The organism is Acidovorax sp. GW821-FHT10E03 (assembly GCF_059415205.1).
The window spans coordinates 1-57,076 of record NZ_JBWKMU010000004.1 but is presented as its reverse complement, the minus strand read 5'-3'; the positions used below and the strand labels follow the sequence as shown (position 1 = coordinate 57,076).

Genomic DNA, 57,076 nt, shown 5'->3' with positions numbered 1-57,076 from the left:
CAGGATGCCTTGCCACTGGATGCCGAACTGCGCCACTTTGTTGGCCGACACCTCCACGATCAGACTTTCCACCAGCACCTGCGCGCGGCGGCCGTCGAGCTTGTCGATGACGGTGCGCAGCTGGCGGTACAGCGGCTCGGGCGCCGTGATGATGAGCGAGTTGGTTGTCGGGTCGGCCTGGATCTGGCCGCCGGTGGAGGGCTGGTTGTTGTTGGTGCTGCTGGTGCCCATGCTGGAGCTGCCAGAGCCCAGGCCGGAGTTGCCGCCGCCCCCGGACAGGCTGCTGCCCGTGGACAGCATGCTGCCGCTGTTGTTGCCACCGCCCACGCCTGCGCTGGGCGCCGCCGGTGCGGCGCTTGCGCCCACGCCGCCGCCACCCGTGTTGCCGCTGCCGCCCATGGCCGCCATGGCGGCGCGCAGGGTGGTGGCCAGCTTGGTGGCGTCGGCATTCTTCAGGTAGACCACGTGGATGTTGCCAGTGGCCGCGCTGCTGCCGGGCGCGGGCGCCTGGTCGAGCTGCGCCACCAGCGCGCGCACCTGGGCCACGCGGGCCGGGTTGGCCGCGCGCAGGATCAGCGCGTTGCTGCGCGGCTCCGCGATCAGCGTGGTCTTGAACGAGGTGTCGGTCTGGCCCTGTGCGCCTGGCGCGCCGGGGGTGGCGCCGCTGCCGCCGTCGATCAGGCGCGCCACCAGCGGCGCGAGGTCGGTGGCGACGGCGTTGCGCAGAGGGATCACTTCCACGTCGCTGGCGTTGGAGACATCCATGGCCGCCACGATGCGCGCCAGGCGCTGCAGGTTGTCGGCGTAGTCGGTGATCACCAGCGAGTTGTTGCCGGGGTTCACGTTGATGGTGTTGTTGGGGCTGATCAGCGGGCGCAGCACGGGCACGAGGTTGGCCGCGTTCTCGAAGTTGAGCTTGAAGATCTGCGTGACGATCTGCCCGCCCCCGGGCGCGCTGCCGGCGTTGCCCTGCACCACGCTCACGCTGCCGCCCTGCAGCTTGGCGTCGGCCTCGGGCACCACCTTGTAGAGGCCTGCGGCCTCCACCACCGTGAAGCCCTGCAGGCGCAGCGCGGCCAGGAACTGCTGGAAGGCGGCGGCGGGTGTCACGGCCCGTTCGGTGACCAGGTTGAGCTGGCCCTTGACGCGGGGATCGACCACCACGTTGCGGCCGGTGATGGTGGCCATGGTGCGCGCCACCGCCTCGATCTCGGCATTGGCGAAGTTCAGCGTGACCGGTTCGCCCGAGCGCACGCTGCCGGTGCTGGTGTCAATGGCGGTCTGCGCAATGATCTGGCCGCCAGCGCAGGTCAGTAAAGCGCTGAAAGCTATTGTTTTGAGAGCAAAACCCGGGCGGTGCGAAAACAAGGAAGTCATAGGTTCAACCCACGGTGATGATGGAGCGCGCGCCGCTGCGCCGTCCGATGATGTTCAGGAGATTGGACAGGGCGGCCTCGCGCTCGGGGGTGGCGCTGGCCTCGCCTGCAAACCGCAGGCGCTGGCCCACCCACTGGCCGGTGCCGCTGAGCTGCAGGTGGCCGTCGAGCGTGCTGAGCGTGAGCGCGGGCACCTCGCCGCCCGCCAGCAGCAGCCGGTAGCTGCCCATGGGCCGCAGGGTGGACAGGCGCGAGGACATGGCCCGCGCATCCATCTGGGCCTGGCCCTCCAGCACCATGCGGCCCGCGGTCCAGCTGAAGGCCAGGCCGCGCGTCTGCAGCGTGAGCTGGCCTTGGGGCTGCAAGGTGTTCCAGGGAGTCCCGAGCCCGGCCAGGATGGCGGCGGGCCACTGGCTTTGGCCATCGGCCAGGGTCAGCCGGGGGCCGGCCCAGCGGGCCTGTGCGTGCAGCTGCAGGGGCTCGGGCGTGCAGCAGCTCGCATGCAGCTGGGCGCGCAGGCCGGCGAGGCTGGGGCGCAACCGCCACTCCACCCGGCCGGGCAGGGCCGCGCGGTCCTGGCTCGCCGCGCCGCCGGTCAGCACCAGCTGGGCCGAGCCGGTCCAGACCGTGCCGCGCGCCTGCAGCAGTTGCATCTGGCCATTGGTGGCGCGGGCCAGGCCCCGCGCCAGCCAGTGCGCTGGCGCGAAGGCCAGCACGGCGGGCACCACGCCGGCCACGGCGCCCGCCAGCGCCCAGCCCCAGGCGGAGCGCGGGGCACGGACGGGAGGCTTGCGGGTGCGGGTGCTGGTGGCCATGGTGAGGGAATATCTGTCTGTCGGCTGGTCTGTCTGGCGGGCCGTGTCAGCGCTGGGCTGGCAGGGCGAGGACCAGCGTGCCGTCCCAGCGTGGCATGGCCGAGGCCGGAGCGCCCAGGACGGCGGGTGCCGCGGTGCCCGGGGGAGGAGCGGCCGGGGCGCTGCGGGCCAGCCGCGCCTCCACCGGCGTGGCCCGTGCGTTGCTGCGCGCCTGGGCCAGCCACTGGCCCAGGGCGTCGGCGGGCGCGCCCTTGAGCGTCACCGTGGCGCGGTCGCCCACCACATTGAGCTGGGCGGTGTTGCCCAGGCGCTGGCTCAGGGCGGTGCGCAGCGCGCCCACCGCGTCGCCGGTGCTGGTGCGCGGGGCGGATTGCAGCTGCTGGGCCTCGGCCTGCAGGCCCTGCATGTGCTGAAGCTGCGTGTCGAGCGCGGCATGGCGGGCGGGAGCGGTCCGCAGCGTGGACAGGGCGGGGGCCACGGCCACCCACCACACCAGGGCGAGGGCGATCAGGCCGCCCGCGGCCAGGACCAGTGTTTGTTCGCGGGGGGCCAGCGCCTGCCAGCGGTCCCGCAGCGCGGTGGTGTTGCGTGTCATGGGGTGCCTTGCGCATGGGGCCGTGGGCCGCCTTCGGCGGCGCTCATCAGCAGGCTGCCGTCTTCCAGCCGCACCCGGTAGCCCGCGGCTTCCAGGCGGGCGCTGAGCGCGGGTTCCTCGTCGGGGGCCAGCGCCACGCCGCGCAGGCGCAGCTCGCCGGGGGTGTATTCGATGCCGGTGGGCTGTCGGCCGCTGGGCAGGGCGGTGCCCGCGGCGGCCAGCAGGGGCTCCAGGTCGCGCGCCGAGACGCTGCCGGCGGCCTGCCGCAGCTGCGCCAGCTCGCGCTCCATCTGCACGGGGGCATCCACCACCACCTGCACCTTGGGGAAGGTCTGGGTCAGCGTGGCGCGCACCGCGGCCTGCTTGGCCGCCAGCGCCTGGCGCTCCTGCCAGGCCCAGGCGTTGAGTCCCACCAGATGGGCCGCGGCAAGCAGCCCGGCACCCCAGCGCGCCGCGCGCCACTGGGGGGCGTACAGCAGTGCGCTGGCCACGCTGCCCGCCTTGCGCAGCGCGCGCGTGCGTCCCGTGCTGGCCAGATCGAACTGGGCCAGGTCCCAGTCGCCGCGCGCGGCTTCCAGCGCCCGCTGGCTGGCCGTGTGCAGCGCCGCGCGCTGGCCCAGGGTGCGTTCCGCGAGGGCCGCCACGGCGGGCTCGGCGCGCACGACGGGAGCGTCGCCGTCCTCGCCGGAAGCCGCCTGGGCGGGCATGCCCGCGCGGGCCAGCGCCATGGCCATGTTCGACAGGGGCAGCACGGCCACGCCGTGGTCCGCGCCCTGGCCCGTCAGGACCACGCAGGCGTCCTCGGGCGTGCCCAGCACGCACAGTTCGGGGCGGCCGCTGGCGGTCGGGCCGGGGGCGAACTCGGGCACCACGCGCGCCACGCGGCGGCCCGCGGCCTCCAGCGCCTGCAGGTTCTCGCGCAGCCAGGCGCGGTCGCACACGGCCACCCACACGGGTTCGCCGGGGTGCGCCGCGGGCTGGATCGCGAAGTGCAGCTGGGAGGCATCGTCAAGCACGCGGTCTTCGAGCAGCCCCTCCAGAACGGACCGCAGGCGCGGTGTCTGCTGCCCGGCGCCCAGGGGCAGGCCGGGGGGCAGCTGCACCTTCTGCCACGACAGCGCCCGCGCGGGCACCACGGCCACGACCTCGCCGCCAGGGCGCGTGGGCTCGGGCAGCAGCGCCGCCGGGGCGCTGGCATGTCGGATGGCGGTGTGGCCGTCCGCCGTCAGCGTGTAGCTGTACTCGGTGGCGGGGCCCGGGCGGGCGGGCGGCAGGAAAAGGATGAGGGTGCTCATGGACGGGTTTTGCGGGCCATTTTAGGGGGCGGGCTTGACAGTGCAGGGCCCAACCCGAGGATGTGTTGCGGATGTGTTGCGTCTCAGCGCGGAGGCTGCGGCGCGGCCCCGGTGTTTTCGCGGTCAAAAGCGCCGCGTTCGCGCCACAGCGTGGTCACCTCGATACCCTGTTTGCGCACCAGCGACCGCTCGTCCACCATCGCATCGCCCAGGCGCAGGCGGCCCCGCACCTCGAAGTAGGAGGAGGCCACCGCATGGGCGCCTTCATTGATGTCGATGTTCGCGCCCAGCAGGTCGCGCACTTCGCTCAGGGTGCGGAAATGCCGTGCCTCGCGGACCTGCAGGATCTTCTGGGCGCTGGCCATGTCCAGGCCGTCGATGGCGGCCAGCAGCACGTCGATGTCGGCGGTGTTGATGTTGACCGGGGTGCGCACGGGCAGCAACGCCACGTGCGGGGTCAGGCGGACGACGGTGGCGGGCACCAGGCCCAGCCAGCCCAGCTGGGACACGGTGGGTGGCATCAGTGGCGCCGTACTGCTGTCGCTGCCCGTCGTGGCCTGTGCCTGCCGCAGGGCCTGCGCGAGCAGGCCGAGCTCCTGCTGCGGCAGCCCCAGGCGTTCGAACAGCCGCGTGAACTGGCGCATCGCCACGGCCTGCTCGGGCCCGGTGGCCGCCAGGTTCATGAGGTTCATGCGGCCTTGCATGTCCGAGATCTGCCCCGACAGGAAGGCTTCGGTGGTGTCGGTGCTGGCGTCGTCCACCTGGCTCACGTTCTTGTCCGCCGCGAGAAAGGTCGACAGCCGCGCCTCCTGCAGCGGCACGGCCCAGGGCTCGGCCAGGTGGTCGGCGCCGCCCGAGCGGCCATCCTCGCGCAGGATCAGGCGCGACCAGTCGAGCGCGCCGACCAGGATCCAGGTGGACTGCACGCGGCCGCGCTCGGCCGTCTCGACCTCCACCGCGCGCCACTGCTGCCACATGGCCGCGGCCGCGAAGGTGGCCACCAGCGTGACGGTGAGCATGGCCAGCAGCAAAGCGGCCCCCCGTGAGGCGCTGCGCGCCTTCCCTCTCTCTCGCTGCGCGGGAGGGAGACGCATCCGGTGGCCCGGCAAAGCCGGTTCCATGGGGGCACTGGCGTTGTCCGTGCCAGCGTCATGGGTGCGTGGTGCGCGGCGCCTCACGACCTGCCTCCGCCCAGCACCGGGTTCACCCAGTCGCGCGTGAGGCGCCCGACCAGGGCCTGGCCTGGCGGCAGGGTGATCTGCAGGCGCACGCCGTCGGGGATGGCCGCCGCGCCGCTCGCGCTGGCGCCGCTGCTGGAGAGCGGGTTGGACCAGGCGCCGCCCCGGTAGTAGAAGATCTGCCAGTCCGCCAGCGGCAGCAGCGTCATCTCGTGGCGCCGCTCGGCCTCGCCCGGCGTGCGCGCCCATTGCGCCGCCAGCTGCCAGGCCTCCTGCCATTGGGCGCGCGTGCGCACCGGGGGAGACTGCCAGCGCATCCACTGGCCCTCGCCCTGGGCGCCCCGGCGTGTCCAGGCCACCACCAGGGCGCCTTCGTCGGGCACGGCGCTGCTGCGCCGCGTCAGGCGCAGCACCTGGCCGTCCCAGTCGAGCGGCGTGGTGTTGGCGATCGGCGTGAGCGCATCCAGGTCCGTGCCCCATTGGCCCAGCGCCGCCTGCAGCACCAGCATTTCATCCGCCCGCTGGCGCGTGATCTCCTGCGCCCGCACCATGCCATCGAGCCCGCGCCAGCTCAGGATGGCCAGCAGGCTCATCACCGCAATCGCCAGCAGCAGTTCGACCAAGGTGAAGCCACCGTGAGTGCGACATGACGAGTTCCTTCTGACATGCGGCCGCGCATCGCCGGAGGCCGTGGAACCTGGCGCGCCCCAACGCCAGTGCCACCTTGGAACTGGCTTTGCCAGGCCACGGTTGGCGTCCCCCTGGGGGGAAGGCGCGAAGCGACTCAGGGGGGGCATCTGGTCAATACCTTCCAATGATGGTCGAGATGCGCAGGATGGAGTTGTCGCCATCCAGCACCTGCGCGTCCACGCGGCGAAAGCTCGGGTTGGGCGTGGGGCGCACGCTCACGGCGACGGTGAGCGTGCGCCCCGCCTGTTCGCAGGCGAGCGTGCTGTCGCCCACGCTGGGCATCTGGCGCGACAGGCGGGTGTACACGAGCTCGTTCTCGGCGCACAGCTGGGCCAGCACGATGTCCGACTGGCGCAGCGCGTTGCGGGTGAGCGCGGTGGTGGCCTGCAGGCCCGCCATGAGGGCGATCGCGACGATGCCCAGCGCCACCAGCACTTCCACCAGCGTGAAGCCGCGCTGCGGCGCGCTGCGTCGATCCGGGCGCGGGCGGCTGCTCACTGGACCGGCTCGACGGTGAAGGGGCGCACGCCATCGGTGGCGACGCGCAGCGCGCGTTCGGGATGGGCGTGGTGGGTGATCAGCACCTGCTGCGGGCCGATGAGCGGCTCCGGTCCCAGCACCAGCACGGTGGGGGCGCGCGCCGTGGTGCCCGCATCCAGCCACTGGCTGGGCAGCGCCTGCTGCGCGCTGGGCGGCAGCCCTTCGAAGCGGAACCCGCGTGCCTCGGTGCGCCAGCGCACGGGCATGCCGCCGGCGCGCGACTGCGCGCGCGCGGATTCCAGCAATGCCGCCAGCCGGGCCGCCTCGCGCTCGATCAGCGTCTGCCCGCTGTCGCGCATCGCCACGCCCACGCCCGCCGTGGCGAGCGCGATGATGCTGATGACCACCAGCAGCTCCAGCAGCGTGAAGCCCCCCTGGGCCGCTGCGCGGCGTCCCCGCAGAGGGGCCGGGCCACCGGTGGCCCGGCCAGCCCGGTTCCACGGCATCCCCGGCCTGGGGCGCGCCAGTGTCATGGAGTGGGGGTGCACGGCGAAGGGCCGGCCCTCATTGCCAACTGCCAATATCGGCATCCTTGCCTTCGCCGCCGGACTGGCCATCGGCGCCGAACGACATCACGTCGATCTCGCCCTTGATGCCGGGGTTCAGGTACTGGTACGGGCGGCCCCAGGGGTCGTTGGGCAGTTTTTCGAGGTACAGCTTCCAGTTGTTGGGCACCGGGCCCGAGGTGGGCTTGACGATCAGCGACGGCAGGCCCTGCTCGGCCGTGGGGTAGCGCTGGTTGTCCAGGCGGTACAGCTTGAGCGCCTGCATGATGTTGGTGATGTCGGTGCGGGCTGCCGTCACGCGGGCGTCGTCGGCACGCTCGAGCACATTGGGCACGATGAGGGCGGCCAGCACGCCGATGATGACGAGCACCACCATCAGCTCGATGAGGGTGAAGCCCCGGGAGAGGCTGCGGCGGGCGGAGCGCAAGAGGAAGGGGAGGGAAGTGTTCACTGCTGGCGGTCTCTCGGATGGTCGGATCGCGTGAATCATAATCCCCGCATGGTGACCAATTCACACAGCAAATGGGGCGTGCGCCTGGGGACCCTGGCGCTCTGGGCCGCGGCGGGCGCCAGCGTGGTCTTCTGGGGCCTGCGCCTGTCGGCGCCGGCGGGCGGCATCGCCGCGCCCGCGGTGTTGCCAGCGCCGGTGGCGCCCGACGCGCAGGCGCTGGCCCGCCTCCTCGGGGCGGTGGCCTCCCCGGCGGGCGCTGCGCCCGCGCCCGCTGCGCCCACGCTGGCCAGCCGGTTCGCGCTGATCGGGGTGCTCTCGGGCCGCAGCAGCGGCGGCGGTGCCGCGCTGATCGCGGTGGACGGCAAGCCGGCCAGGCCCTTCCGCGTGGGCGCGGCGGTGGACGAGGGGCTGGTGCTGCAGGCGCTGGGCCCGCGCCAGGCGCAACTGGGCGCCGAGGTGGGAGGCGCCGCCACGCTCACGCTGGACATGCCCCTGAAGCGCTGACCCGGCGCGTGGCGGGCGCAGTCGCCCGCCAGGGCCTCCGCTCTCAGATGCCCCGGTGGGCGATGTCCCACTCGCCCCAGCCCGGCGCGGCAAGGGGCCATTCTTCGGAGCGCGGCAGCACGCCCCCATGTGCCTGCAGCCAGGCCACGCAGCGGATCACGCCGGCATGGGTGATCCAGGCCACATCCCGTGCGGTTTCTTCTGCGGGCGGGAGGGAATGCAGCGCGGCCGCCACGCGCTCCAGCATGGCCGCCAGGCTTTCACCATTCCCGGGGCGGTAGCTGGCGAACGCGGCCGTCCAGGCGTCGATGTCGGAGCGGGCGATGGCATCCCAGGCCAGCCCTTCCCAGCTGCCAAAGTCCATTTCGCGCAGGCGGGCGTCGGGTTTGGGTATCAAATCAGGCCGCAGCGCTTGCAGTTCCATCGCAAGCTGCTCACATCTTTGTAGCGTGGAGTGGAACACCTGGATCCGGGGCGGCAGGGTGGCGGCCAGGCGTTCCGCGGCGGCGCGGGTGGCGGCGGGGTCGGCGGGGACGTCCAGCGCGCCGTAGCAGATGCCGGGCGCCACCCGCGGCTGGGCATGGCGCACCAGCCAGAGGCGGGCGCCGCGCTGCGGTCGGGCCACGGGCTTCACATCCAGCGCAGGGCCAGCGCCGCGCCCAGGTAGAAGCCGATTTCGCTGACCTGCTGCGTGGCGCCCAGGCAATCCCCCGTGAAACCCCGCAGCCGGCGCGCAAACCAGCGGGCCATCCAGGCGGCGGCGAGGGCGCTCAGTACAATGGCTGCTATTAAATATGTAGCTGATTGCGCTTTCCAGACAAGCGCCAGCGGCACAAAACACCATGAAAATGCCGTCGCCAGCGCAGTGCCCGAGATCTGGTCGGCCAGCGGCTTGCTTTTGGAGCGGGCGGTGTCCCCCACATGCGGCAGGCTGCGCACGATGAGCAGGGGCCAGAAACGCGACACCACATGGGCCCCCGCCAGCGCGGCCACGGCGGCCAGCAGGCTGTGGGAGCCCAGCAGCGCCAGCACGCTGAACTTGGCCAGCAGCGCCAGCACCAGGGCCATGGCACCGAACGCGCCGATGCGCGAGTCCTTCATGATGTCCAGCGCCCGCTCGCGGTCGGCACTGCCGCCCAGGCCGTCGGCCACATCGGCCAGGCCGTCCTCGTGGAAGCCGCCGGTCATCAGCACCGTGGCGATGGTGCAGAACACGGCGGCCACGGCCGGTGCCAGCGGATTGGGCGCCAGCGCCCAGTGCAGCGCGGCATAGACGCCCGCCGCGAGCAGCGCCGCCAGCCAGCCAATGCCCGGAAAGTGCGCCGCGCTGGCGCGCAGCATGGCGGGGCTGTAGCCCACCCACTGCGCCAGCCGCCCGGTCACCGGGATGCGCGTGAAGAACTGCACGGCCAGCAGGTAGTGGCGCAGGGCTTGCATGGACGGGCGGAGGAGGCTATGTCAGATTTGATAGCTGCCAGCGCTGGTTGGATAAGCGCTGGAGGCCGGTTCGACCCATATCCTGGTCACTTGGAACGCAGGAACAGCCGGTAGGCCGGGTTCAGCGTCTCTTCCACGTATGGGTAGCCCAGCGTGGCCAGGAAGGCGTCGAACGTGGCGGTGTCCTCGGGCGGCACCTGCATGCCCACGAGGATGCGGCCGTAGTCGGCGCCCTGGTTGCGGTAGTGGAACAGGCTGATGTTCCAGGTCGGCTGCATCAGGCTCAGGAACTTGAGCAGCGCGCCCGGCCGCTCGGGGAAGGTGAAGCGCATCAGCCGCTCGTCCTGCGCCAGCGCCGAATGGCCGCCCACCAGGTGGCGCAGGTGTTCCTTGGCCAGTTCGTCGTGGGTCAGGTCCAGCGCCTCGAAGCCGTGGCGGCCGAAGTTCCGGGCGATCTTGTCCGATTCGCCCTTGCCGTTGGTGGTCAGGCCCACGAACACATGGGCCTGGGCGGCGTCGCTGATGCGGTAGTTGAACTCGGTCACGTTGCGCGCGCCGCCGGGCAGGTCGCCCACCACCTCGCAAAAGCGCCGGAAGCTGCCGCGTTCCTCGGGGATGGTCACGGCGAACAGCGCCTCGCGCTCCTCGCCCACCTCGGCGCGCTCGGCCACGAAGCGCAGGCGGTCGAAGTTCATGTTGGCGCCGCACAGGATGGCGGCGTAGGTCTCGCCCCGGGTCTTATTTTCGGCCACGTACTGTTTGATGGCGGCCACGGCCAGGGCCCCCGCGGGCTCGACGATGCTGCGCGTGTCCACGAAGATGTCCTTGATGGCGGCGCAGACGGCGTCGGTGTCCACGGTGATGAAGCCGTCCACCAGGCCGCTGTGGGTGATGCGGAAGGTTTCCTCGCCCACGAGCTTGACGGCCGTGCCGTCCGAGAACAGGCCCACATCGGGCAGCGTGACGCGCTGGTGCGCGTTGACCGACTGGATCATTGCGTCCGAGTCGTTCATCTGCACCCCGATCACCTTGATCTCGGGCCGCACGGCCTTGATGTAGTTGGCCACGCCAGAGATGAGCCCGCCGCCGCCGATGGCCACGAACACGGCATCGAGCTGGTTGCTGCCCAGGCTTTGCAGCTGGCGCAGGATCTCCATGGCGATGGTGCCCTGGCCCGCGATCACGTCCGGGTCGTCGAACGGGTGCACGAAGGTCAGGCCCTGTTCCTTTTCAAGCGTCACCGAGTGGCCGTAGGCGTCGGAATAGCTCTCGCCAAACAGCACGACCTCGCCACCCAGCGTCTTCACGGCATCGATCTTGAGCTGCGGCGTGGTGGTCGGCATCACGATGACCGCGCGGGCGCCCAGCTTGTGGGCGCTCATGGCCACGCCCTGCGCGTGGTTGCCGGCCGAGGCGCAGATCACTCCGCGCGCGAGCTGCTCGGGCGTGAGGTGCGCCATCTTGTTGTAGGCGCCGCGCAGCTTGAAGCTGAACACCGCCTGCTGGTCCTCGCGCTTCAAGAGCACCTTGTTGTGCAGGCGGCGGCTGAGGTTCTTGGCGGGCTCCAGGGCCGACTCCACCGCCACGTCGTACACGCGGGCGGTCAGGATTTTCTTCAGGTAGTCGGCGGGGGTGAGGTGCAGGGTCATGGCGGGAGCTGGTGGGGCCGCCGCTGGACAGCGGCGGGGGCCACATCATAGGGCGTCGGTTTCCGGCCTGGCCCGGACGCCACACGGGCGGCAGGCGGCCGGACCGGCCAAAAAAAAGCCCCGGGCCGTAAGGCCTGGGGCTAATCCATCCTTTGAGGAGATGGAGGAGACAATCGGTGCGGGGCAAGTACCGGATTCCGGACTTCTTGCCGCCTGCCGTTTCCTTTTTGTTCGAAACCGGCAGCGCATGGGCGAAGTTTAGCGCGAGTCTTGTTGCGATGCAGCAAAATTCGCATCAAATTCTTTTCGTTTCGGTTTTCCGTGCGAAAAAAACCACGTGTCACACAGGAGAAACACAAATGGAATGCACAGTCAGTTGGACAGGAGGGGCAGGAACACGCTCCGGCATGGGCTTTGTGGCCGAAACCGGCAGCGGCCATGTCCTGGCCATGGATGGCGCCCCTGATGCCGCCAACCCCGCCAATGGCGGGCAGAACCTGGCGCCCCGGCCCATGGAGACAGTGCTGGCAGGAACGGGTGGCTGCACCGCCTATGACGTGGTCCTGATCCTCAAGCGGGGCCGCCACGACGTGCGCGGCTGCAGCGTCAAGCTCACCACCGAGCGGGCCCAGACCGACCCCAAGGTGTTCACCAGGATCCACATGCATTTCACCGTGACGGGCAAGGGGATTCCCGCCGCGGCGGTGGAGCGCGCCATTGCCATGAGCCACGACAAATACTGCTCGGCCAGCATCATGCTCGGCAAGACCGCCGAGATCACCACCGGCTTCGAGGTGATCGAGGCCTGACGGCCGCCCCGAACCGCGGCGGGCGCCCGGGCAGCACGCACTTTCCCGGTGCAGGGCTCCGGGGGAACGGTCAGATGTAGTGCGCCGTGGTGGTCATCACCTTGGCGGCCGCCCTCATCGCGGCGCGGGCGGGTGCCGGCAGCTGCAGCGCGCCGGAGGCCCGCGCCTGCGCCGCGTGGCGCTCCTCGTCGTCCTTCATCCGGGCCACCACGGCCCGTGAGGCCCGGTCCTGCTCGGGAAGCCGCGCAAGGTGGCCCTGCAAATGCGCCGCCACCTGGTTTTCCGTCTCCGCCACGAACCCCAGGCTGGCCCGGTCGCTCACCTTGGCCGCTACCAGGCCCAGCGCGAAGGCGCCCGCGAACCACAGCGGATTGAGCAGGCTGGGGCGTGCTCCCAGGGCCTCCAGGCGCCCGCGCGTCCAGGCCAGATGGTCTGTTTCTTCCCGGGCGGCCTCCAGCAAGTGCACGCGCAACCCTGCATCGCGTGTGACTGCGGCCTGCGCCGTGTAGAGGGCTTGCGCACAGACTTCACCCACGTGATTGACCCGCATCAATGCCCCCGCCAGCTTCTTCTGGGCGGGGTCGAGGTCGGCTTCCGCGATGCCCAGAGCGGGCGTGGGCTCGCAGGCCCGGGGGGGCGCGAAAAGCGTGCGCAGGGCGTTGTCAGCGGCGGTCAGCAAGGGGTCCATGGCAGCTTTCAGGATGGCAAGGGGCAGGAAACACAATTTTCACTTGGATACAAATATTCGGCAGGTGCCGACGGGGGCCGCAAGGGTGCCGAAACCGATTTTGCTGGCGCTCCGTGAAATGTTGCAACACTGCAACGATTTTCCCCTTTCGGGTCGATTGTGGGTGAATTCCTTTGCGAAACCCGGCCGGGTCTGGTGCAATAAGAGCAACTTCCCCACCAGGAGGTTGGCCCGGGGAACCGGCGGGACTGTGCAGGTGCTTTCACCATAGACCCCCCGTACCGGCGCCCTATGTTTAACCTTGGAGTAACTCGCAATGAAAAAATCCCTGATTGCCCTGGCTGTGCTGGCTGCTTCCGGCGCTGCAATGGCTCAATCGTCCGTGACCCTGTTCGGCGTGGTTGATGCAACCTACGCTTACGGTTCCGGCAGCGTCGCTAACAAGTCCCAACTGACGAACTCCGGCTACAACAGCAGCCGTCTGGGTTTCCGCGGCGTTGAAGATCTGGGTGGCGGCATGTCCGCTTCGTTCTGGCTGGAAGCTGGTCTGAACAACGACAACGGCCAAGGCGCTGCTACCAACGCTACCAACCAAGGCGCTGCTGCTGCCCTGGGCAACGGCCAACAAGGTCTGACGTTCAACCGTCGTTCGACGGTCAGCCTGAACGGCGGCTTCGGTGAAGTGCGTCTGGGCCGTGACTACACGCCCCAATTCTGGAACCTGACCGTGTTCGATCCGTTCGGCACGAACGGTGTTGGCACGACCCAAACCCTGAACTCCAGCCTGGGTGGCCCAACCACCATCCGCGCTTCGAACGCCATCGGCTACTTCCTGCCTGGCAACCTGGGCGGCTTCTACGGCCAAGCACAGTACTACATGGGTGAAAACCTGAGCAACGCTGCCAACAAGAAGGACGGCAACGGCCTGGCTCTGCGTGCTGGTTACGCCAACGGCCCCATCAACGTGGCTCTGGCTTTCTCTGACACCAAGTTCCTGAGCGGCAACATCAAGGCTGTGAACGTGGGCGGTCAATACGATCTGGGCGTGGCCAAGATCATGGCTCACTACAACCAAGACGACATCAAGAACGGCAACGAAGGCAAGGGCTTCCTGATCGGCGGTCTGGTGCCAGTCGGCGCAGGCGAAATCCGTCTGTCTTACTCCACCTACAAGATCGAAACCCCCGGTGCTGATCCCCGCGCCAACAAGCTGGCTCTGGGCTACGTGCACAACCTGTCCAAGCGCACGGCCCTGTACGCAACGTACGCTCACGTGAGCAACAAGAACGGCTCCGCTCAGTCCCTGAACGGTTCCGTGACTGCTGCTGGCGAAAACTCCAACGGCTACGACTTCGGTATCCGTCACAGCTTCTAATATCAAGACTGGCCTTTGGCCAGTTGACGATATCAAAGCTAAAAAGCCGCCTTCGGGCGGCTTTTTTTTTGACCGACCGACTGTTTGCCCGTAGTTTGATTGCGGGAGTTGAATTGTGGATTGCCCGAGTGAACAATCCAGTCTGCATGGTATGTAACTCCGGGTACATGCCTTCTGCCGCTGCAATGCCTGGCACCTTCCGGAGGGCCTTGTTGGCCCTGTCTCCGAGGTTTCTTTCCCTTCTTTGCCCCGGTGCAGATTCTTGGCACCATCCTTGCGTGCTGGAACGACGCAAAAGCAACGTAAATCCACCCTCAGAGGCCCTTCTCGGCGCTGGAGATTCAGGGATTTCCCGTTGGCTATAGAGCAACCTTTACTGCATAGTAAAACTTTTAATCAAGAGGGTTCCATGAAACTCAAATACAGTCTTTTGTCGGTAGCTGCCATGGCTGCACTGCTTGCAGCGCCAGCGCTGCATGCCAAGCCCTTCAAATGGGCGAGCCAGGGGGAGATTGCGACCTGGGATATCCATTCCCAAAACAATGCACTGCAAAACGGCATTCATGCCAATGTGTATGAGAGCCTGGTCTACTACAACAGCAAGACATTTGACGTGGAGCCCGTCCTGGCGACCTCCTGGAAAGAGGTCAGCCCCACACAGGTGCGCTTCACGCTGCGCCAGGGAGTGAAGTTCCATGATGGGTCGGCGTTCACCGCCGATGACGCCGTGTACTCGCTGCAGCGCGCGATGGCGAAGACGTCGAACTTCACGCCCTACATCCAGGGCATCAGCAAGGTCAACAAGGTCGACGCGCAAACCATCGACGTCATCCTGACGGCCCCCAATCCCGTGCTGCTGCGCCAGATGACCGAACTGCGCATGATGAGCAAGGCCTGGGCGGAAAAGAACAAGTCCGTGGAGCCCAAGGACATCAAGGGCAGCGATGAGAACTTTGCCCACCGCAATGCCATGGGCACCGGCCCCTACACGCTGGAGTCGTGGCAGCCCGATGTGAAGATGGTCTTCAAGCGCAACCCCAACTGGTGGGGCAAGATGGACGGCAACGTCACGGAAATCGTCTACACCCCGATCAAGTCCGCCGCCACGCGCATCGCTGCGCTGCTGTCGGGCGAAGTGGACATGGTGCTGGACCCCACGCCCCAGGATCTGGGTCGCCTGCGCGCCAGCCCCGACCTGAAGGTGATCGACGGTGTGGAGAACCGCACCATCTTCCTGGGCATGGACCAGTTCCGCGATGAGCTGCCAGGCTCCAACATCAAGGGCAAGAACCCGCTCAAGGACGTGCGCGTGCGCAAGGCCCTGTACCAGGCCATCGATGCCGACACGATTTCGCGCAACATCATGCGCGGCCTGGGTAAGCCTACGGGCACCATCGTGGCGCCCCAGGTGGCCGGATACACCGAAGCCGTGGGCAAGCGTTTCCCCTACAGTGTCGAAGCGTCCAAGAAGCTGCTGGCCGAAGCGGGTTATCCCGATGGCTTCGAAGTGGATTTCGCCTGCCCGAACAACCGCTACATCAACGACGAGGCCATCTGCCAGGCCGTGACGGCCATGTGGTCGCGTGTGGGCGTGAAGGCCAAGCTGCGCACGCTGCCGCTGGTGAACTATTTCCCCATGATCCAGCGCTACGAAGCCAGCATCTACATGCTGGGCTGGGGCGTGCCGACGTTCGATGCGTTGTACAGCCTGCAGTCGCTGGTACGCACCGTGGGCCAGGGGGGTGACGGCAACTACAACGTGGGCCGCTACAGCAACCAGCGCATGGACTACCTGGTGGACCGGATCAAGGCCGAGACGGACGCTCCCGTGCGCGCGCGCATGCTGACGGAGGCGCTGCAGCTGTCCAATGACACCGTATCCCACCTTCCTCTGCATGACCAGGTGATACCCTGGGCCATGAAGAAGAACGTGGAGCTGGTCCACCGCGCCGACAACCGCGTGGACATGCGCACGGTCAAGGTGAACTGATCGATTGTCGATACGCTGAGAGCAAGGGCCTCGAGGCCCTTGCTCTCCTTGATTCAGTTTGACGACGACGTATTGCCAGTCAGTGCCCCTGCCATCAAAAGTGGCCGCGGTGCTTTTATCGAACACTCACTCGACTTCCCGATGCTTGCCTTTATATTGCGCCGCCTGATACAGGCTGTGATTGTCATGGTCACGGTGGCCTTCATCTCCTTCATGCTGTTCCAGTACGTGGGAGATCCCGTGGTGTTTCTGCTCGGACAGGATGCCACCCCTGAACAGATCCGGGAGCTGCGTGCCTCCCTCGGCCTGGACAAACCCTTCTTCGTGCAGTTCTGGCACTTTCTCGTGAATGCGGCGCAAGGCGAATTCGGCCTGAGCCTGCGCCAGGGTGCCAAGGTCTCGCGCCTCATTGCCGAGCGTTTCCCCGCCACGCTGGAGCTGGCGCTGGTCGCCGCGGTGCTGGCGCTGGTGATCGGCGTGCCCATGGGCGTGTATGCGGCGCTCAAGCGCGGCACCTTCACCAGCCAGATGTTCATGACGCTTTCGCTGCTCGGCGTGTCGCTGCCCACCTTCCTGATCGGCATCCTGCTGATCCTGGTGTTTGCGGTGACCCTGGGCTGGTTCCCGAGCTTTGGCCGCGGGGAAGTGGTGCAGCTGGGATGGTGGAGCACCGGCCTGCTCAAGGCCAAGGGCTGGCACCACATCACGCTACCCGCTATCACGCTGGCCATCTTCCAGCTCACGCTGATCATGCGGCTGGTGCGCGCGGAGATGCTGGAGGTGCTGCGCACGGACTACATCAAGTTCGCGCGGGCCCGGGGCCTGTCCAATCGCGCCATCCATTTTGGGCACGCGCTCAAGAACACGCTGGTGCCCGTGATGACCATCACCGGCCTGCAGCTGGGCGGCCTGATCGCGTTTGCGATCATCACCGAGACCGTGTTCCAGTGGCCCGGCATGGGCCTGCTGTTCATCCAGGCCGTGACCTTTGCGGACATTCCTGTGATGGCGGCGTACCTCTGCCTGATCGCGCTGATCTTCGTGGTGATCAACCTGGTGGTGGATCTGCTGTACTTCGCGGTGGACCCCCGTCTGCGCGTGGGCAAGGCAGGAGGCCATTGAATGAGCTCCCCCCTGAGTCGCTTCGCGCCATCCCCCCGGAGGGGGGGTGCTCCCAGCGCGGCGGGGCGGCCCTTGCGCGGCAGCACTGGCCTGGGCCGCGCCGGTTTTGCCGGCTGCTGGCGCTGCACGAGCTTTCCGGGCGTCTGACATGCAGTCGCTCCGATACAAAGCGGGTGGCCGGGCGTTTGCGCACATCGCGCAGTTCCATCCGGAGCTGACCGCCCTGCGCCGCGATCTGCACGCCCACCCCGAGCTGGGCTTTGAAGAAATCTATACAGGCAACCGCGTGAAAGAGGCGCTCAAGGTGTGCGGCGTGGATGAGATCCACGACGGCATCGGCCGCACGGGCATCGTTGCGGTGATCCGCGGCCGCAGCACCTCCAGCGGCTCCATGGTGGGCCTGCGTGCCGACATGGATGCACTGCCTTTGGCAGAGCACAACGACTTCTCCTGGAAGTCGTGCAAGCCCGGCCTCATGCACGGCTGTGGCCACGACGGCCACACCGCCATGCTGGTGGGCGCGGCGCGCTACCTGGCCGAGACCCGCAATTTCGACGGCACGGCCGTGCTCGTGTTCCAGCCAGGCGAGGAGGGCTTGGCGGGCGCCCGCGTGATGATGGAAGACGGCCTGTTCGACCGGTTCCCGGTGCAGTCCATCTATGCCATGCACAACTGGCCGGCCATGAAGCCCGGCACCGTGGGCATCAACCCGGGCCCCATGATGGCGGCGGCCGACCGCTTCACCATCGAGATCACGGGGCGCGGCGGCCACGGCGCGCATGCCTACCAGACGGTGGACGTGCTGGTGGTGGCCGCGCACATCATCACGGCGGCGCAGAGCATCGTGTCGCGCAACGTGCGCCCCATCGAAAGTGCCGTGGTCAGCATCTGCGCCGCGCAGGCAGGCGATCTGGGCGCCTTCAGCGTGCTGCCCGGCTCCGCCACCCTGGTGGGCACCGTGCGCACGTTCGACCCCGTGGTGCAGGAGATGGTGGAAAAGCGCCTCAAGGAACTGTGCAACGCGATTGCTCTGGGCTTTGGAGCCAATGCCACGGTGCACTACGAGCGCATCTACCCGGCCACGATCAACAGCGAGAGCGAGGCCGTCTTCGCGGGCGACGTGGCCGAATCCCTGCTGGGCGCGGACCACGTGGTGCGCGACCTGGAGCCCAGCATGGGCGCGGAGGACTTCGCCTTCATGCTCCAGACCCGCCCGGGCGCCTACCTGCGCATCGGCCAGGGTACCGGCGCCAGCGGCAGTGCGCTGCACAACAGCCGCTACGACTTCAACGACGACATCCTGCCGCTGGGCTCCGCATTGCATGCGAGCCTGATCGAGCAGTCCATGCCCCTGGCGGTGCCCTGAGGGCTGCGTCCCCTTCGCGCAACGCCAGCATCCAATCCCTGGATCCACCACCTTTCGCACCCCTTTTCACTACGAGGAGATTTCCATGAAATTCCAGAAAAAAGCCGCCCTTGCCGCACTGTTTGCCGCGATGGCCGCAACCAGCATGGTCGCCAATGCGCAGACCATCCGAATTGCCAACCAGGGCGATGCGCTCTCCATGGATCCGCACTCGCTCAACGAATCGCTCCAGCTGAGCGTGACCAGCAACGTGTACGAACCGCTGGTCGGCCGCAACAAGGACCTGAGCCTGGCGCCGGCGCTGGCCACGGCCTGGAAGCAAACCGCACCCACCGTGTGGCGATTCGAGCTGCGCAAGGGCGTGCAATTCCATGACGGCACCCCGTTCACCGCAGACGACGTGGTGTTCAGCTTTGGCCGCATGAAGGGCGAGGGCTCGGACATGAAGGCCACCAACAGCGACATCAAGCAGGTGCGCAAGATCGACGATCACACCGTCGAGATCGAAACCATGGCGCCGCAGCCCATCCTGCCCGACGTGATCACGACCTCCTACATCATGAGCAAGAAGTGGTGCGAGACCAACCAGGCCGTGATGCCCGTCGACCGCCGCAAGGGCATCGAGAACGCTGCCTCGTTCCGCGCCAACGGCACAGGCCCCTTCCGCCTGCGCGAGCGCCAGCCCAACGTGCGCTCGGTGTTCGTGCGCAACGGCTCCTACTGGGGCAAGATCGAGGGCAACGTGACCGAAGTGGTGTTCACGCCCATCGCCAACGATGCCACGCGCGTGGCGGCGCTGCTGTCGGGCGAAGTGGATGTGATGGAGCCCGTGCCGGTGCAGGACATCGACCGTGTCAACAACAGCCCCAACACGCGTGCGGTGACCGGCCCCGAGCTGCGCACCATCTTCCTGGGCATGGACCAGAAGCGCGACGAGCTGCTGTACTCCAACGTGAAGGGCAAGAACCCCTTCAAGGACAAGCGCGTCCGCCAGGCCTTCTACCAGGCCATCGACATCGACGGCATCAAGAAGACCGTGATGCGCGGCGCCTCCAACCCTTCCGCGCTGATGGTGGGCCCTGGCATCAACGGCTTCCAGCCCGAGACCAAGCGCCTGCCGTACGACGTCGAAGCCGCCAAGAAGCTGATGGTGGAAGCCGGCTACCCCAATGGCTTCGAAGTGTCCATGAACTGCCCGAACGACCGCTACGTGAACGACGGCCGCATCTGCCAGACCGTGGCCGCCAACCTCTCTCGCATCAACGTCAAGATCAACCTGCAGGCCGAGACCAAGGGTACCTACTTCCCCAAGGTGCTGCGCCGCGACACCAGCTTCTACATGCTGGGCTGGACGCCCACGACCTACGACGCGCACAACGCGCTCAACGCGCTCATGATCTGCCCGGACGACAAGGGCGGTGCCGGCCAGTTCAACCTGGGCGCCTATTGCAACCCCAAGCTCGATGAACTGACGAAGAAGGTGCTGGTCGAGACCGACAAGGCCAAGCGCGACGCGATGATCAAGGAAGCCTTCGACCTGCACAGCGCCGACATCGGCCACCTGCCGCTGCACCAGCAGGCGCTGGCCTGGGGCGTGAACAAGAACGTGAAGCTCGTGCAGATGGCCGACAACTTCATGTACTTCAAGTGGATGACCATCGGCAAGTAAGCGGTCAGAAGATTTCGTACCTAGATCGTCGCAAAAGAATCAAGAGAAACGACAACCGGTTCTTTTGAAAGTCCACACCACCGCGAGGCCGCTACCCGGGCCTGGCGGTGGTGCCTGTTTACTGGTTCCCACAATGAAAACTACCCTTGCCCGCTGGCTCGACAGCGATGTTGGCTACAGCTTCCGCACATCGCCGGTGGCCATGCTGGCCGCAGCGATCGCGCTGATCTGCGTGTTCTGTTCGGTGTTCGCCGGATGGGTCGCGCCCCACAACCCGTTTGACCTGGCCACGCTCGAACTCAGCGATGCGCGGCTGCCCCCGGCCTGGAGCGCCGAAGGCTCCATGAAATACCCGCTGGGCACCGATGACCAGGGCCGCGACATCCTTTCCGCGCTGATCTACGGCGCGCGCATCTCCCTCGTCGTGGGCATCGCGTCGGTGCTGCTCTCGGTGGTGGTGGGCGTGGCGTTTGGCCTGCTGGCGGGATTTCGCGGCGGCTGGATCGACGCGGTGCTCATGCGCCTGTGCGACGTGATGCTGTCGTTTCCGGCCATCCTGGTCGCCCTGCTGATTGCCGGTGTGGGCCGCGCGCTGTTTCCCAACGCGCACGAGTCGCTGGCCTTTGGCGTGCTCATCATCTCGATCTCGCTGACGGGCTGGGTGCAGTACGCACGCACCGTGCGCGGCTCCACGCTGGTGGAGCGCAACAAGGAGTACGTGCAGGCCGCGCGCGTGACGGGCGTCTCGTCGCTGCGCATCATGCGCAAGCACGTGCTGCCCAATGTGATGGGCCCGGTGCTCGTGCTGGCCACCATCCAGGTCGCCACCGCCATCATCACCGAGGCCACGCTGTCCTTCCTGGGCGTGGGCGCGCCGCCCACATCGCCGTCGCTGGGCACGCTGATCCGCATCGGCAACGATTACCTGTTCTCGGGCGAATGGTGGATCACCGTGTTCCCCGGTGCCATGCTGGTGCTGATTGCTCTTTCCGTGAATCTATTGGGCGACTGGTTGCGTGATGCCCTCAATCCGCGCCTGCGCTGAACAAGAACAAGAAAAGCGATATCCCCATGAGCCTTCTAGAAGTCAAAAACCTCGTTGTCGAATTCCCGGGCCGCCGCGGTACCCTGCGCGCCCTGGACGACATTTCCTTCTCCATTGCACCCGGCGAGATCCTGGGTGTGGTGGGTGAATCAGGCGCGGGCAAGTCGCTCACCGGCGCCGCCATCATCGGCCTGCTGGAGCCTCCGGGCCGCGTGGCATCCGGCCAGATCCTGCTGGAGGGCCAGCGCATCGACAACCTCAGCAACGAGGAAATGCGCCACATCCGCGGCCGCCGGATCGGCGCCATCTTCCAGGACCCGCTGACCTCGCTGAACCCGCTGTACACCGTGGGCCGCCAGCTCACCGAGACCATCCTGGCCCACCTGCCGGTCACGCCCGCCGAGGCCCGCCAGCGCGCCATCGCGCTGCTGCAGGACACCGGCATTCCGGCGGCGGCGGAGCGCATCGACCACTACCCGCACCAGTTCTCCGGCGGCATGCGCCAGCGCGTGGTGATCGCCCTGGCCCTGGCTGCCGAGCCCAAGCTCATCGTGGCCGACGAGCCCACCACGGCGCTCGACGTGTCCATCCAGGCGCAGATCATCACGCTGCTGAAAAACATCTGCAAATCGCGCGGTGCCGCCGTGATGCTGATCACCCATGACATGGGCGTGATCGCCGAGACCTGCGACCGCGTGGCCGTGCTGTATGCCGGCCGCGTGGCCGAGATCGGCCCCGTGCACGACGTCATCAACAAGCCATCGCACCCCTACACCAGCGGCCTGATGGCCTCCATCCCTGACATGGCGGTGGACCGCGAGCGCCTGAACCAGATCGACGGGGCCATGCCCCGCTTGAATGCCATCCCCAAGGGCTGTGCCTACAACCCGCGCTGCCCCAAGACCTTTGACCGCTGCATGACCGAACGTCCCGACCTGATGGATGCGGGCTCCACCCGCGCCGCCTGCTGGCTGCACGCCGGCGCCACGATGAAAAACGCCGAGGTGGCCGCATGAGCACTACGACCACCGCCACCACCGCCGCCGCAGGCAAGGCCCCCGTCGCCGCCCAAGGCCGGCCCCTCGTGCAGGCGCACGATCTGGCCAAGACTTTCGATGTCTCCGCCCCCTGGCTCAACCGCGTCATCGAGCGCAAGCCCCGCACGCTGCTGCATGCGGTCGACGGCGTGAGCTTCGAGATCGAACGGGGCAAGACACTCGCCCTGGTGGGCGAATCGGGCTGCGGCAAGAGCACGGTGGCCCGTTTGCTGGTGGGCCTGTACGAGCCGACACGCGGCGGCCTCACCTTCGACGGCCAGGACGCGCACGCCGCCTTCAAGGGCAACGATGCCCAGGCCATGCGCCGGCGCATCCAGATGATCTTCCAGGACCCCTATGCCAGCCTGAACCCGCGCTGGCTGGTCGAGGACATCATCGGTGAGCCGCTGCGCGAGCACGGCCTCATCACCGACAAGGTCGAGCTCAAGGCCCGCGTGGGCGAGCTGCTCAAGTCCGTGGGCCTGTCGCCGCTGGACATGGTCAAGTACCCGCACCAGTTCTCCGGCGGCCAGCGCCAGCGCATCTCCATCGCGCGCGCCCTGGCCACCGAGCCCGAGTTCCTGGTGTGCGACGAGCCCACCTCGGCGCTCGACGTGTCGGTGCAGGCGCAGGTGCTCAACATCATGAAGGACCTGCAGCGCGAGCGGCAGCTCACGTACCTGTTCATCAGCCACAACCTGGCCGTGGTGCGCCACGTGAGCGACCAGGTCGGCGTGATGTACCTGGGTCGCCTGGTGGAACTGGCCGACAAGCACACGCTGTTCGATACGCCACGCCACCCCTACACGCGCATGCTGCTCGATGCCATCCCCAAGATGCACGACACCGGCAAGGCGCGCACGCCGGTGCAGGGCGAGGTGCCCAACCCGCTGAACCCGCCCCCCGGCTGCGCCTTCAATCCGCGCTGCCCGCACGTGAACGACCGCTGCCGCGCCGAACGGCCCCAGCTGCTCAGCATTGGCGGCATCCGGATCGCCTGCCATGCGGTGGAAGAGGGGCGGATCTGAGAGATTGCTCCTGAATTTATAGCTGCTTGCGCTTGATGGGAAAGCGCTGAGGGCCTATCTGGCCGTCAAACTGGCTGGTGTGCGCCTTGCCGGGAGTACCTGGCTTGGCGCCATGGAACACCCCCGACGCCGGCTGCCGGGGCCTCGGCCCCGCAGCGACCTGTGGGCGGCACCCGCGGTCGCCCCGGCGGTGCGTACCAGGCGTCGGTGGCTGTGGGCTCCGCGCTTGCCAAATTGCGCTTGGTGGGTTAGCAAGTGGTTCGTATGATGTCTTATTACCAGATGTTGCAGAGCCGGATCGCTACCGCGTCCCTTTGGGGAAACCGGCCTCGTCCACCCCTTTCTTTTCTGAATCCATGCTCGCTCTCATGCTTGCGACGCGCCTGCGCTCTGCGCGCCGCATTGTTTTTCAACAATTGACCGTGCTCTGGCGGTCGCCCTGGTTGCGCGGCGGCCGGGGCCTTCTCCATGCCGTGGTTGCTGTGCTGGCCGTTGCCTCCCTGGCGCATGCAGCGCCCGCCCATGCCGCCACGGAGATCCGCACGCTGATCGACAGCGACAACAACCCCGCGACCGGCTGTACCGTCGCCACTCCGGGCGGGGCCTTCGGGGGCGTGGATCAGGTTGCCATCACCCGCATCGACCTGCTGGCGGCCGAGCCGGTGGGGGATGTCGCCCGAGAGGTCTGCCAGAGCGGAGTGCTGGTGGCCGACCCCAGCTTCGTGCCCAGCGCGCCTTTGCACTGGCCTCTGGGTGTCGCTGCCGCCGGCATGCACACGGACGTTGTCGAAAGTTATGCACAGCTGGTGAGTGCGGCGGCGTCCGGCGTGCGGCTCGGATTCGTCGCCAGCACCACCGACGGCAGCGCGCCGCCCAGCGCCCTGTTGTCGGCTGATGGCAGCGGCGGTTCGCCGATCCATCTGGCCGCGGCGGCGGCAGCTGCCGTGGCCGTGCCCGCACTGGGCGGGGCCGGCCTGCTGCTGGTGGCCTGTGCGCTGGTCTTTGCCACCTACCGCTTTGCCCGCGTTCGCCGCTATGCGGCCACCGGCGCCACCTTGTGCCTGTTGCTCGTGGTGAGCCTGGCCTGGGCCGCGATCGTGCGCGACGGGTCGCCGTCGGACTGGGGCGGTACGCCGCCCGTGGCGACGGCTTCCACCACCGGCCCGCACCAGATCGCGGCCGTCTACGCGCGGCTGGAAGGCAGCACCCTGCAGCTGCGCTATGACCTGGACCTCGGCGTGCGGGACGGCGCGCCGCTGGACGATGGGCCGTTCGCCGCCACCGTGGGTGCCCCGCTGTCCGTGCCCGCACCGGGCCTGCTGTCCAACGATGCGCCTGGTTCCCCGCCGTTGCAGGTCCGCGAGTTCCGCGTGCAAGGCGCGGTCTCCAACACGCCGGCGGGCGGGGTGGTCGCGTTCGCGGGCAACTCGCTGACGGTGGCGGCGGATGGTGGATTCACCGTGGGGCCGCCCACGCTCCCCGGCACCTACCGCTTCGAGTACCGCGCGCACAACCGGCTGACCCCCGGAGGGTGGGGCGTGGCGACGGTCGAGGTGGCGGCTGCCAACGTCTGCGGCGACGGGGTGCGCACCGGCGCCGAGGTCTGCGATGACGGCAATGCCGTCACGGAGACCAGCTGTCCCTATGGCACCGTGTCCTGCACCACCTGCAACGCCACCTGCACGGCAACGCTGAGCCTGACCGGCCAGTTTTGTGGCGACGGCGCTCGCAACGGCGCCGAGGTCTGCGACGACGGCAACAACGTGACGGAGACCAGCTGCCCGGACGGCACGGCCACCTGCCAGGCATGCAACGCCACCTGCACGGCGACGCTGAACCTCACGGGCGCCTTCTGCGGCGACGGCATACGCAACGGCGCCGAGGTCTGCGACGACGGCAACAACGTGACGGAAACCAGCTGTCCGGACGGCACCGCCACCTGCATGAGGTGCAACGCCACCTGCACGGCGACGCTGAGCCTCACGGGCGCCTTCTGCGGCGACGGCATACGCAACGGCGCCGAGGTCTGTGACGACGGCAACAACGTGACGGAGACCAGCTGCCCCTATGGCAGCGCTTCCTGCATGGCCTGCAACGCCTCCTGCACGGCGCCGTTGAGCCTGACGGGCGGGTACTGTGGTGACGGGGTCGTCAACGGCGGGGAGGTCTGTGATGGCACTCCGGGCTGTTCGGCCATGTGCACGCCGCTGTAGCGGCAGCCATCCGGGCACCGGCCGGTACAGAGGGTGTGCCGTCGGCGCGGCCGGGCCGGCGGTGGCCGGCGGTTCTGGGCACGCAGGGGCCGATGTCCCGAGGGTGGCGGATCCTGCGGGCGGCAGGGCGCCTACGCGTAGCGCTTGGCGCGGAGGTTTTCCTTCATCTGCTGCAGGATGGGCTGCAGCGAGCTGCCGATGCGCAGCGCCACGCAGGTCGCCAGCACGTCGATGATCAGCAGGTGCATCAGACGCGACACCATCGGGCTGTAGCGGTCGTAGCCCTCGGGGTGGTCGGCGGCCAGGTGGATCTGGCAGGTGCTGGCCAGGGGCGAGCCGCTGGCCGTGATGACGATGGTGGTCGCGCCGTTCCTGCGCGCGATGTCCGCCGCGTCCATCAGGTCGCGCGTGCGGCCCGAGTTGGAGATGATCACCGCGCAGTCGCCCGGGCCCAGCAAGGTGGCGCTCATCACCTGCATGTGGCCGTCGCTGCTGGCGATGGAGGTGACGCCCAGGCGGAAGAACTTGTGCTGGGCGTCCTGCGCAACGATGCCCGAATTGCCCACGCCGTAGAACTCGATGCGCTTGCCCGTCTTCCAGGTCGCGGCAATCGCCTCGGCCGCGCGTTCGATGGCCACGGTGCTGGCCGCGTTGCGGTACTGCAGGAAGGCGGCCACCGCGTTGTCGACGACCTTCACCAGCACGTCGCCCGTCTTGTCATCCGCATCCACGCTGCGGTGGATGAAGGGCACGCCCTCGCTCACGCTGCCCGCGAGCTTGAGCTTGAAATCGGCCAGCCCGTCATAGCCCATGCTGCGGCAAAAGCGCACCACCGTGGGCTTGCTCACGTGGGCGCGCTCGGCCAGCTCGCGCACGGGCAGCCGTGCGAACGCGCGGGGGTCGGTGAGCACCAGCTTGGCCACCCGCTGTTCGGCGGGGGCCAGCGAGGGCAGGGAGGCGGTGATGCGGTCGAGCATGTCGGTAAAGGCGTGTCAGTGGCGCCGGCAGCCGGGCGGGCCAAGGCGGCGCATCGACGGGGAGCAAGACAGGGCGGGCATGGGCGGGCTCGTGGTCGGCGGCGCCGCCGGGGATGGCGGTGCCGCATGTTCGCCTAATGTAACTTGGTTCCAAACGCCACGGGGAGGGGGCTGGCCCTGCCTTTCATCCTGCTTGCACCATGCCTGCGGGGTTCCCCCCTGACCCGGCCAGGGCCGCGGCAATAGCATCCTTGCATCACGTAATCCCGATACCTAGGAGCCTTTCATGCGCAAACCTCTGCTGAAGAACCTGCTGGCCGGAGCGGCCCTTGCGACCGCGGCCTGCGGCAGCTGGGCCCAGGGCCAGGTCAACATCATCTGTTCGGTGCAGGCCGAGTGGTGCAACCTGATGTCCACGGTGTACGCCAAGACCACCGGCACCAAGGTCAACATGACGGCCAAGGGATCGGGCGAGGCGCTGGCCCAGCTCAATGCCGAGAAGGCCAACCCCAAGACCGACATCTGGTTCGGCGGCACGGGCGACCCGCACCTGCAGGCGGCCGAGCAGGGCCTCACGCTCGAATACAAATCGCCGCAGCTCGCTCAGCTCTACCCCTGGGCGCAGAAGCAGGCCACCGATTCCAAATACCGCACCGTGGGCGTGTACCTGGGCCCGCTGGGTTTCGGCTACAACAAGGAGCTGCTGGCCAAGCGCAAGCTCAACCCGCCGCAGTCGTGGGCCGACCTGCTCAAGCCCGAGTTCAAGGGCGAGGTGCAGATGGCCAACCCGGCCTCCAGCGGCACGGCCTACACCATGATCGCCACGCTGGTGCAGATCATGGGCGAGGAAAAGGCGTTCGAGTACCTCAAGGCCCTGCACCCCAACGTGAGCACCTACACGCGCTCGGGCACGGCGCCGGTCAAGGCCGCGGCGCGGGGCGAGACCACGGTCTCCATCAGTTTCGTGCACGACGTGACCACCGAGGCGGTCAACGGCTTTCCCGTCGGGTCCATCACGCCCTCGGAAGGCACGGGCGCCGAGGTGGGCTCGATGAGCATCGTCAAGAACGGCCCGAACACCGAGGCGGCCAAGAAGTTCTACGAATGGGCGCTCACGCCCGGGGGGCAGCAGTTCGGCCTGGCGGCCAAGCAGTTCCAGCTGCCCAGCAACACGCAGGTGCCCAAGGACCCGCGCATGACCGACCCGGCCAAGATGAAGCTCATCAACTACGACTACGCCAAGTACGGCGCGAGCGCCGAGCGCCGCCGCCTGATCGCGCGCTGGGAAAAAGACGTGCAGAACGCTGCGCGCTGAGGGATGGTGGTGTCGGCAGCAGCCGCGGCGGCGCACGCAACTTTTCGAACCTCAGCGCGAAGCGCCTCGGTCAACCGGCCCCTGTGGGTCTGGTGGGTCGTGGGCGTGCTGGGCTATCTGGCATTTCCCTGGTATGCGCAGCAGGATGCCAACGGCCTGCTCGCGGTGGGACAGGTCTTCAGCAGCGAACAGGCGGCCAACGGGCTGATGCAGGCGGCGTTGTTCGGCCGGTCGTGGCTCTGGCTGGGCCTGGTCGGCTTGGCCGTGGCCGGGCTGGGCGCCTGCCTTCCCGCCGGCCGCACCCAGGGTGCGGTGCTGGCCGCAGGGGGCGCGCTGGGGTTGCTGGCGCTGTTGCTCAGCGGTTTTGCGATTGGCGCACGCGGCTGGGCCTTTGAGTGGATGAACACCAGTCTGGGTGAACTGGGTGCGCGCCAGCCCGGCATGGGTTGGGGCGGGTTTGTGGTGCTCTCTGCGCTGCTGGTGCTGCTGGCGTTTGGCGTCGCGCGGCGCGGCTTCTTCAAGGGCGACCTCTTCGTGGCAGCGGCTGTGCTGGGTTGTGGCAGCCTGCTGGCGCTGTTCATCGTGTTCCCGGTGCTCAAGGCGCTGTCGGCCGCGTTCTTCCTCGAAGACGGCCCATTCTCGCTGGCCGTGGTGTGGGAGCGCATTGCGCACGAGCGCAACTTCGGCCTGTCGTGCCTGGCTGGTGGCCAGCGCTGCGGCGTGGCCTGGAACACGCTGTTCCTGGGGCTGATGACGGCCACCAGCACCACGCTCCTGGGCAGCTTCATGGCGCTGATGGCCGAGCGCGCCTCGCGCCGCTATGCGCGGCCGCTGAACATCGTGGCGCTGCTGCCCATCATCACGCCGCCGTTCGTGGTGGGGCTGGGCCTCATCCTGCTGTTCGGCCGCGCCGGGGTGTTCAACCAGTTTCTCGAATACGCGTTCGGCATCACCCCGTCGCGCTGGTTCTATGGCTGGCTCGGCGTGTGGGTGGCGCAGACTTTTGCCTTCACGCCCATCGCCTTCATGATCATGCGCGGCGTGGTGCAGGGCGTGGCGCCCAGCCTGGAGGAGGCCGCGCAGACCCTGCGCGCCAGCCCGCACCGCACCTTCATGACCGTGACCCTGCCGCTGCTCAAGCCCGGCCTGGCCAACGCATTCCTGGTGGGCTTCATCGAAAGCATGGCCGACTTCGGCAACCCCATCGTGGTGGGCGGGCAGTTCTCGGTGCTCTCCACCGAGATCTTCTTCGCCATCGTGGGCGCGCAATACGACCAGGGGCGTGCGGCGTCGCTGGCCTGGATCCTCACGTTCTTCGCGCTCACCGTGTTCGCCATCCAGCGTGGGCTGCTGGGCAAGCAGAACTTCACCACCGTGTCGGGCAAGGGCGACGCGGGCATCGCCATGCCGTTGCCCGCCGGCGTGCGCCGCGTGGTGCATTCCATCGCGCTGCCGTGGATGGCCTTCACGCTCATCGTCTACCTGTTCGCGCTGGCCGGCGGCTTCGTGCAGACCTGGGGGCGCGATTACACCATCACGCTGGTGCACTTTCGCACCGCGTTCAGCGTGGAGTGGGGCCAGTTCGGCGTGGTGTGGGCGGGCACGGCGTGGAACTCCTTCTTCACCACCGTCAAGCTCGCGGCCATCTCGGCGCCGCTCACGGCCACGCTGGGCATCGGCATCGCCTGGCTGCTGGCGCGCACCGAGTTCCGGGGGCAGGGCGCGTTCGAGTTCGCGGCGCTGCTGGCCTTCGCCATCCCGGGCACGGTGCTGGGCGTGAGCTACATCCTGGCGTTCAACGTGCCGCCGTTCGAGCTCACGGGCACGGCGCTCATCATCGTGCTGTGCTTCATGTTCCGCAACCTGCCGGTGGGCGTGCGGGCGGGCACGGCGGCCTTCAAGCAGCTGGACCGCTCGCTGGACGAGGCCTCCGTCATGCTGCGCGCGGGCAGCGTGCAGACGCTGCGCCACGTGGTGCTGCCGCTGCTCAAGCCCGCGCTGGTCGCGGCGCTGGTGTACAGCTTCGTGCGCGCCATCACCACGGTGAGCGCGGTGATCTTCCTGGTCACGGCCGAAAACGAGCTGGCCACCACCTACATCATCGGCCGCGTGGGCAATGGCGACTATGGCGTGGCACTCGCGTACTGCACGGTGCTCATCCTGCTCATGTCCGCCTCCATCGGCCTGATCCAACTGCTCGTCGGCGAGCGCAAGCTGGGCCGCCGGGGCGCTGCACGCACGGCACCCGCCGCCGCGCACTGACACCTTTCAAAAAGAAGATACGCCATGAACAACAGCGATGCGGGCATCGTGTTCCGCAACATCACCAAACGCTACGGCAGCGACCCGTCCGCGGGCCTGGCGGTCAAAGGCATCAGCTTTGAGGTGCCGCGCGGCACGCTCACCACCATCCTGGGGCCCTCGGGCTGCGGCAAGACCACCACCTTGCGCATGATCGCGGGGCTGGAGTCGCCCACCGCGGGCGAGATCCTCATCGGCGGCAAGGACGTGACCACGCTCGGCCCCGCGCAGCGCAATGTGAGCATGATGTTCCAGAGCTATGCGCTGTTCCCGCACATGAATGTGGCCGAGAACGTGATGTACGGCCTGCGCATGTCGGGGTTCTCCAAGGACGTGGCCCGCGCCAAGGCCGTGGAGGCCCTGCGTGGCGTGGGCCTGGTGGGCTATGACGACCGCCTGCCCAGCGAGCTGTCGGGTGGCCAGCAGCAGCGCGTGGCCCTGGCGCGCGCGCTGGTGCTGGAGCCCGAGGTGCTGCTGTTCGACGAACCCCTGTCCAACCTGGACGCGCGCCTGCGCCGCGAGATGCGCGAGGAAATCCGCGCGCTGCAGCAGCGCCTGTCGCTCACGGTGGCGTATGTCACCCACGACCAGGCTGAGGCCATGGCCGTGAGCGACCAGATCATCGTGATGAAGCAGGGGCTGATTGCGCAGAAGGGCTCGCCGCGCGCGCTGTACGAAACGCCGCACAGCGAATTCGTGGCGGGTTTCATGGGCGAGGCGATGTTGTTCCCGGCTACTGCGCAAGCCGATGGCTCGGTCTTGCTCGGGCCGCTGGCGCTGCGCCCGCGCATGGCGGTGCACGGCGGTTCGGTGAAGGTGGCGGTGCGCCCCGAGGCCTGGCGCATCCACCGCCAGGGCGATGGCCTGTTGCCGGCGCGGCTCGCCAAGTCGGCCTACCTGGGGGCAGTGCACGAATACACCTTCGAGACGGCGCTGGGCGGCATCTTCGTGGTGTCGTCCGACCTGGACGACGTGCTCGCCGTGGGCGAGGACGTGTTGCTGAGCCTGGGCACCCACGGCGTATCGGTGGTTGGTAGTACCGATGGCGCCCTGGCCAATGCGGAATAATGACACCATGACGAACCAACTCGACGCCCTCAAACAGTTCACCACCGTGGTTGCCGACACCGGCGACTTCAAGCAACTGGCGCAGTTCCAGCCCCAGGATGCGACCACCAACCCCTCGCTGATCCTGAAGGCCGTGCAAAAGCCGGAGTACGCACCGCTGCTGCAGGACACCGTGGCGCAGTTCCGGGGCCGCCCGATTCATGAAATCATCGACCGCCTGCTGGTGCGCTTCGGCCGCGAGATCCTGGCCACGATTCCGGGCCGCGTCTCCACCGAGGTGGATGCGCGCCTGAGCTTCGACACCGGCGCCACCGTCGCGCGCGCCGAGCGCATCATCGAGCTGTACCAGGCCGAAGGCATCCACATCGACCGGGTGCTCATCAAGATCGCCTCGACCTGGGAAGGCATCCAGGCCGCCGAGCAGCTCGAGCGCAAGGGCATCCATACCAACCTCACGCTGCTGTTCTCGTTCGCCCAGGCCGTGGCCTGCGGCCAGGCCAAGGTGCAGCTGATCTCGCCGTTCGTGGGCCGCATCTACGACTGGTACAAGAAGCAGGCCGGCGCCAGCTGGGACGAGGCCGCGCGTGCGGGGGCCAACGACCCGGGCGTGCAGTCGGTCACGCAGATCTACAACCACTACAAGCACTTCGGCATCGCCACCGAGGTGATGGGCGCGAGCTTTCGCAACGTGGGCCAGATCACGGCGCTGGCGGGTTGCGACCTGCTCACCATCGCGCCCGACCTGCTGGCCCAGCTGGCGGCCAGCGATGCGCCGCTGCAGCGCGCGCTCGATGCGGACGCAGCGAAGGGGCTGGACCTGCCCGCGGTGAACTATGACGAGGCGGGGTTCCGGTTTGCGCTCAATGAAGATGCCATGGCGACGGAGAAACTGGCGGAAGGCATCCGGGCGTTTGCGGCGGATGCGGTGAAGCTGGAGAAGCTGATCCTGGCGGCTTGAAGTCGGCTTTGAGTGTTTTTGGCGACCGGCGCTTGTGTGGCAAGTGCCGGCCACTATGGTTTTTGTGGCTCTGTAGCTTTTGCTCGTTCGGACTGCGCTTGTAGGCGCCTGGGTTTGTGTGTTGATCTGACTGTGTGCCTGGTTTGAGGGCGGAGGCCGGGATGTCGCCCCGGCGGGCGAGGTACTTGTTCTTTGCTTCGCCAAAGAAAAGTACCCAAAAGAAAGGCGACCCACAGTCTGTGACCCCTGCGCTGCGGGGCAAACCTGCGTCGGTGCGGTTGCGGGGTGCGCCGTGGAACTCGCTTTGCGCCTGCGGCGCGCCGCTCGGACAACCACGGCGAGTCAGAGCACGAGGCATGGGCGCTGCGACGCCCATGCTCACCCCGCAACCGCCCCGCCGCAGGCGCAGCCAGATGGGGGTGGGGAGCGAACAGCCAAACAGCCACACGGGCCTTTGCTTCGCTCGGCCCGGAACGCGCGGGCGCTTCGCGCCGCGACCGCGAGGCCGAGCGCAGCGATGGTCCGAAGGAATGTCCGATTCGTGGGTTTCCTTCTGGATGCGCCTGGGGCGCGCAGCGAGTTCTGCGGTGCACCTCGTGACCGAGCACCCCAGGTTGCCCCGCAGCGCAGCGAAGGGGTCGCAGACAGCAGGGTCGCCTTCTCTTTGGTGACTTTCTCTTGGCGACCCAAGAGAAAGTTACTGCGCCGCCGGGCGCACACCCCGGCCTCCGCCTTCACTCAGGCACTGCGTGAACTATAAAAACAATAGCTGCTAGCGCTTGATAGATAAGCGCCAGGAGCCAAAACACCTAAAAATTCACCCCGCAGGCAAGCGCATCCCCACCCGCAATCCCCTCGGTACCACCCCCTCGGCCACCGTCCGGCCCCCATGCCGCAGCGCGATCTCCTCCACGATCGACAGCCCCAGCCCGCACCCGCCCGCCTTGTCCGACCCCCGCCAGAACCGCGCGAACAGATCGCCCAGGTGCTCGGCCGGCACGCCGGGCCCGTCGTCCTCCACCACCAGCAGGGCCCAGCGCCCGGGCTCCTCGCGGCCCACGCGCACCGTCACGGTGGCGCCTTCGCCCGCGTAGTGCAGCGCGTTGTCGATGAGGTTGTTGAGCGCCTCGCGCAGCAGCAGCGGGTGGCCCTGCACCGCCAGCTGGTCGTCGCCCTCATAGCCCAGGTCCATGCCCTGCGCCAGGGCGCGGGCCGCCCATTCGCGGGCCACCTCGCGCGCGAGCGCCGCCAGGTCGATGGACTGCATCTCCACGTTCGATTCCGAGCGCGCCAGCTGCAGCAGCTGGTGCACCAGGTGGGCGCTGCGCTGCGCGGCCGACAGCACCTTGTGCAGCCGCTCCTGCACCGCGGGCTCATGGCTCTCGTGCAGCGCCAGCTCGGTCTGGCCGATGAGCCCCGCCAGCGGCGTGCGCAGCTGGTGCGCGGCATCGTTGAGGAAGCGCTTTTCCTTTTGCTGTCCGCGAGCCACGGTCTCCAGCAGCCGGTTGATGGTGCTGGCCAGCGAATGCACCTCCTGGGGGGCCGAGGTCAGCTCGATGGGCGGCAGGGGCGTGGTGCCCGCCTGGGGCCGGGCGCCGGCCTGCTCGATCTGGGCCTCCAGGCGCTTGAGCGGCTGCAGGCCGCGCAGCACGCCCGCGTAGACCACCGCGCTCAGCGCCAGCCCCATCAGCCCCATCGGGAACACCATCTGCTCCAGCAGCTCCTGCGCGATGCGTTCGCGCACCGTGAGGCTCTGGGCCACCTGCACGCGCAGGGTCTGCCGTGTCTGGGGCGTGCCGTAGTCCACATCGAGCAGCGCCACGCGCACGGGGCGGTCGTCCACCCGCGCGTGGTAGAGGTACGGATCGCCCACGCGCACCTCCACCGGCGGCGGCGCGGGCAGCTGGGCATTGCCCAGCAGGAAGCGGCCGGGCGGGGACGACACCATGTAGGTGATGCGGTCGGCCGGGTCCTGCTCCAGGATGTCCTGCGCGGCCTTGGGGAAATCCACCAGCAGCCCGTCGCCGATGGGCTTGATCTGCCGCGCCAGCGCGCGCACTGACTGGGTCAGCGTCTGGTCGATGCCCTTTTCGCCGTTCTGCAGCGCGATGCGCCACGCCAGGAAACCGCCCGACAGCCACAGCACGAGCTGGGGCAGCAGCAGCCACAGCAGCAGCTTGCGCTGCAGGGAGACCCCCGGGACCTGCCGCATGTCAGTGGTGGCCCAGTGCAGGCCGTATGAAACTGGCGCGGCCGATGCCAGGGCCGCCGCGCAAGGGCCGCCCCGCCGCGCTGGCGGCGGCGTCCCCCTTCCCGCGCGCAGCGCGAGAGAAGGGGGAAGGCGCGCAGCGCCTCAGGGGGTTGTTCATGGTTTCGCCAGCATGTAGCCCAGGCCCCGGATGTTGCGGATGTTCAGCGGCGATGGGTCGAGCTTCTTGCGCAGCCGGTGCACGTAGACCTCCAGCGCATTGGAGTTCAGCGGCGCGGCGGTCTGCCCGGGCTCGGGCGGGCTGGCGCGCCAGGCGGCCAGCACGTCGTCGCGCGTGACCACCTCGCCGCAGCGGTTCACGAGCAGCTCCAGCAGCTCCCATTCGCGCTGGGTGAGGTCCAGCGGCTCGCCGTCGAGGGCCGCGCTGTGGCTGGCGTGGTCCAGCGCCAGGGGGCCGATGGTGGTGCCGGGGCCCCCGGCGCTGCTCGCCTGGGTGAACGCCGGTTGCCGCGCGCGGCGCAGCATGGCCTGCAGGCGGGCCTGCAGCTCCTGCATGTTGAAGGGTTTTGTGATGTAGTCATCGGCCCCGGCGTTGAGGCCCAGCACGCGGTCCTCCACGCCGTCGCGCGCGGTGAGAATCAGCACCGGCAGGCCGGCGATGTGGGTGCGCGCCCAGGTCAGCAGCTCCATGCCGTCGGCGCCCGGCAGGCCCAGGTCCAGGATGATGCCGTCCACCGCCTGCGCCTGCAAAAGGGCGGTGGCCTCGGCCACGCTCGACGCCGTGCAGACGCCGAACTCCAGCTGCTGCAGTTGCCCGGTCAGCGCGTCCAGCAACAGGGCATCATCTTCGACTATCAGTATCGTGGCCATGGGATTGAGCATAACAAAGCGGCCTGCGCGGCCGCGCCGGTCCGCCTGCCCGGGGTGGCGCGGGGGTGGGCCTGCGCGCCGCACGTAATCCGGTAACAGGGTGGAGCCCTGGCGGAGAAAGCACACCCCGGGAAAGTCCTGATATGTTCATTAATTATTGTAATTAAAGTACCGACTGCGCTGAACGGCACCGGTCTGCTGCGCACCAAACGGATTCAAACATCGAGGAGACAAGGGTATGTGGAAGATGACAAAGATCGCCGCAGTGGCGGTGGGCCTGGCGGCAGCGATGTCCGCCAGCGCGGGGGAGGTCGAGGTCCTGCATTACTGGACTTCGGGCGGCGAGGCCAAGTCGGTGGCCGAGCTCAAGAAGATCATGCAGGCCAAGGGCCACACCTGGCGTGATTTCGCCGTGGCCGGCGGCGGCGGCGACAGCGCCATGACCGTGCTCAAGAGCCGCGTGATCTCGGGCAACCCGCCTTCGGCCGCGCAGACCAAGGGCCCGGCCATCCAGGAGTGGGCCTCCGAAGGCGTGCTGGCCAACATGGACGCCCTGGCCAAGGCCGAGAAGTGGGACGAGCTGCTGCCCAAGGTGGTCGCCGACGTCATGAAGTACAAGGGCGCCTACGTGGCGGCCCCCGTCAACGTGCACCGGGTCAACTGGATGTGGGGCAGCTCCGAGGCCCTGAAGAAGGCCGGCGTGGCCGCCATGCCCAAGACCTGGGACGAGTTCTTCGCCGCCGCCGACAAGCTCAAGGCCGCGGGCCTGGTGCCCGTGGCCCACGGGGGCCAGAACTGGCAGGATTTCACCACCTTCGAATCGGTGGTGCTGGGTGTCGGTGGTCCCAAGTTCTACCAGGACGCCCTGGTCAAGCTTGACGACAAGGCCATCAACAGCGACACCATGAAGAAGTCGCTCGAGACCTTCCGCCGCATCAAGTCGTACACCGACCCCGGAGCACCCGGCCGCGACTGGAACCTGGCCACGGCCATGCTGATCCAGGGCAAGGCGGGCTTCCAGCTCATGGGTGACTGGGCCAAGGGCGAGTTCCTGGCGGCCAACAAGGCGCCGGGCAAGGACTTCCTGTGCGCCGCGGCGCCGGGCACGACCACGTCGTTCACCTTCAACGTGGACTCGTTCATCCTGTTCAAGCTCAAGGATGCCGCTGCCCAGAAGGCGCAGAGCGACCTGGCCAGTTCCATCATGAGCCCCGAATTCCAGGAGGTGTTCAACCTCAACAAGGGCTCCATCCCGGTGCGCGCCGGCCAGAAGATGGACAAGTTCGACGACTGCGCCAAGGCCTCGGCCAAGGACTTCGCCGACACCGCCAAGAGCGGCAGCCTGCTGCCCAGCGTGGCCCATGGCATGGCGATCGCGCCCGCCACGGAAGGCGCCATCAAGGACGTGGTCAGCCAGTTCTGGAATGACGACAAGGTGAGCGTCGCCGACGCCATGAAGAAGATCGCGACCGCCGCGAAGACCAAATAAACCACCACCACTGAGGGAATCAACATGATGAAAAGAAACCGCCTCACGGCGGTGGCTTTGGCCGCCGCATGCGCGATGAATGGAGCCATGGCACTGGAAGTTGCCGGCTTCGAGATGAACGGTTACTCGCGGGGTGGTCCCGTGTTCAACCACTCCGACGGCGTCAAGGGCAACCTGTCGCTCGGCGGCGAGCTGCAGAAGTTCCGCCTGGGCAACGAGGGCGACAACGGCATCGAAGTCAACTTCGCGCGCGGCTTCGAGACCAACGGCATCAAGTGGAAGGTGAACTACATGCCCGCCAAGTGGGGCAGCGGCGACATCAGCACCGAGCAGGCCTACGTGGAAATGAGCGGCTTCTCGTTCTCGCCCGAGGCCAAGTTCTGGGCCGGCCAGCGCCGCCTGCGGATCCAGGACGTGCACATCGTCGACTACTTCCTGCTCAACTACGGCGACAACATCGGCGCCGGCGTGACCGACGTGCCGATCGGCGGCATGAAGCTGGGTGTGGGCGTGTTCACCGGTGACAAGTTCGACGGCAACCTGCCCAACAACGTCAAGGCGCACCGCATCAACGCCGACCTGTCGGAAATCAACACCAACCCCGGCGGCAAGCTGCGCGTGCTGCTGACGGCCGTGGGCGGCAAGGGCCAGGCCAATGGCGGCTCGGGCTCGGGCGTCTCGCTGATGCACACGCAAAAGGAATTCCTGCTGCCCAGCATCAGCAATACCCTGTACCTGCAGACCTCGCGGGGCCATGCCCGCATCGACGGGGAGTTCGAGGCCATCGACGGCAGCCGGCCCGGCCGGCGCTCCACGCGCATCGCTGACTCCATCAACTGGCAAAGCGGCCCCTTCGGCGGCCAGGCGCTCATTGGCTACCAGACCAACAAGGCCGACCTGACCGGCGTGGAGACCAAGGACTTCTCGCTGGGCGGCCGTGGTTCGTACGCGTTCACGCAGAACTTCAAGATGCTGGCCGAGCTGTCCACCACCACGCGCAAGGGCACGGGCCCCGACCAGCGCCTGTCCAAGGTCACGCTGGCGGGTGCCCTGGCCCTGTCGGAAGATTTCTGGTCGCGCCCCGAGCTGCGCCTGTATGTGACCAAGGCCAACTGGAACCAGGCCGCCGCCGTGGCCAATGCGGCCACCTTCGGTGCCAACGGCAAGACTTCGCGCACGCTGGTGGGTGTGCAGTACGAGGTCTGGTGGTAAGTGATTCCACTTCGGGCCGCAGGGAGGCGCGGCGCGGGGCTTGGCCCGGCGCGGCGGCCCCTGTGGCCCGGACATGGAATGGTGAAGTGAGTTAGCGAGTTAGTCAGAGGTGACTTTGTTCTTTGGGGGGCACTCTGTGCGTGCCCCCCTTTTTTTCATATGCAGGCACATGCCAGAAATTTTTTCGCAGCCATGAAAAATGACCCCCACGCTCCGCCGCCGCGCGGGTCGCTGCCCCCGAGGGGGATGTTTCTTCACCATGGGGTGGACCGGCGATGACCAAGAATACGTTCGAGACATGGTTGCCCAAGCTGGTCGTGACACCGGCTTTTGTTCTGGGCTTTGCGTTCATCTACGGCCTGATGCTGTGGAACGGCGTATTGAGCCTGACCGTTTCGCGCATGCTGCCCAACTACGAGTGGGCGGGCCTGGCGCAGTACGAGCGCCTGTGGGAGATGGACCGCTGGTGGGTGGCCTTGAAGAACCTGGGCATCTTCGGCGTGGGCTACGTGGGCGGGTCCCTGGCCATCGGTGTGGTGCTGGCGGTGCTGCTAGACCAGAAGATTCGCGCCGAGGGCGCGCTGCGCACCATCTACCTGTACCCCATGGCGCTGTCCTTCGTGGTCACGGGCACGGCCTGGAAGTGGCTGCTGAACCCGGGCCTGGGCATCGAAAAAATGGTGCGCGACTGGGGCTTCCCGAACTTTGAATTCGGCTGGCTGGTGGACACCGAGATGGCCATCTACTGCGTGGTGATCGCCGGCATCTGGCAGAGCGCGGGCTTTGCGATGGCGCTGTTCCTCGCGGGCCTGCGCGGCATCGACGACAGCATCATCAAGGCCGCGCAGGTCGATGGCGCATCGCTGCCGCGCATCTACTGGCGCATCGTGCTGCCCGCGCTGCGGCCGGTGTTCTTCTCCACGCTCATGGTGCTGTCGCACCTGGCGATCAAGAGCTTCGACCTGGTGATGGCACTCACGGCCGGTGGCCCCGGCTTTGCCACCGACGTGCCCGCAACGTTCATGTACACCATGTCGTTCTCGCGCGGCCAGATCGGCCTGGGCGCGGCCAGCGCGACCATGATGCTGGCCACCGTGGCGGCGCTGGTCATTCCTTATCTCTACAGCGAACTGCGGACCAAGCCCCATGACCGCTAAGCCTTCTGTATTTCCTTCCGTGGGCCGCCTGCTGGTCTACGCGGTGCTGGCCCTGGCCACCGCCTTTTTCCTGTTGCCGCTGTACGCGATGCTGGTCACGTCTTTCAAGGACGCCGAGGAAATCCGCAGCACGTCGCTGCTGGCCTTGCCCGCCGCGCTGAACTGGTCGGCCTGGGGCACCGCGTGGTCCAGCGCCTGCACCGGCGTGGACTGCAACGGCCTGCGCCCGTTCTTCCTGAACTCGGTGGCCATGGCCGTGCCGGCGGTGCTGATCTCCACCGTGTGGGGCGCGCTCAACGGCTACGTGCTGAGCCTGTGGAAGTTCCGGGGCAGCGATGCGCTGTTCGGCATGCTGCTGTTCGGCGTGTTCATGCCCTTCCAGGTGGTGCTGCTGCCGATGAGCCAGGTGCTCGGCTGGCTGGGCCTGTCGAGCTCCATCACGGGCCTGGTGCTGGTGCACTGCCTGGCGGGCCTGGCCGGCACCACGCTGTTCTTTCGCAACTACTACGCGGCCATTCCGAAAGAGCTGGTGAACGCCGCGCGCATGGACGGCGCGAGCTTCTTCCAGATCTTCTGGCGCATCGTGCTGCCGCTGTCCACGCCCATCATCATGGTCACGCTGATCTGGCAGTTCACCAACATCTGGAACGACTTCCTGTTCGGCGTGGTGTTCTCGGGCACCGACTCCAAGCCGGTGACCGTGGGCCTGAACAACCTGGCCAACACCAGCTCCAGCGTGAAGGCCTACAACGTGGACATGGCGGCCGCCATCATCGCGGGCCTGCCCACGATGGTGATCTATGTGCTGGCCGGTAAGTTTTTTGTGCGCGGGCTCACTGCCGGCGCCGTCAAAGGTTAAGAAGGTAAGTAGAGATCATGGCGTCATCACTCGACATCGCAGGCATCAACAAGCGTTTTGGCAAGGGCGACAAGAGCGTGGAGGTGCTGCGCAAGGTGGACATCCACGTCGCGCCAGGCGAGTTCCTCATCCTGGTCGGCCCCTCGGGCTGCGGAAAGTCCACGCTGCTGAACATCATTGCGGGCCTGGACGAGCCCACCGAGGGCGAGATCCGCATCGCCGGCAAGAACGTGGTGGGCATGCCCCCGCGCGACCGCGACATCGCCATGGTGTTCCAAAGCTACGCGCTGTACCCCACGCTGTCCGTGGCCGACAACATCGGCTTTGCGCTGGAGATGCGCAAGATGCCCAGGCCCGAGCGGCAAAAGCGCATCGACGAAGTGGCGGCCATGCTGCAGATCAGCCACCTGCTGGACCGCCGGCCCAGCCAGCTCTCGGGAGGCCAGCGCCAGCGCGTGGCCATGGGCCGGGCGCTGGCGCGCCAGCCGCAGCTCTTTTTGTTCGACGAGCCGCTGTCCAACCTGGATGCCAAGCTGCGCGTGGAGATGCGCGCCGAGATCAAGCGCCTGCACCAGGCCAGTGGCATCACCAGCGTGTACGTGACGCACGACCAGGTCGAGGCCATGACCCTGGGCTCGCGCATCGCGGTGATGAAGGGCGGCGTCGTGCAGCAGCTGGGCACCCCCGACGAGATCTACAACCGCCCGGCCAACACCTACGTGGCGACCTTCATCGGCTCGCCCACCATGAACCTGCTGCGCGGTGGCGTGCAGGCCGGCGGTCAGTTTGGCATCGTGGGCGCTGCGCTGGACCTGGCACCGCCCACGGGCGCCGCGGAGATGCTGCTGGGCGTGCGCCCCGAGCACCTGCAACTGCAGGACGATGCGCCCTGGCGCGGGCAGGTGAGCGTGGTGGAGCCCACGGGCCCCGACACCTACGTGATGGTGGACACCGCCGCAGGCAGCGTCACGCTGCGCACCGACGCACAAACCCGGGTGCAGCCGGGCGACCAGGTGGGCCTGACGGTGGCACCGGCCAACGCCCACTGGTTCGATGCGAAGTCCGAAGAGCGATTGACGGGCTGAGAAGGACGAGCCTCCCGCCGCTGGGTCGCCGCAAGAAGGGGCTTTGGTCTTTGCCTGGAGAGGTAATTCAGGTAAAAAGAGGCTCCAGCGCTTGTCCATAAAGCGCGAATAGCTATATAAATAATAGCATTCATGATCCACGGGCCGCCGTCTGCCGCAGGGCAGCGGGGCGTGTGACCTTTGGTCTCCATCTTTTTCCTATGCACCCTCAGCGCCTTCTCGCCGACATCGGCGGCACCAACATCCGGCTGGCCTGGCAGAACGAGCCGGGCGGTCCCTTGAACGACACTCGGGTGCTGCCCTGCGCGCAGTTCCCCACCGTGGATGCCGCGCTGGCGGCCTACCTGAAGGAAGTGGGCGTGCCCGCGCCGCGCGAGGCGGCGTTCGGCATCGCCAACCCCGTCACAGGCGACGCGATCCGCATGACCAACCACAGCTGGAGCTTTTCGCAGCGCGCGGTGCGCGAGGCGTTTGGTTTCGAGCGGCTGGTAGTCATCAATGACTTCACCGCACTGGCACTGGCGCTGCCCCTGCTCACGCCCGACCTGCTGCGCCCCGTGGGCGGCGGCGAGGCGGTGCCGGGCGCCGCGATAGCGCTGCTGGGCCCGGGCACGGGCCTGGGCGTGTCGGGGCTGGTGTTTCCACCGGGCTCCAGCAGCGGCGTGCCGCTGTCGGGCGAAGGCGGGCATGTGTCGCTGGCGGCGCAGACGCAGCGTGAATTCGATGTGCTGGCCATCCTGCAGGAGCGCTACGGCCATGTGTCGGCCGAGCGCGCTGTGTGTGGTGCGGGGCTGGTGGACCTGTACCACGCGCTGCGCCGCCTCGCGCAGCGGGGTGGCAAGGAGGTCAGCTCGGCCTCCCAGGTGACCGAGCTGGCCCTGCAGTCCCACGACGCGCTGGCGCTGGAGGCGCTGGATCTTTTCTGCGGCTTTCTGGGCAGCGTGGCGGGCAACCTGGCACTCACCCTGGGGGCACGCGGGGGCGTCTTCATCGGCGGGGGCATGGTGCCGCGCCTGGGCGCGTGGTTCGACAAATCCTCCTTCCGCGCGCGGTTCGAGGCCAAGGGGCGGTTTCAGCCCTACCTCGCGTCGATACCCTGCTGGGTCATCGATCCGAGCGCCACGCCCGCGCTGCACGGCGCGTCGCGCGCGCTGGACATCGCGGGCTCCGGAGGATGAGCGGCCCCGCCTTGCAGGTCAGCGGTGTGCACCATGTGGCCATCATCGCCAGCGACTACGCACGCTCGCGCCGCTTCTACACCGAGGTGCTGGGCCTGCCGGTGGTGAACGAGGTGTTCCGTGCCGAGCGCGAGTCGTACAAGCTGGACCTGCAATTGCCCGATGGTTCGCAAGTGGAGCTGTTTTCCTTTCCGAACCCGCCGGCCCGCCCGTCGTATCCCGAGGCCTGCGGCCTGCGCCACCTGGCCTTGCGCGTGGCGGATATGGACGCCAGCCTGGCGGCATTGGCCGCGCATGGCGTGGCGGCAGAGCCGGTGCGCATCGATCCGTTCACGGGCGCGTCGTTTACTTTCTTCGCCGATCCGGACGGTCTGCCGATCGAGCTGGTGGGGCCGGGGCCCGTCAGGCGCTAGACCGCCGGGGCCGGGAGCAAGAAAGGCCCCGCAGGGCCTTTCTTTTCCATGGCATCACATCTCTTCGCTCCAGCAATGCCCGTCGCGCGCGATCATGGCGCTGGCGGCGCTCGGGCCCCAGCTGCCCGGTGCGTACGGCCGCGGGCCCGCGGGGTCGTTCTTCCAGTGCTGCAGGATGGGCTCCACCCAGCGCCAGGCTTCTTCTTGTTCGTCGCTGCGCACGAACAGGTTCAGCCGCCCGGCGATCACGTCCAGCAGCAGGCGCTCGTACGCGCCCACGCGCTCGGTGCCGAAGCGCTGGTCGAAGTCCAGGTTCAGCGCCACCTGCGACAGCGCGGGTTCGGTCTGGTGCTGGGCCGCGCCCTGGGCCAGCAGGTGCAGCTCCAGGCCGTCCCTGGGCTGCAGGTTGATCACCAGCCGGTTCACCGCGCCCGAGGGCATCTTGAAGATGGGGTGCGGCACGGGGCGGAAGTTGACGACGATGTGCGCGTCGCGCCCCGCCAGGCGCTTGCCGGTGCGGATGTAGAACGGCACGCCGGCCCAGCGCCAGTTGCTGATCTCGGTGCGCAGCGCCACGAAGGTCTCGGTGGTGCTGTCGCTGGCCACGCCTTTTTCCTGCAGGTAGCCCGGCACGTTGTGCCCGTGGGTCTTGCCCGCGGCGTACTGGCCGCGGATCACGTGCTGGCCAATGGTCTCCATGCTCCAGGGCTTGAGCGACTGCAGCACCTTGAGCTTCTCGTCGCGGATCGCATTGGCGCTGGAGTTGATGGGCGGCTCCATGCCGATGGCGCACAGCAGCTGCAGCGCGTGGTTCTGCACCATGTCGCGCAGCGCGCCGGTCTGGTCGTAGAAGGCGCCGCGCGTTTCCACGCCCAGCTCCTCGGCGATGGTGATCTGGATGTTGGCGATGTTCTCGCGCCGCCACAGTGGCTCGAACAGCGCGTTGCCAAAGCGCATCGCAAACAGGTTCTGCACCGCGGGCTTGCCCAGGTAGTGGTCGATGCGAAAGACCTGCTCTTCCTTGAGCACGCGGCGCAGCGTGTCGTTGATGGCCTGGTTGGACTTGAGGTCGTGGCCCAGGGGCTTTTCCAGCACCACGCGGGTGGCGGGGCCGTTCAGGCCCACGGCGGCGATCTGTTCGCACACGTTGGTGAAAAGGCTGGGCGCGGTGGCCACGTACATCACCACGGTGTCGGCGGCGCGCTCGTGCAGCAAGGTGGCCAGGCGCGCGTAGTCCTGCGTTTGCGACAGGTCCATGCGCAGGTAGTGCAGCAGGGCGCCGAAGCGTTCGAACTCGTCCGGGGTGGGGCGCTTGGCCAGATCCACGCTGTCAAAGCGCGACTGGATCAGGCTGCGGTATTGTTCATGGCTCAGCTCGTCGCGCGCCACCGCAATGATGCGGCCTCCCTCGGGCAGCGTTCCGTGCCGGAACGCCTGGAACAACGCCGGCATGAGTTTGCGCCACGCCAGATCACCTGTTCCACCGAACAGGACAAGGTCAAAACTCATGGGGTCTCCATATCAGGGTGTTGTTGTGCGTCTGAGGCTGGAAATTGTAATCTCGTTACATTGGGTTGTGTAGCTGTAGAGGCTGTAAACGTTTTTTGACAGTTCGTGCGCAGAAAAGTATCAGAAAAATTGTGTAATCAAGTTACTATCTCGCCGGTTTTCACCTCCCCGATATCCTGAATCCACCATGCCCTCCCTCCGTTGCGACCAAACCCTAGAGTGGCCTCAGTTGCAGGCCGCGTTCACCGCAGATGGCAACCGTCTGGACCTGCGGGAGGCCTTTGCCAGCGATGCGCAGCGGTTTGGGCACTTCAGCCAGCACGCGCCCGAGGTGTTTGCGGATCTTTCCAAGAACCTGTGGGACGCCGCCACCGAGACGCTGCTGCTGGACATGGCCCGTGCCTGTGGCCTGGAACAGCACCGCGACGCCATGTTCGGCGGCCAGCCCATCAACAGCACCGAAGGGCGCGCCGTGCTGCACACGCTGCTGCGCCGGCCCCGGGGCCTGGCGCTGCCCGGCGACGGGCCGGACATCGCGCAGAAGCTGGCCCAGGTGCACACCACGCTGGATGCCATGCTGGCCTATGCCGACACGGTGCGTGCGGATGGCGCCGTCACCGATGTGGTGAACATCGGCATCGGCGGTTCGGACCTGGGCCCGCACATGGCGGTGCTGGCGCTGGAGCAGTTCCGCGCGCGGGGCAAGCGGCTGCACTTTGTCTCCAACGTGGACGGCCACGAACTGCACACGGTGCTGCAGTCGCTCAAGGCCGAGAACACGCTGTTCCTCATCGCCTCCAAGACCTTCACCACCGCAGAAACCATGACCAACGCGCGCTCGGCGCTGGCCTGGTTTGCGGCGCAAGGCGGTCAGAATGTGGGGCGCCACTTTGCGGCGCTCACCACCAATGTCGATGCCGCGAAGGCGCTGGGCATCACCACCACCTTCGGCTTCTGGGACTGGGTGGGCGGGCGCTATTCGCTGTGGTCGGCCATTGGCCTGCCCATCGCGATCGCGATTGGCTCGGCGGGCTTCCGCGATCTGCTCGCCGGAGCGCACGCCATGGACGAGCACTTTCGCACGGCGCCCCTGGCGCAGAACCTGCCGGTGCGCCTGGGCCTGCTGGACATCTGGTACCGCAACTTCCATGGCTTCACCAGCCGCTGTATCGCGCCCTACCACGCGGCATTGCGCCGCCTGCCGGCCTATCTGCAGCAGCTCGAGATGGAAAGCAACGGCAAGCGCGTGGGGCTGGACGGCCAGCCGCTGCCCTATGCCACGTCGCCCGTGCTGTGGGGCGAGCCGGGTACCAACGGCCAGCACGCGTTCTTCCAGATGCTGCACCAGGGCACCGACGTGCTGCCGCTGGAGCTCATCGCCGTGCGCCAGCCCACCCATCCTCTGGAAGGCCACCACGACAAGCTGCTGGCCAACGCCCTGGCGCAGGCCCAGGCGCTGATGGTGGGCAAGGACGGGGAGGACGGCCACCGCCACTTCCCGGGCAACCGGCCCAGCACCTTCCTGCTGCTGGATGCGCTCACCCCCGCGTCGCTGGGCGCGTTGATCGCGCTGCAGGAACACCGCGTGTTCGTGAGCGGCAGCCTGTGGGGCATCAACAGCTTCGACCAGTGGGGCGTGGAGCTGGGCAAGGTGCTGGCCAAGGACATCGAGGCGCGCCTGGCCAGCGGCGATGCCGCAGGGCTCGACGGCTCCACCGCCGGCTTGCTCGCCCGGCTGCGCACCGGCATTTGACAAAGACCGGTGGCGGCCGTCCTGTGGCGGCGCGACCACGGGCACTGGCGATTTTCGAGGAGACACCATGACCGCACCCCGGCCGGATTTCCGGTCCGCCGACTTCCTGCGCGCGCACATCCGCCAGACCATGGCGTTCTACGAGCCCGTGGCCACCGACGCGAGCGGCGGCATGTACCACTTCTTCCTGGACGACGGCACGGTGTACGACACGCGCACCCGCCACCTGGTCAGCGCCACGCGTTTTGTGGTCACCCATGCCATGCTCTACCGCACCACGGGCGAGGCGCGCTACCAGAGCGGCATGGTGCACGCGCTGCAGTTTCTGCGCACTGCGTTCCTCGACCCCGCCACCGGCGGCTACGCCTGGCTCATCGACTGGCAGGGCGGCCGTGCCACGGTGCTGGATGGCACGCGGCATTGCTACGGCATGGCGTTCGTGATGCTGGCCTATGCACGGGCACTGGAGGCCGGAGTGCCTGAGGCACGCGGCTGGCTGGCCGATGCCTTCGACACCGCCGGGCAGCACTTCTGGCAGCCCGCGCAGGGCTTGTACGCCGATGAGGCGTCGCCCGACTGGGTGCTGGCGGACTACCGGGGCCAGAACGCCAACATGCACGCCTGCGAGGCCATGATCTCGGCCTTTCGCGCCACGGGCGAGCGCCGCTACATCGAGCGTGCAGAGCAACTGGCGCAAGGCATCTGCCAGCGGCAGGCTGCGTTATCCAACCCTGCCAGCGCCCCCGCTGCCGAAGGCTGGGTGTGGGAGCACTACCAGGCCGACTGGTCCGTGGACTGGGAATACAACCGCCACGACCGCAGCAACATCTTCCGCCCCTGGGGCTACCAGATCGGCCACCAGACCGAATGGGCCAAGCTGCTGCTGCAACTGGACGCCCTGGCGCCGGCGGACTGGCATCTGCCCTGTGCGCGCTTCCTCTTCGACACAGCGCTGGAGAAGGGCTGGGATGCCTTGCACGGCGGCATCGTCTACGGCATGGCGCCCGACGGCAGCATCTGCGACGACGGCAAATACCACTGGGTGCAGGCCGAGAGCATGGCGGCTGCGGCGGTGCTGGCTGTGCGCACGGGCGACGAGCGCTATTGGGACTGGTACGACCGAATCTGGGCGTATTGCTGGGAGCACTTCGTGGACCACGAACACGGCGCGTGGTTTCGCGTCCTGGACGGTGCCAACCGCAACCACACGCGAGAGAAGAGCAACGCGGGGAAGGTGGACTATCACAACATGGGGGCGTGTTATGACGTGCTGGGGGCGATGAAAACGGGTGATTGAGCCGTGGGCTTCGTCGCCTCGGCTGGCACCGCACGCGGCTGCGGCGGCGCATGCATGGCGGGGCGGGTATGGTGCACAGGAACGATCCCGCCAAAAGGAGCAGTTCATGAACAGGTCGCTCGCCCGAATCCACTTCGGGCTGTCAATCTTCTACGGCATCGGCGCGGCGCTGCTTTGCGTCATTTACTTGGCCGGTGACAACGCGAGTGGAAGCGGGGTGTTGATTCTTGCGGGCATCTTCGGCACGCCTTTCGTGCTTCATTGCGCCGCATTGCGTGGTGTCCGCTCCGGCCATTTGTGGGGTCGGAATTTATCGCGAACTCTCGGAATCCTGCTGCTTTTTGCATTCCCCATCGGAACGGTTCTGGGTGTGCTGATCCTGATGCGGACCCGGCGGACGGACTGGGAGCAAGGATTGAAAAGTCGCGCTGGCCCCCGCCCGGTGCTCACCCGGTAAGTTCAGCCGCCGCCGCGACGTCTACTGCGCTCAACTTTGAATGGGCAATATGCCGCGAGGCCCCGCCCCGCGCGCCTTTGCCTGCCCGGTTCAGGCCTTGAAGCGGTTCACCGGAAGACCGGTCACCGTGACCCGTACGCTCAAGAGCGACCCCGCAGGAATCGCCACCTCCTGTTCCTCCACCGGCCTTCCCGCCCGCGCCGACGTGATGTACAGCGTCCGCAAATCCGCCCCTCCAAAACACACCATGGTCGGGCACTGCACTGGCACTTCAATGCGCTGCAGCACTTGCCCCGCTGGAGACAGCTGCAGCACACACGCCCCCTCGTACATCGCCACCCAGTAGTTGCCCTCCACATCCACCGCCGCGCCATCCGGCCGGCCGCCGTAGGGCTGGCCTTCCACCTTGCGGCCGAACTGCACCCAGGGCTGTCGGTTGGCGATGGCGCCCGTCGCCACATCGAAGTCAAACCGGTCGATGCGGTGCTCCGGGGTGTTGGACCAGTACAGATACCGGTTGTCGGGGCTGAACGCGAGGCCGTTGGCGGTGAAGTTGTCGCCCGCCATGTAGTGCACGCGGTAACCACCCTCGGCCACCTCCAGGCGCCAGAGCGCGGCGTCGGGGGCCGTGCGCGGGCTGATGACCGACCCCGCCCAGAACCGGCCCGCCGCATCGCAGCGGCCATCGTTCAGGCGCAGCACGCGGGTGTCGTGGCGGGCGGGGGGCAGCAGGGCCAGCAGGGTGAACGCGCCGGTGGTGGTGTCCAGCAGGTAAAAGCCGTCCCGTAACCCGATTACTATTTTTTTGTCGGCGGCGGGCGCGCAGCAGCCGGGTTCGCTGGGGGTCTTCCATTGCCGGTGGCGGCCGTCCCCCGGGGTCCAGGCGTGCACCGCCAGTCCCTGTATGTCACACCAATAGAGGCATTTTTCCTCGGGGTGCCAGAACGGCGATTCGCCCAGTTCGGAGGGCGCAAGGGGCAGGCACTGCAAGGTCATGGGTTGAAATGGGATGGTTATCGAGTTACATTCTAGGGCCTCAAACAGTGGCCTGCCCCGGAACAGGTGCCCAGGCCCAACCCACCGATGGAGCATCCCATGCATTCAGTCGTAGCGCGCGTGACGGCCCGCATCATCGAGCGCAGCAAGGACACCCGCGCCGCCTATCTGGCCGGCGTCGAGGCCATGATCGCCCGCAAGCCCGCGCAAGACCGCATGGGCTGCGCCAATCTGGCCCATGCCTACGCGGCCCTGCCCGGCGCCGAAAAATTCAAGGTCACCGTGGAGAAGGCGCCCAACATCGGCGTCGTCACGGCCTACAACGACATGCTGTCGGCCCACCAGCCGTACCAGAGTTACCCCGCCATCCTGCGTGACGAGGCCGCGCGCCACGGCGCCACCGCGCAGGTGGCGGGCGGCGTGCCCGCCATGTGCGACGGCGTGACGCAGGGCACGCCCGGCATGGAGTTGTCCCTGTTCTCCCGGGACGCCATTGCCATGGCCACTGCGGTAGCGCTGTCCCACGATGTGTTCGACGGCGTGCTGCTGCTGGGCGTGTGCGACAAGATCGTGCCCGGCTTGCTCATCGGCGCGCTGCACTACGGGCATCTGCCCTGCGTGTTCGTGCCCGCGGGCCCCATGGGCACGGGGCTGTCGAACAAGGACAAGTCCAAGGTGCGCGAGCAGTACGCGCAAGGGCTGGTGGGGCGCGACGAACTGCTCAAGGCCGAGTCCGCCGCGTACCACAGCCCTGGCACCTGCACTTTCTACGGCACGGCCAACAGCAACCAGATGCTGCTCGAGGCCATGGGCCTGCACGTGCCCGGCGCGGCCTTTGCACCGCCCGGCACCGAGGAGCGCGAAGCCTTCACGCGCCAGGCCGTGCGCACCGTGCTCGACATCGGCAAGCGCGGCCAGCGCTTCACGCCCATCGGGCGGATGGTGGACGAGCGCTGCATCGTCAATGCCATGGCGGCCTTGCTGGCCACGGGGGGCTCCACCAACCACCTGATCCACTGGGTGGCCATTGCGCGCAGCGCGGGCATCCTGATCGACTGGTCGGACTTTGACGAGCTGTCGTCCGCCGTGCCGCTGCTGGCCCGCGTGTACCCCAATGGCGATGCCGACGTGAACCAGTTCCAGGCCGCGGGCGGGCCCGCGTGGATCCTGCGCGAACTGCTGCAAGGGGGCTTCATGCACCCGGGCGTGGGCAGTGTGAACGCGGGCGGCATCGCCGCGGGCGGGCAGGGCGCACCGGCGGTGTCGGGCGACGAGACCGTGCTGCGCCCGGTGTCCCATCCGTTTTCCCCCACGGGCGGCCTGCGCCTGCTGCAGGGGCGCCTGGGCCGCGCGGTGATCAAGGTCTCGGCCGTGCCCGAAGACCGCCACGTCATCGAGGCGCCCGCGCGCGTGTTCGATTCGCAGGAGGCCTTGCTGGCCGCGTTCAGCGCGGGCGAGGTGCAGCAGGACATGGTGGCCGTGGTGCGCTTTCAGGGCCCGCAGGCCAACGGCATGCCCGAGCTGCACAAGCTCACCCCGCCGCTGGCGGTGCTGCAGAACCAGGGCTTCAAGGTGGCGCTGGTGACGGACGGCCGCATGAGCGGCGCGTCGGGCAAGGTGCCCGCCGCCATCCACGTCACGCCCGAGGCGCTGGCCGGCGGCCCGCTGGCCAAGGTGCTGGATGGCGACATCGTGCGGGTGGATGCCGTGGCCGGCACGCTGGATGTGCTGGTCGATGAGGCCACCTGGGCCGCCCGCCCCCTGGCGCCCTACACCGCGCCCCCCGCCACCGGCTTCGGCCGCGAACTCTTCACCAACTTCCGCCGCCACGCGGGCGGTGCGGAACAAGGCGCCTGCACATGGCTGTAGCAGGATGCACCCCCTGAGTCGCTGCGCGCCTTCCTCCTCCCTCCCTGCGCGGGAGGGGGACGCACCCGGTGGCCTGGCAAAGCCCGTTCCACGGGTGCACTGGCATCGCGCCGCGCTAGTTTTGTAGGCCGCTTGCGGCATCCGACACCGAACACACCAAGGAGCACAAACCCATGAATCCTCTCGACATCGCCAGCCATGGCCCGGTCATTCCCGTCATCGTGATCGACCGCGTGGAAGACGCGCTGCCCCTGGCCGAGGCCTTGCTGGCCGGTGGCGTGAAGGTGCTGGAGGTGACGCTGCGCACCGCCGCCGGCCTGCCCGCCATCGCCGCCATCGCGCGCCAGTTGCCCGAAGCGGTGGTGGGCGTGGGCACGGTGCTCAATGCCGACGATGCGCGGCGCGCCAGCGAGGCCGGGGCGCGTTTTGCCGTGAGCCCTGGCTACACGTCCGAGGTGGGCAGCGCCTGCAAGGGGCTCAACCTGCCACTGCTGCCGGGCGTGGCCACGTCCAGCGAGATCATGGCGGCCTTGGCGGACGGGTTTTCGTTCCTCAAGCTGTTCCCGGCGGAGGCCGCGGGCGGCATCCCGCTGCTCAAGTCCTGGGCCAGCCCGTTCGGCCAGGTGAGCTTCTGCCCCACGGGGGGCATCACCCAGGCCACCGCGTCCAACTACCTGGCGCTGCCCAACGTCCGCTGCGTGGGCGGCTCGTGGCTGACGCCCGCCGACGCCGTGCGTGCGGGCGACTGGGCGCGCATCACGCAGCTGGCGCGCGACACGCATGCGTTGCGCAAGGACGCGTGAGCACCAGAATTCATGCTCAAATAGGCCTTCAGCGCTTATCCGGCAAGCGCTGCAAGCTATAAAAAAAGAAGCAAAATTTGCCCTGTGGCCCGGCTGCCGGGCGTGGGGCCGCCGATGGGGTGGTGGGACGTGTGGACTGGATGCCCTGTGCGCCCCTATCATGGCGCGGGGCTTGGCCCTGCCACAACGGCTTCACGTTTCAAAGAGAGGGAGTTCTGTATGGATTTTGTTTCGGCTGTCAAAAGCTGCCTGACGCAGTACGCGGGTTTCTCGGGTCGCGCCGTGCGCTCCGAGTTCTGGTGGTTCTTTCTGTTCCAGGTCGCGGTGATGGTGGTCGCCAGCTTCCTGGGCGACGTGATCTCCGGCATCGTCTCCCTCGCGCTGGTGCTGCCCGCGCTGGCCGTGGGCGCGCGCCGCCTGCATGACATCGGCCGCTCGGGCTGGTGGCAGTTGCTGACCCTGACCGGCATCGGTGTGCTGGTGCTGATCTACTGGTGGGTGCAGCCCAGCGAGGGCTGATCCCGCGCCAGGCAGGCCCGCCTGGCCTGCAACCCGCGAAGCCCGCTTGCCTTACGGCCGGCGGGCTTTTTTGTTGGGGCCGCGCTTGTGGGCATATGGGCATCGCCCTGGTTCTTCTGGAGGGAGGCCGCCGCCCGGATAGTGAATAAAAGTGGCCCTGGCGCTTGATATACAAGCGCAAGCCGCTATTAAATTTGATGAATTCAGGAAAAAATCGGGGACCAGGGATGTTGTCGTTGTACGACATCCCGCGCCGGATCCGTCCAGGAGGCTGCTTTGATTTTTAAAATGGTAATCATTCTTACTTCCATTCTGAAAAATCATGGCAATCCAACATCGGCAGACGGCGGTCTGCATGGGCATCGCGCTGGCCTTCGGTTTGGCCCCTACCTGGGCGGTGGCACAGGGCGCGGCGGCCACGCTGTCCGAGGTGCGCGTCGACGCCAGCGCGGAGAAGGAGACGGCTACCGGCCCGGTGGTGGGCTACCGCGCGCGCAATGCAGCCACCGCCACCAAGACCGACACGCCGCTGTCGGAAACCCCGCAGTCCGTCACCGTGGTCACCCGCGACCAGCTGGTGGACCAGGGGGCCACCACCTTCCAGGAGGCGCTGCTGTACGCGGCGGGCGTGCGCAGCGACGCCTACGGCCTCGACAGCCGTTCCGACAGCGTGCGCGTGCGCGGCAGCTCGCCAGACACCTACCTCGACGGGCTGCGCCAGAACTACAACTGGTACACCAGCAGCACCCCCGCCGAGCCCTACACGCTGGAGCGCCTCGAGGTGCTGCGCGGCCCTTCGGGCATGCTGTTCGGCGCAGGCACGGTGGCCGGCGTGGTCAACATGGTGAGCAAGCGCCCCCTGCAGGAGGCGCAGCGCGAGGTGGGCGTGCAGATCGGCAGCTGGAACCGCAAGCAGCTGCAGGCCGACCTGACCGGCCCGCTCACCCAGGACGGCGAATGGTCGTACCGCCTAGTGGCCGTGGCGCGCGATGCGGACACGCAGACCGATTACGTGCAGAACGACCGGCGCCTGATCGCGCCCTCGCTTGCCTGGCGGCCCAATGCCGCCACGTCGCTCACCCTGCAGGCCCATTGGCAGCAGGACCGCACGGGCAGCACGGCGCAGTTCCTGCCCTGGTCGGGCACGCTGCTGCCCAACCCCAATGGCATGCTGCCCATCAACCGCTTCATCGGCGAGCCCGGCGACTACTACGACAGCGACCGCGAATCCATCGGCTACCTGTTCGAGCACCGTTTCAACGATGCCTGGACGGTGCGCCAGAACCTGCGCCTGGCGCGCAACGAGAACCGCGGCGGCTACCACTACGCCGATTTCTTCACGGTCCCCGGCGGGTTCGGCTGGGACCCCGTGAACCAGCGCCTGACGGGCCGCATCTACGGCAAGAACGTCACGCGCACGCGCATGGCCGCGGTCGACACCCACCTGCAGGGCAACCTCACCACCGGCGCGCTGAGCCACCAGCTGCTGCTGGGCGTGGACTGGAACCGGCAGACCGAGAACAAGAACGAGGCGGACGATGCCTACAACACGCCCATCGACGCCTATGCGCCGGTGTACGGCCACCGCCTGAACCCCACGCTCATCGCCAGGCCCGAGAACGTGCAGCGCCAAAGCGGCCTGTATGTGCAGGACCAGATGAAGTGGGGCCCGTGGATCTTCATCGCCGGCCTGCGCCACGACCGCGCCGTGAACGGCCTGGCGGGCCAGACGGATGACCGCACGAGCGACACCACCAAGCGCCTGGGCGTGATGTACCAGCTGGCCGGGGGCTGGACGCCCTACATCAGCTACGCGGAGTCCTTCAGCCCCGTGAGCGGCACCAACGCCTATGGCCAGCGCTTCAAGCCGCTGCAGGGCGAGCAGATCGAGGTGGGGGTGAAGTACGCGCCCGCGGGCAGCTCCACGCAATTCACGGCGGCGGTGTACGACCTCAAGGAAAAGAACCAGAAGGTGGCCGACCCGACCAACCCCGACAACTCGCTGCAGGTGGGCCAGACCCGCAACAAGGGCCTGGAGCTGGAGTACAAGGCCCGCGTGGCCACGGCCTTCGACCTGACGGCCCATTACAACTACACGGACGTCGATCCCCTGCTGGAAGGGCTTCCCCGCCACCAGGCCGCCGTGTGGGGCGTGTACCGCTTTTCCATCGGCGGTGTGCGCGGCTTCTCGGCGGGCGCGGGCTACCGCTGGCTGTCGTCGTTCCGCGACGGCACCGGCCCCGAGGTTCCGTCCGCCGGGGTGGTCGATGCGCTGCTGGCCTACGATACCCAGGACTGGCGCTATGCCCTCAACATCAGCAACCTCGCCGACAAGAAGTACATGAGCACCTGCCTGTCGCGCGGTGACTGCTGGTGGGCCACGCGCCGCAACGTGGTGCTGAGCGCGACGTATAGGTTTTAACCCCCCTGAGCCGCCTCGCGTCTTCCCCGAGGGGGACGCCGCCCATGCGGCGGGGCGGCCCTTGCACGGCGGCACTGGCACGGGACAGTGCCCATGCGAAGGCCGGGCCCTTTGCTCTGGGCTGGCGCGGTGCAGTGAATCGCGATACAAATGTCGAAAGAGCGGCCCGCGCCACGACGTGCTTCACGTGTTCCAAGTAAAAAACCCCGCAGGTCTTGCGACCTGCGGGGTTTTTTGTGGGCTACCGGGCAGAACCTGGGTTCCACCCGGAGCGGCCGGGCAATTACATGCCCATGCCGCCCATGCCACCCATGCCGCCCATGTCGGGCATGCCGCCGCCAGCACCGGCCTCGTCCTTGGGTGCTTCTGCAACCATGGCTTCGGTCGTCAGCAGCAGCGATGCCACGGAGGCAGCGTTCTGCAGGGCCGTGCGGGTGACCTTCGTGGGGTCCAGGATGCCCAGTTCGAGCATGTCGCCGTACGTGTCGTTCGATGCGTTGAAGCCGTAGTTGCCCTTGCCGGCCAACACAGCGTTCACCACCACCGAGGCTTCGCCGCCGGCGTTGTTCACGATTTCGCGCAGGGGCGCTTCGATGGCCTTGAGCACCAGCTTGATACCGGCTTCCTGGTCGGCGTTGTCACCCTTGATCGAGTCACCCACGGCTTGCTTGGCACGCAGCAGGGCCACGCCACCACCGGCCACAACGCCTTCTTCCACAGCTGCGCGCGTTGCGTGCAGCGCGTCTTCCACGCGGGCCTTCTTTTCCTTCATTTCGACTTCGGTGGCAGCGCCGACCTTGATCACGGCCACGCCGCCAGCCAGCTTGGCCACGCGTTCTTGCAGCTTTTCGCGGTCGTAGTCGGACGTGGCTTCCTCGATCTGCACGCGCACTTGCTTGACGCGGGCTTCGATGTCAGCAGCGGCGCCGGCGCCGTCGATGATGATGGTGTTTTCCTTGCCCACTTCGATGCGCTTGGCCTGGCCCAGGTCGGCCAGGGTCACCTTCTCGAGGGTCAGGCCCACTTCTTCAGCGATGACCTTGCCGCCCGTCAGGATGGCGATGTCTTCCAGCATGGCCTTGCGGCGGTCGCCAAAGCCTGGAGCCTTGACGGCCACGACCTTCAGGATGCCGCGGATCGTGTTCACGACCAAGGTAGCCAGGGCTTCGCCTTCGACTTCTTCGGCAATGATCAGCAGCGGACGGCCGGCCTTGGCCACTTGCTCCAGCGTGGGCAGCAGGTCGCGGATGTTGCTGATCTTCTTGTCGAACAGCAGCACGAAGGGGTTGTCCAGAATGGCGGATTGCTTTTCTGGGTTGTTGATGAAGTAGGGCGACAGGTAGCCGCGGTCGAATTGCATGCCTTCCACGACGTCCAGTTCGGAGTCGAGGGACTTGCCGTCTTCCACGGTGATCACGCCTTCCTTGCCGACCTTGTCCATGGCGTCAGCGATCAGCTTGCCGATGGTTTCGTCGGAGTTGGCGGAGATCGAGCCCACCTGGGCGATTTCCTTGGAGGTGGTCGTGGGCTTGGAAGCCTTCTTCAGCTCGGCGACCAGGGCCGTCACGGCCTTGTCGATACCGCGCTTGAGGTCCATCGGGTTGATGCCGGCGGCCACGTACTTGAAGCCTTCGCGCACGATGGCTTGTGCCAGCACGGTGGCGGTGGTGGTGCCGTCACCAGCGTTGTCGCTGGTCTTGGAGGCCACTTCCTTCACGAGCTGGGCGCCCATGTTCTGCAGCTTGTCCTTGAGTTCGATTTCCTTGGCCACGGACACACCGTCCTTGGTCACGGTAGGGGCGCCGAACGAGCGCTCCAGCACCACATTGCGGCCCTTGGGGCCCAGGGTCACCTTGACCGCGTTGGCCAGGATGTTCACGCCTTCAACCATGCGTGCGCGGGCTTCGCCGCCGAAAACTACGTCTTTTGCTGCCATGTTTGGCTCCTACAAGATTTGAATCAAAAATGCTTCTAGCGCTTATTGGTAAAGCGCTAGCAGCTATGAAAAAGTGAGTAAACCGAAGGAGAAAGGATTACTTCTCGACGACTGCGAACAGGTCGTCTTCCTTCATGACCAGCAGTTCGTCGCCCTTGACCTTGACGGTCTGGCCCGAGTACTTGCCGAACAGAACGCGGTCGCCGACCTTCACGTTCAGGGCGATCAGTTCGCCCTTGTCGTTCTTCTTGCCGGGGCCAACGGCCAGCACTTCACCTTGATCGGGCTTTTCAGCGGCGTTGTCAGGGATCACGATGCCGGAGGCGGTCGTGGTTTCGCTTTCGATACGCTTGACGATCACGCGATCGTGCAGAGGGCGAAGGTTCATTGCATTGCTCCTGTTTTCAGTGAAAAAAAGCTGACTTACCAGCACCCGGGGGACCAGGCGCTGCGAAATTTCCGGCAGGCGGTGCGGTGTTAGCACTCGTCTGTGGTGAGTGCTAATGATACGGGCATTTGTGGCGGTTTCAAGACGCCGCGCACATTTCGGCTGTCAACGAAGACCGGCAGGTCGCTCGTAGAGTTCGGGCTGTCCCGAATCACCGCATCCGCAATTGCGGGCCTCATCACTGACTCTTCGCTGCCTCCGGACAAAGTGAAGGCCTGGATACGAGCCCAGCCAGAGGAAATGCTGTCATAACTGCCCAGTCTCATCCTCGCAGAGCTGAGAGCCAAAGACCTGCTGCGCTCCGATTCGGTGGGCGAAGTGGTTTTGTCAGTCCAGGAGGCCCGCTTCTTGGCCGACAGCGGACGTTCGGAATAGGCTTTGCGAACGACAGCAAACGCTGCACAGCCGTCGTTTGCGTTCGTCCTCGCAAGTATTAGCGGGCTCGGGCCGGAACGTGCTATCAAGATCTTTCTGTGCTAGCAGATGCTTCAAGTTGCATGCTGTGAACGCGCTTGTCGCTGAAAAAAAGGGCACCCGAAGGCGCCCTGAAACTTGGAGACAACCGTTGTGAAGTGCGCTCAGAACCGGTGGCGCACCC

At 67.4% G+C, this 57,076-nt stretch carries 49 protein-coding genes (1 of these 49 cut by a window edge); 29 read left to right on the top strand and 20 right to left on the bottom strand.

Annotated elements, in window-relative coordinates; translation table 11 throughout:
• The 9 genes from gspD to gspG all read right to left on the bottom strand — a co-directional run.
• On the bottom strand, positions 1-1,377 hold the 5' portion of the coding sequence (gspD, locus tag AC07OD_RS08345; RefSeq protein ID WP_492254633.1) for a type II secretion system secretin GspD. It extends 1,248 nt beyond the left edge of the window; only the first 1,377 of its 2,625 coding nucleotides appear in the window; its start codon is at positions 1,375-1,377; its stop codon lies off the left edge, out of view.
• Positions 1,378-1,381: 4 nt separating this feature from the next.
• Positions 1,382-2,191, bottom strand: coding sequence for a type II secretion system protein N (gene gspN, locus AC07OD_RS08340; protein WP_494596092.1), 810 nt, complete (start codon positions 2,189-2,191; stop codon positions 1,382-1,384).
• Positions 2,192-2,237: 46 nt separating this feature from the next.
• Positions 2,238-2,786, bottom strand: a complete 549-nt coding sequence (locus tag AC07OD_RS08335) for a type II secretion system protein M (protein ID WP_494596091.1) — start codon at positions 2,784-2,786, stop codon at positions 2,238-2,240.
• Positions 2,783-4,081, bottom strand: a complete 1,299-nt coding sequence (gspL, locus tag AC07OD_RS08330) for a type II secretion system protein GspL (RefSeq protein WP_218293309.1) — start codon at positions 4,079-4,081, stop codon at positions 2,783-2,785. Before gspL ends, AC07OD_RS08335 begins: the two co-directional genes overlap by 4 nt.
• Before the next feature lie 83 nt (positions 4,082-4,164).
• Positions 4,165-5,175, bottom strand: a complete 1,011-nt coding sequence (gene gspK / locus AC07OD_RS08325; RefSeq protein ID WP_494596089.1) for a type II secretion system minor pseudopilin GspK — start codon at positions 5,173-5,175, stop codon at positions 4,165-4,167.
• Positions 5,176-5,255: 80 nt separating this feature from the next.
• Positions 5,256-5,882 (bottom strand): PulJ/GspJ family protein, encoded by a 627-nt coding sequence (locus AC07OD_RS08320; protein ID WP_218293311.1) that lies wholly within the window; start codon positions 5,880-5,882, stop codon positions 5,256-5,258.
• Between the two features lie 178 nt (positions 5,883-6,060).
• Entirely contained in the window at positions 6,061-6,447 is a 387-nt protein-coding gene (gene gspI, locus AC07OD_RS08315; protein ID WP_218293312.1) for a type II secretion system minor pseudopilin GspI, read from the bottom strand.
• Positions 6,444-6,962 carry a prepilin-type N-terminal cleavage/methylation domain-containing protein gene (locus AC07OD_RS08310; protein WP_492254636.1) on the bottom strand — a complete coding sequence of 173 codons (519 nt, stop codon included), beginning with the start codon at positions 6,960-6,962 and terminating at the stop codon, positions 6,444-6,446. The genes gspI and AC07OD_RS08310 overlap by 4 nt, the downstream gene beginning before the upstream one ends.
• Before the next feature lie 31 nt (positions 6,963-6,993).
• The gene (gene gspG / locus AC07OD_RS08305) at positions 6,994-7,485 is read right to left on the bottom strand and encodes a type II secretion system major pseudopilin GspG (RefSeq protein WP_370627810.1); all 492 of its coding nucleotides are present in this window, start codon (positions 7,483-7,485) and stop codon (positions 6,994-6,996) included.
• Positions 7,486-7,494: 9 nt separating this feature from the next.
• Here gspG and AC07OD_RS08300 point away from each other — a divergent pair, with 9 nt between their 5' ends.
• A complete protein-coding gene (locus AC07OD_RS08300) occupies positions 7,495-7,950 on the top strand; it encodes a type II secretion system protein N (RefSeq protein WP_218293313.1) in 456 nt (151 codons plus the stop codon).
• A 43-nt stretch (positions 7,951-7,993) separates the two neighbouring features.
• Here AC07OD_RS08300 and AC07OD_RS08295 read toward each other — a convergent pair whose 3' ends face one another.
• The 3 genes from AC07OD_RS08295 to ilvA form a co-directional block, all read right to left on the bottom strand.
• Positions 7,994-8,584, bottom strand: coding sequence for a histidine phosphatase family protein (locus AC07OD_RS08295; protein WP_494596087.1), 591 nt, complete (start codon positions 8,582-8,584; stop codon positions 7,994-7,996).
• On the bottom strand, positions 8,581-9,387 hold the full coding sequence (gene cobS, locus AC07OD_RS08290; protein WP_494596085.1) for an adenosylcobinamide-GDP ribazoletransferase: 807 nt from the start codon (positions 9,385-9,387) through the stop codon (positions 8,581-8,583). The genes AC07OD_RS08295 and cobS overlap by 4 nt, the downstream gene beginning before the upstream one ends.
• Before the next feature lie 86 nt (positions 9,388-9,473).
• Positions 9,474-11,036, bottom strand: a complete 1,563-nt coding sequence (ilvA, locus tag AC07OD_RS08285) for a threonine ammonia-lyase, biosynthetic (RefSeq protein ID WP_218340427.1) — start codon at positions 11,034-11,036, stop codon at positions 9,474-9,476.
• Positions 11,037-11,395: 359 nt separating this feature from the next.
• Here ilvA and AC07OD_RS08280 point away from each other — a divergent pair, with 359 nt between their 5' ends.
• A complete protein-coding gene (locus AC07OD_RS08280; RefSeq protein ID WP_218340426.1) occupies positions 11,396-11,845 on the top strand; it encodes an OsmC family protein in 450 nt (149 codons plus the stop codon).
• Positions 11,846-11,915: 70 nt separating this feature from the next.
• On the opposite strand, the gene coq7 is transcribed toward AC07OD_RS08280, so the two are convergent.
• The gene (gene coq7 / locus AC07OD_RS08275; protein ID WP_218340425.1) at positions 11,916-12,533 is read right to left on the bottom strand and encodes a 2-polyprenyl-3-methyl-6-methoxy-1,4-benzoquinone monooxygenase; all 618 of its coding nucleotides are present in this window, start codon (positions 12,531-12,533) and stop codon (positions 11,916-11,918) included.
• A 316-nt stretch (positions 12,534-12,849) separates the two neighbouring features.
• Between coq7 and AC07OD_RS08270 the strand changes: the two genes are divergently transcribed.
• The 9 genes from AC07OD_RS08270 to AC07OD_RS08230 all read left to right on the top strand — a co-directional run bounded on the left by AC07OD_RS08270 (position 12,850) and on the right by AC07OD_RS08230 (position 25,378).
• Positions 12,850-13,908, top strand: coding sequence for a porin (locus tag AC07OD_RS08270; RefSeq protein ID WP_218293319.1), 1,059 nt, complete (start codon positions 12,850-12,852; stop codon positions 13,906-13,908).
• Between the two features lie 409 nt (positions 13,909-14,317).
• On the top strand, positions 14,318-15,898 hold the full coding sequence (locus AC07OD_RS08265) for an ABC transporter substrate-binding protein (RefSeq protein ID WP_218293320.1): 1,581 nt from the start codon (positions 14,318-14,320) through the stop codon (positions 15,896-15,898).
• A 141-nt stretch (positions 15,899-16,039) separates the two neighbouring features.
• Positions 16,040-17,020, top strand: coding sequence for an ABC transporter permease (locus AC07OD_RS08260; protein ID WP_218293321.1), 981 nt, complete (start codon positions 16,040-16,042; stop codon positions 17,018-17,020).
• A 148-nt stretch (positions 17,021-17,168) separates the two neighbouring features.
• The gene (locus AC07OD_RS08255; RefSeq protein WP_218293322.1) at positions 17,169-18,386 is read left to right on the top strand and encodes a M20 aminoacylase family protein; all 1,218 of its coding nucleotides are present in this window, start codon (positions 17,169-17,171) and stop codon (positions 18,384-18,386) included.
• A gap of 85 nt (positions 18,387-18,471) precedes the next feature.
• Positions 18,472-20,055, top strand: coding sequence for an ABC transporter substrate-binding protein (locus AC07OD_RS08250; RefSeq protein ID WP_218293323.1), 1,584 nt, complete (start codon positions 18,472-18,474; stop codon positions 20,053-20,055).
• A gap of 133 nt (positions 20,056-20,188) precedes the next feature.
• Complete coding sequence (locus tag AC07OD_RS08245) at positions 20,189-21,100, top strand: ABC transporter permease (RefSeq protein ID WP_494596081.1); 912 nt, start codon at positions 20,189-20,191, stop codon at positions 21,098-21,100.
• A 26-nt stretch (positions 21,101-21,126) separates the two neighbouring features.
• Positions 21,127-22,116: an ABC transporter ATP-binding protein gene (locus AC07OD_RS08240; protein ID WP_494596080.1), complete on the top strand. Its 990-nt coding sequence runs from the start codon at positions 21,127-21,129 to the stop codon at positions 22,114-22,116.
• Positions 22,113-23,165 (top strand): ABC transporter ATP-binding protein, encoded by a 1,053-nt coding sequence (locus tag AC07OD_RS08235; protein WP_218293326.1) that lies wholly within the window; start codon positions 22,113-22,115, stop codon positions 23,163-23,165. Before AC07OD_RS08240 ends, AC07OD_RS08235 begins: the two co-directional genes overlap by 4 nt.
• Before the next feature lie 356 nt (positions 23,166-23,521).
• Complete coding sequence (locus tag AC07OD_RS08230) at positions 23,522-25,378, top strand: hypothetical protein (RefSeq protein WP_494596078.1); 1,857 nt, start codon at positions 23,522-23,524, stop codon at positions 25,376-25,378.
• Positions 25,379-25,509: 131 nt separating this feature from the next.
• On the opposite strand, the gene AC07OD_RS08225 is transcribed toward AC07OD_RS08230, so the two are convergent.
• The gene (locus tag AC07OD_RS08225; RefSeq protein ID WP_218293328.1) at positions 25,510-26,355 is read right to left on the bottom strand and encodes a MurR/RpiR family transcriptional regulator; all 846 of its coding nucleotides are present in this window, start codon (positions 26,353-26,355) and stop codon (positions 25,510-25,512) included.
• Positions 26,356-26,641: 286 nt separating this feature from the next.
• Between AC07OD_RS08225 and AC07OD_RS08220 the strand changes: the two genes are divergently transcribed.
• From AC07OD_RS08220 to tal, 4 genes are read left to right on the top strand one after another with little or no spacing between them, the layout of a single operon-like run.
• Positions 26,642-27,670, top strand: coding sequence for an ABC transporter substrate-binding protein (locus AC07OD_RS08220; protein WP_218340423.1), 1,029 nt, complete (start codon positions 26,642-26,644; stop codon positions 27,668-27,670).
• A gap of 3 nt (positions 27,671-27,673) precedes the next feature.
• Positions 27,674-29,932 carry an ABC transporter permease gene (locus AC07OD_RS08215; protein WP_494596076.1) on the top strand — a complete coding sequence of 753 codons (2,259 nt, stop codon included), beginning with the start codon at positions 27,674-27,676 and terminating at the stop codon, positions 29,930-29,932.
• Between the two features lie 24 nt (positions 29,933-29,956).
• Complete coding sequence (locus AC07OD_RS08210) at positions 29,957-31,039, top strand: ABC transporter ATP-binding protein (RefSeq protein ID WP_494596074.1); 1,083 nt, start codon at positions 29,957-29,959, stop codon at positions 31,037-31,039.
• A 7-nt stretch (positions 31,040-31,046) separates the two neighbouring features.
• Positions 31,047-31,997 (top strand): transaldolase, encoded by a 951-nt coding sequence (gene tal / locus AC07OD_RS08205; protein ID WP_218340421.1) that lies wholly within the window; start codon positions 31,047-31,049, stop codon positions 31,995-31,997.
• An 817-nt stretch (positions 31,998-32,814) separates the two neighbouring features.
• Here the strand turns inward: tal and AC07OD_RS08200 are convergent.
• Together AC07OD_RS08200 and AC07OD_RS08195 are read right to left on the bottom strand one after the other, a co-directional pair.
• Positions 32,815-34,209, bottom strand: coding sequence for a sensor histidine kinase (locus AC07OD_RS08200; RefSeq protein ID WP_218293333.1), 1,395 nt, complete (start codon positions 34,207-34,209; stop codon positions 32,815-32,817).
• A gap of 153 nt (positions 34,210-34,362) precedes the next feature.
• Positions 34,363-35,076 (bottom strand): response regulator transcription factor, encoded by a 714-nt coding sequence (locus AC07OD_RS08195; RefSeq protein ID WP_218293334.1) that lies wholly within the window; start codon positions 35,074-35,076, stop codon positions 34,363-34,365.
• Between the two features lie 238 nt (positions 35,077-35,314).
• Between AC07OD_RS08195 and AC07OD_RS08190 the strand changes: the two genes are divergently transcribed.
• From AC07OD_RS08190 to gloA2, 7 genes are all read left to right on the top strand, one after another.
• Positions 35,315-36,565, top strand: coding sequence for an ABC transporter substrate-binding protein (locus AC07OD_RS08190; protein ID WP_218293335.1), 1,251 nt, complete (start codon positions 35,315-35,317; stop codon positions 36,563-36,565).
• Between the two features lie 24 nt (positions 36,566-36,589).
• The gene (locus tag AC07OD_RS08185; protein ID WP_255591227.1) at positions 36,590-37,777 is read left to right on the top strand and encodes a carbohydrate porin; all 1,188 of its coding nucleotides are present in this window, start codon (positions 36,590-36,592) and stop codon (positions 37,775-37,777) included.
• Positions 37,778-38,052: 275 nt separating this feature from the next.
• Complete coding sequence (locus tag AC07OD_RS08180; protein ID WP_492244372.1) at positions 38,053-38,934, top strand: carbohydrate ABC transporter permease; 882 nt, start codon at positions 38,053-38,055, stop codon at positions 38,932-38,934.
• Positions 38,924-39,793, top strand: a complete 870-nt coding sequence (locus AC07OD_RS08175) for a carbohydrate ABC transporter permease (protein WP_218340419.1) — start codon at positions 38,924-38,926, stop codon at positions 39,791-39,793. Before AC07OD_RS08180 ends, AC07OD_RS08175 begins: the two co-directional genes overlap by 11 nt.
• A gap of 17 nt (positions 39,794-39,810) precedes the next feature.
• Positions 39,811-40,878 (top strand): ABC transporter ATP-binding protein, encoded by a 1,068-nt coding sequence (locus AC07OD_RS08170; RefSeq protein WP_494596070.1) that lies wholly within the window; start codon positions 39,811-39,813, stop codon positions 40,876-40,878.
• 200 nt (positions 40,879-41,078) lie between these two features.
• A complete protein-coding gene (gene glk / locus AC07OD_RS08165) occupies positions 41,079-42,056 on the top strand; it encodes a glucokinase (RefSeq protein ID WP_492805532.1) in 978 nt (325 codons plus the stop codon).
• On the top strand, positions 42,053-42,469 hold the full coding sequence (gloA2, locus tag AC07OD_RS08160) for an SMU1112c/YaeR family gloxylase I-like metalloprotein (RefSeq protein ID WP_492244375.1): 417 nt from the start codon (positions 42,053-42,055) through the stop codon (positions 42,467-42,469). Before glk ends, gloA2 begins: the two co-directional genes overlap by 4 nt.
• 54 nt (positions 42,470-42,523) lie before the next feature.
• Here gloA2 and zwf read toward each other — a convergent pair whose 3' ends face one another.
• Positions 42,524-43,978: a glucose-6-phosphate dehydrogenase gene (gene zwf / locus AC07OD_RS08155; protein ID WP_218293341.1), complete on the bottom strand. Its 1,455-nt coding sequence runs from the start codon at positions 43,976-43,978 to the stop codon at positions 42,524-42,526.
• Between the two features lie 187 nt (positions 43,979-44,165).
• On the opposite strand from zwf, the gene pgi reads away from it, so the two are divergent.
• The 3 genes from pgi (at position 44,166) to AC07OD_RS08140 (ending at position 47,485) form a co-directional block, all read left to right on the top strand.
• A complete protein-coding gene (gene pgi / locus AC07OD_RS08150; RefSeq protein WP_494596067.1) occupies positions 44,166-45,731 on the top strand; it encodes a glucose-6-phosphate isomerase in 1,566 nt (521 codons plus the stop codon).
• Between the two features lie 67 nt (positions 45,732-45,798).
• Entirely contained in the window at positions 45,799-47,028 is a 1,230-nt protein-coding gene (locus AC07OD_RS08145; protein ID WP_494596065.1) for an AGE family epimerase/isomerase, read from the top strand.
• A gap of 106 nt (positions 47,029-47,134) precedes the next feature.
• Complete coding sequence (locus tag AC07OD_RS08140) at positions 47,135-47,485, top strand: hypothetical protein (protein ID WP_218293344.1); 351 nt, start codon at positions 47,135-47,137, stop codon at positions 47,483-47,485.
• 90 nt (positions 47,486-47,575) lie between these two features.
• Here the strand turns inward: AC07OD_RS08140 and AC07OD_RS08135 are convergent, their stop codons facing one another.
• Entirely contained in the window at positions 47,576-48,481 is a 906-nt protein-coding gene (locus tag AC07OD_RS08135; protein ID WP_218340412.1) for an SMP-30/gluconolactonase/LRE family protein, read from the bottom strand.
• 99 nt (positions 48,482-48,580) lie between these two features.
• On the opposite strand from AC07OD_RS08135, the gene edd reads away from it, so the two are divergent.
• The 4 genes from edd (at position 48,581) to AC07OD_RS08115 (ending at position 54,094) form a co-directional block, all read left to right on the top strand.
• Positions 48,581-50,350, top strand: coding sequence for a phosphogluconate dehydratase (gene edd / locus AC07OD_RS08130; RefSeq protein ID WP_218293346.1), 1,770 nt, complete (start codon positions 48,581-48,583; stop codon positions 50,348-50,350).
• 173 nt (positions 50,351-50,523) lie between these two features.
• Positions 50,524-51,153 carry a bifunctional 4-hydroxy-2-oxoglutarate aldolase/2-dehydro-3-deoxy-phosphogluconate aldolase gene (gene eda / locus AC07OD_RS08125; protein WP_218340411.1) on the top strand — a complete coding sequence of 210 codons (630 nt, stop codon included), beginning with the start codon at positions 50,524-50,526 and terminating at the stop codon, positions 51,151-51,153.
• Between the two features lie 219 nt (positions 51,154-51,372).
• Complete coding sequence (locus AC07OD_RS08120; protein WP_218340410.1) at positions 51,373-51,672, top strand: DUF805 domain-containing protein; 300 nt, start codon at positions 51,373-51,375, stop codon at positions 51,670-51,672.
• 322 nt (positions 51,673-51,994) lie between these two features.
• A complete protein-coding gene (locus AC07OD_RS08115; protein WP_218340409.1) occupies positions 51,995-54,094 on the top strand; it encodes a TonB-dependent siderophore receptor in 2,100 nt (699 codons plus the stop codon).
• 283 nt (positions 54,095-54,377) lie between these two features.
• Here the strand turns inward: AC07OD_RS08115 and groL are convergent, their stop codons facing one another.
• Both groL and AC07OD_RS08105 read right to left on the bottom strand, forming a co-directional pair.
• Positions 54,378-56,030 carry a chaperonin GroEL gene (gene groL, locus AC07OD_RS08110; protein WP_218340408.1) on the bottom strand — a complete coding sequence of 551 codons (1,653 nt, stop codon included), beginning with the start codon at positions 56,028-56,030 and terminating at the stop codon, positions 54,378-54,380.
• A gap of 97 nt (positions 56,031-56,127) precedes the next feature.
• Complete coding sequence (locus AC07OD_RS08105) at positions 56,128-56,418, bottom strand: co-chaperone GroES (protein ID WP_005799501.1); 291 nt, start codon at positions 56,416-56,418, stop codon at positions 56,128-56,130.
• Between the last annotated feature and the right edge of the window lie 658 nt (positions 56,419-57,076).

Bases quoted from the DNA above. Each gene is read 5' to 3' on its own strand.
- gspN (WP_494596092.1), bottom strand. From the start codon at position 2,191: ATGGCCACCAGCACCCGCACCCGCAAGCCTCCCGTCCGTGCCCCGCGC.
- AC07OD_RS08335 (WP_494596091.1), bottom strand. From the start codon at position 2,786: ATGACACGCAACACCACCGCGCTGCGGGACCGCTGGCAGGCGCTGGCC.
- gspL (WP_218293309.1), bottom strand. From the start codon at position 4,081: ATGAGCACCCTCATCCTTTTCCTGCCGCCCGCCCGCCCGGGCCCCGCC.
- gspK (WP_494596089.1), bottom strand. From the start codon at position 5,175: ATGCGTCTCCCTCCCGCGCAGCGAGAGAGAGGGAAGGCGCGCAGCGCC.
- AC07OD_RS08310 (WP_492254636.1), bottom strand. From the start codon at position 6,962: ATGACACTGGCGCGCCCCAGGCCGGGGATGCCGTGGAACCGGGCTGGC.
- gspG (WP_370627810.1), bottom strand. From the start codon at position 7,485: ATGATTCACGCGATCCGACCATCCGAGAGACCGCCAGCAGTGAACACT.
- AC07OD_RS08300 (WP_218293313.1), top strand. From the start codon at position 7,495: ATGGTGACCAATTCACACAGCAAATGGGGCGTGCGCCTGGGGACCCTG.
- cobS (WP_494596085.1), bottom strand. From the start codon at position 9,387: ATGCAAGCCCTGCGCCACTACCTGCTGGCCGTGCAGTTCTTCACGCGC.
- ilvA (WP_218340427.1), bottom strand. From the start codon at position 11,036: ATGACCCTGCACCTCACCCCCGCCGACTACCTGAAGAAAATCCTGACC.
- AC07OD_RS08280 (WP_218340426.1), top strand. From the start codon at position 11,396: ATGGAATGCACAGTCAGTTGGACAGGAGGGGCAGGAACACGCTCCGGC.
- coq7 (WP_218340425.1), bottom strand. From the start codon at position 12,533: ATGGACCCCTTGCTGACCGCCGCTGACAACGCCCTGCGCACGCTTTTC.
- AC07OD_RS08270 (WP_218293319.1), top strand. From the start codon at position 12,850: ATGAAAAAATCCCTGATTGCCCTGGCTGTGCTGGCTGCTTCCGGCGCT.
- AC07OD_RS08265 (WP_218293320.1), top strand. From the start codon at position 14,318: ATGAAACTCAAATACAGTCTTTTGTCGGTAGCTGCCATGGCTGCACTG.
- AC07OD_RS08260 (WP_218293321.1), top strand. From the start codon at position 16,040: ATGCTTGCCTTTATATTGCGCCGCCTGATACAGGCTGTGATTGTCATG.
- AC07OD_RS08255 (WP_218293322.1), top strand. From the start codon at position 17,169: ATGCAGTCGCTCCGATACAAAGCGGGTGGCCGGGCGTTTGCGCACATC.
- AC07OD_RS08250 (WP_218293323.1), top strand. From the start codon at position 18,472: ATGAAATTCCAGAAAAAAGCCGCCCTTGCCGCACTGTTTGCCGCGATG.
- AC07OD_RS08245 (WP_494596081.1), top strand. From the start codon at position 20,189: ATGAAAACTACCCTTGCCCGCTGGCTCGACAGCGATGTTGGCTACAGC.
- AC07OD_RS08240 (WP_494596080.1), top strand. From the start codon at position 21,127: ATGAGCCTTCTAGAAGTCAAAAACCTCGTTGTCGAATTCCCGGGCCGC.
- AC07OD_RS08235 (WP_218293326.1), top strand. From the start codon at position 22,113: ATGAGCACTACGACCACCGCCACCACCGCCGCCGCAGGCAAGGCCCCC.
- AC07OD_RS08230 (WP_494596078.1), top strand. From the start codon at position 23,522: ATGCTCGCTCTCATGCTTGCGACGCGCCTGCGCTCTGCGCGCCGCATT.
- AC07OD_RS08225 (WP_218293328.1), bottom strand. From the start codon at position 26,355: ATGCTCGACCGCATCACCGCCTCCCTGCCCTCGCTGGCCCCCGCCGAA.
- AC07OD_RS08220 (WP_218340423.1), top strand. From the start codon at position 26,642: ATGCGCAAACCTCTGCTGAAGAACCTGCTGGCCGGAGCGGCCCTTGCG.
- AC07OD_RS08215 (WP_494596076.1), top strand. From the start codon at position 27,674: ATGGTGGTGTCGGCAGCAGCCGCGGCGGCGCACGCAACTTTTCGAACC.
- AC07OD_RS08210 (WP_494596074.1), top strand. From the start codon at position 29,957: ATGAACAACAGCGATGCGGGCATCGTGTTCCGCAACATCACCAAACGC.
- tal (WP_218340421.1), top strand. From the start codon at position 31,047: ATGACGAACCAACTCGACGCCCTCAAACAGTTCACCACCGTGGTTGCC.
- AC07OD_RS08200 (WP_218293333.1), bottom strand. From the start codon at position 34,209: ATGCGGCAGGTCCCGGGGGTCTCCCTGCAGCGCAAGCTGCTGCTGTGG.
- AC07OD_RS08195 (WP_218293334.1), bottom strand. From the start codon at position 35,076: ATGGCCACGATACTGATAGTCGAAGATGATGCCCTGTTGCTGGACGCG.
- AC07OD_RS08190 (WP_218293335.1), top strand. From the start codon at position 35,315: ATGTGGAAGATGACAAAGATCGCCGCAGTGGCGGTGGGCCTGGCGGCA.
- AC07OD_RS08185 (WP_255591227.1), top strand. From the start codon at position 36,590: ATGATGAAAAGAAACCGCCTCACGGCGGTGGCTTTGGCCGCCGCATGC.
- AC07OD_RS08180 (WP_492244372.1), top strand. From the start codon at position 38,053: ATGACCAAGAATACGTTCGAGACATGGTTGCCCAAGCTGGTCGTGACA.
- AC07OD_RS08175 (WP_218340419.1), top strand. From the start codon at position 38,924: ATGACCGCTAAGCCTTCTGTATTTCCTTCCGTGGGCCGCCTGCTGGTC.
- AC07OD_RS08170 (WP_494596070.1), top strand. From the start codon at position 39,811: ATGGCGTCATCACTCGACATCGCAGGCATCAACAAGCGTTTTGGCAAG.
- glk (WP_492805532.1), top strand. From the start codon at position 41,079: ATGCACCCTCAGCGCCTTCTCGCCGACATCGGCGGCACCAACATCCGG.
- gloA2 (WP_492244375.1), top strand. From the start codon at position 42,053: ATGAGCGGCCCCGCCTTGCAGGTCAGCGGTGTGCACCATGTGGCCATC.
- zwf (WP_218293341.1), bottom strand. From the start codon at position 43,978: ATGAGTTTTGACCTTGTCCTGTTCGGTGGAACAGGTGATCTGGCGTGG.
- pgi (WP_494596067.1), top strand. From the start codon at position 44,166: ATGCCCTCCCTCCGTTGCGACCAAACCCTAGAGTGGCCTCAGTTGCAG.
- AC07OD_RS08145 (WP_494596065.1), top strand. From the start codon at position 45,799: ATGACCGCACCCCGGCCGGATTTCCGGTCCGCCGACTTCCTGCGCGCG.
- AC07OD_RS08140 (WP_218293344.1), top strand. From the start codon at position 47,135: ATGAACAGGTCGCTCGCCCGAATCCACTTCGGGCTGTCAATCTTCTAC.
- AC07OD_RS08135 (WP_218340412.1), bottom strand. From the start codon at position 48,481: ATGACCTTGCAGTGCCTGCCCCTTGCGCCCTCCGAACTGGGCGAATCG.
- edd (WP_218293346.1), top strand. From the start codon at position 48,581: ATGCATTCAGTCGTAGCGCGCGTGACGGCCCGCATCATCGAGCGCAGC.
- eda (WP_218340411.1), top strand. From the start codon at position 50,524: ATGAATCCTCTCGACATCGCCAGCCATGGCCCGGTCATTCCCGTCATC.
- AC07OD_RS08120 (WP_218340410.1), top strand. From the start codon at position 51,373: ATGGATTTTGTTTCGGCTGTCAAAAGCTGCCTGACGCAGTACGCGGGT.
- AC07OD_RS08115 (WP_218340409.1), top strand. From the start codon at position 51,995: ATGGCAATCCAACATCGGCAGACGGCGGTCTGCATGGGCATCGCGCTG.
- groL (WP_218340408.1), bottom strand. From the start codon at position 56,030: ATGGCAGCAAAAGACGTAGTTTTCGGCGGCGAAGCCCGCGCACGCATG.
- AC07OD_RS08105 (WP_005799501.1), bottom strand. From the start codon at position 56,418: ATGAACCTTCGCCCTCTGCACGATCGCGTGATCGTCAAGCGTATCGAA.